Source organism: Duganella sp. BJB1802, assembly GCF_013369445.1.
In the GTDB taxonomy this organism is placed as follows: domain Bacteria; phylum Pseudomonadota; class Gammaproteobacteria; order Burkholderiales; family Burkholderiaceae_D; genus Rugamonas; species Rugamonas vulcania_A.
The window spans coordinates 113,176-170,478 of sequence record NZ_JABWEF010000011.1 but is presented as its reverse complement, the minus strand read 5'-3'; the positions used below and the strand labels follow the sequence as shown (position 1 = coordinate 170,478).

Genomic DNA, 57,303 nt, shown 5'->3' with positions numbered 1-57,303 from the left:
GGGAAGGAACATTGTGCAGCGGAAACGATCTAATCGTGCTCGGCTATTTTTTGATGGCGGGAGCGCGTCAAGCGGCCTTGAATACCGCCTTCATCTGCTTCCTCATGCGGACCGCCGACCAGAAGATGCCCAGCCAGTCGCGCCTGGTGAGCTTGGGGCGGTGCAGGAAAACGTCGTACTCGGCGGCCTCGATCGCGTCCAGGATGCGCAGGCCGCCTTGCACCACCATGCGCAACTCGAAACCGATGCGTCCATCCAGGCGCAAGGCCAGCGGCGCGCCGCTCAGCATCAGCGCGCGGGCGCGGTCCACCTCGAACTTCATCATGGAGCGCCAGCGGGGGCGGGCGCTGGCGTGGTCGAGCGCCGCCGGCGAGATCGCGTAGCGGCTCAAATCCTCCAATGGGATGTAGATGCGCTCTTTATGGATGTCGATCGCCACATCTTGCAGGAAGTTGATCAGCTGTAGCGCGGTGCAGATGGCGTCGGAATCGCGGATGTTTTCCTCGTCGGCCTCGCCGTACAGGTGCAGCATCAGGAAGCCGACCGGATTGGCCGAGCGGGCGCAATAGTCCAGCAGCGCATCGTAGGTGGCGTAGCGGCTCACCAGCACATCCTGCTTGAACGCCGACAGCAGCTCGTACAGCGGCTTGAGCGGTAAGTCGTACTGGCGCACCACCTGCGCCAGCCGCTCGAACATCGGCTCATGCGGGGTGCCGCCGGCCTCGATCAGGGCCAGCGCGGCTTCATAGGCGTTCAGCGCGGCGAGCCGCTGCTCGGGCGCGGCGTCGCCTTCATCGGCCAGGTCGTCGGCGCTGCGGGCAAAGGCGTAGATCGCTTCCACCGCCGGCCGCAAGCGGCTCGGCAGCAAAATGGATGCAACAGGGAAATTCTCGTAGTGATCTACCGGCATAAAACTGGCCCAAAAGCAAAATATAGAGTTAATGACGCGAAAGTCATTTGCAAACGGATGAGGTCGGCATATAATAAATTAACGGAAAGTCATTAATTTCCGAGCCGTAATAGTAGTGCCATCTACACTCCAGAGCAAGCTAAAGGAATACACCGTGGTCGCCTTTGAAAAACAGCGTCAGATTTCCCCCATTCTCATCACCGTGCTGGCCGCCGCCGCGCTGGCCGGTTGCTCCAAGCCCGCCGAGAAAACCGAAGACATTCGCCCCGTGCGCGCCATGGTGCTCACCAGCAGCGACGTCGACGTCAACGCCGAGTTTTCCGGCGAGGTGCGCGCCCGCGTCGAATCGCGGCTGGGCTTCCGCGTCGGCGGCAAGATCGTCAGCCGCAAGGTCGATGTCGGCACGCTGGTCAAGCACGGCCAGGTGCTGATGCAGCTCGATCCGCAGGACTTGCAGCTGTCGCAGGCCCAGGCGCTGGCCGGCCTGCGCGCCGCCGAAACCAACCGCGACCTGGCCAAGGCCGAGCTCAAGCGGTATCAGGAACTGCGCAGCAAGAACTTCGTCAGTCAGGCGGTGCTGGACGCCAAGGATTCCACCTACAAGGCCGCGCAAGCCAATGTGGACGCTTCGCAGGCGGCTTATCGCGGCCAGGCCAACCAGGCCGGCTACGCCAGCTTGGTGTCCGATGTCGACGGCGTCGTGACGGCGGTGGACGCCGAGGTCGGCCAGGTGGTGCAGCCGGGCACGCCGGTGGTGCGCGTGGCCAAGCAGGGCGAGAAGGAAATCGTCATCGGCCTGCCGGAGGACAAGGTCGACACCCTGCGCCGCGTGCCGGATGTGCAGGTGCGCCTGTGGGCCGACCCGGGCAACGTGGTGGCGGGCAAGATCCGCGAGATCTCGCCGGTGGCCGATCCGTCGACCCGCACCTACACCGTCAAGGTGATGATCCCGGATTCGCTGTCCGAAGCCAAGCTGGGCATGACCGCCGTGGTGCAGTTCGCCTCCAAGACGGCCAAGCCGCAGATCAAGGTGCCGCTGACGGCGCTGTACTATGAAAAATCCGCCTCGTCGGTGTGGGTGGTGGAGGGCGGCGCCGTCAAGCTGGTGCCGGTGACCATCGGCGGCCCGGCCGGCAACGATATCCTGCTGGCCGGCGGCGTCAAGCCCGGCCAGACCGTGGTGACCGCGGGCGTCAACCTGCTCAAGCCGGGCCAGAAGGTCAAGATCCTCGGCAATGACCTGCCGGCCGCGCCGATCGCGGCGCCTGCCGTCGCGGAGACCGTCAAATGAAGGGGGGCTTCAACCTTTCACGCTGGGCGCTTGAACACATCCCGCTGACGCGCTACCTGATCGCCGTGCTGCTGATCGGCGGCATGCTGAGCTATTCCAACCTGGGCCAGGACGAGGATCCGCCGTTCACCTTCCGCGCGATGGTGGTGCGGGCCAACTGGCCGGGCGCGACCTCGCTGCAGATGGCCGAGCAGGTCACCGACAAGCTGGAGAAGAAGCTGCAGGAGACGCCGGACATCGACGAGATCAGCAGTTACTCCAAGCCGGGCGAGACCACCATCATCCTCAAGCTGCGCGAATCGGCGCCGCCCAAGGAAGTGGCGCAGTCCTGGTACCAGGTGCGCAAGAAGATCGGCGACATGCGCGGCACCCTGCCGCCGGGCGTGCAGGGGCCGTACTTCAACGACGAGTTCGGCGATACCTACGGTTCCATCTTCGCGCTGTCCGGCGACGGCTTCACCTACGCCGAGATGAAGGACTACGCCGACTTCGTGCGCCAGCAGCTGCTGGGCGTGCCGCTGGTGTCCAAGGTCGAGCTGTTCGGCGTGCAGGATGAGAAGATCAACATCGAGTTCTCGCACCAGAAGTTCGCGCAGCTGGGTATTCCGATCGAGGCCATCGCCAACCAGATCGCCACCCAGAACGCGGTGGAGGCGACCGGCGTGCTGGTCACGCCGACCGACAACCTGCAGGTGCGCGTGACCGGCGCCCTGAAGACCGTCAAGGACCTGGAGGACCTGGAGCTGCGCGCCAACGGCACCACCTTCCGCCTGGGCGACTTCGCCACCATCAAGCGCCAGTACCAGGACCCGCCGGGCAACAAGATGCGTTTCAACGGCAAGGAAGTGATTGGGCTGGGCGTGTCGATGGAAAAGGGCGGCAACATCATCCAGCTCGGCAAGAGCATGGAGAAGACCGTCGCCGCGATGAAGGCCAAGCTGCCGGTCGGCATCGAGCTCGAGCGCGTGTCGGACCAGCCCGAGGCCGTCAAGGCTTCGGTGGGCGAGTTCGTGCATACGCTGATCGAGGCCGTGCTGATCGTGCTGGCCGTCAGCTTCGTGGCGCTGGGCATGCACAGCAAGCCCAAGCTGCGGCTGGACGTGCGTCCCGGCCTAGTGGTGGCGCTGACCATTCCGCTGGTGCTGTCGGTGACCTTCCTGTGCATGCGTATGCTCGACATCGACCTGCACAAGATCTCGCTGGGCGCGCTGATCATCGCGCTGGGCCTGCTGGTGGACGACGCCATCATCGCCGTCGAAATGATGGTGCGCAAGATGGAGGAGGGCATGTCGCGCTTCGACGCCGCCACCTTCGCCTACACCTCGACCGCGATCCCGATGCTGACCGGCACGCTGATCACGGTGGCGGGCTTCCTGCCGATCGGCCTGGCCAAGTCGGCGGCCGGCGAGTACACGTTCTCGCTGTTCTCGGTCAACGCGCTGGCGCTGGTCATTTCGTGGGTGGTGGCGGTGGTGTTCACGCCCTACATCGGCTACGTGCTGCTGAAGGTCAAGCCGCACGCCGAGGGCGGCAACGAACACGACCTGTTCGACACGCCGGGCTTCCGCAAGTTCCGCGCTGTGGTCAACTGGTGCGTCGAGTACCGCAAGACCACCATCGCGGCCACCTTGCTGATCTTCGCGCTGGGCGTGTACGGCTTCAAGTTCATCGAGAAGCAGTTCTTCCCGGATTCCAGCCGGCCTGAACTGATGGTCGAGATGTGGACGCCGGAAGGCACGACCTTCGCCGCCAACGAGGCGCAGGTGAAGAAGTTCGAGGCCTTCATCCGCAAGCAGGAGGGCGTGGTCAGCGTGACCAGTTACGTCGGCACCGGCAGCCCGCGCTTCTACCTGCCGCTGGACCAGATCTTCCCGCAGACTAACGTGTCGCAGATCGTCGTGCTGCCGAAGGACCTGCACGCCCGTGGCGCGTTGCGCGACAAGATCGTCGACATCTTCAAGCACGACTTCCCGGAAGTGCGTGGCCGCGTCAAGCTGCTGCCGAACGGGCCGCCGGTGCCGTATCCGGTGCAGTTCCGCGTGACCGGCGGCGAGGTGGACAAGGTGCGCGCCATCGCCGACCAGGTGAAGGACATCATGCGCGCCAATCCGAACACGCTGGGCGTGAACGACAACTGGAATGAATCGATCAAGGTGCTGCGCCTCGACCTGGACCAGGACAAGATGCGCGCGCTGGGCGTGACCTCGCAGACCGTGATGCGGGCCGCGAACACCATCCTGTCCGGCACCACCATCGGCCAGTTCCGCGAGGACATCAAGTTGATCGACATCCAGATCCGCCAGCCTGTCGAGGAGCGCAACACCATCTCGGTCTTCAACGATACGAACGTGCCGACCGCCAGCGGCAAGTCCGTGCCGATCAGCCAGCTGGCCCGGGCGCACTTCGTGTGGGAGCCGGGCGTGGTGTGGCGCGAAGGGCGCGAATGGGCGATCACCGTGCAGTCCGACGTGGCCGACAACATCCAGGGGCCGACCGTGTCCGGCCAGATCGAGCCCAAGCTCAAACAGCTGCGCGACAACCTGCCGGCCGGCTACGCCATCACCGTCAAGGGCGCGGCGGCCGACAGCGGCTCGGCGGAGGCGTCGATCGCGGCCAACCTGCCGCTGGCGATCTTCATCATCTTCACCTTGCTGATGCTGCAGCTGCACAGCTTCTCGCGGGCGCTGCTGGTGTTCCTGACCGGGCCGCTGGGCGTGGCGGGGGCGGCGATGGCCCTGCTGGTGCTGGGCCGTCCGCTGGGCTTCGTGGCCAACCTGGGCATCATCGCGCTGTTCGGCATGATCATCCGCAACTCGGTGATCTTGGTCGACCAGATCGAGCAGGACATCAAGGCCGGCCACGATCCGTGGACCGCGATCGTCGAATCGGCGGTGCGGCGCTGCCGTCCGATCATCCTGACGGCCGCGGCGGCGGCGCTGGCGATGATTCCCTTGTCGCGCTCGGTATTCTGGGGGCCGATGGCGGTGGCGATTATGGGCGGCCTGATATTGGCCACGGCGCTGACTTTATTATTCCTGCCGGCACTGTATGCGGCATGGTTTAGAGTGAAAAAGCCGGTGAAATAAGGAAAAAACAGCGGAATGTTGGCGACATATTAAAAATCGTCACATTTCGCTGAAAAACCCGTTAGAATACCGCGTTGAAGTTGAAAGCTCCTGCGGACTCCAGCGGGAATAGGGCGACCGTTTTCACTTACGGGTCGCCCTTTGCTTTTGTGCAAACATGCCGCGAGGATGGCGAAATTGGTAGACGCACCAGGTTTAGGTCCTGACGCCAGCAATGGTGTGGGGGTTCGAGTCCCCCTCCTCGCACCAACTGTATTACTATTTTTTTGGACGATTTTTACATGGCAACTGCAGTCGAAACCTTAGGCAAACTCGAACGTCGTATCACGATCTCCTTCCCGCTGACCGAGGTCCGCGCTGAAGTTGAGAAGCGCCTGAAAGTGCAAGCCAAAACGGCTAAGGCACCAGGCTTCCGTCCGGGTAAAGTTCCTCTGAAAATGGTCGCGGCACAATACGGTTATCAGATCGAGACCGAAGTGCTGAACGATAAAGTTGGCCGTGCCTTCAACGACGCCGCCAACGCAGCCGAGCTGCGCGTAGCGGGCTACCCACGCATCGAGCCTAAGGAAGAGTCGCCAGCGGGCGTCCTGACCTTCGACGCGACCTTCGAAATCTACCCGGAAGTGGTCGTTGGCGACCTGTCGACCGTGGAAATCGAAACCGTCAAGGCCGACGTGTCGGAAACCGAAATCGACAAAACCATTGAAATCCTGCGCAAACAGCGCGTGCACTTCCACACCAAGGGTGAAGCTGGCGAACACGGCGACGGCGGCGAAGCTGTCGCAGCCAACGGCGACCGCGTGACCGTGGACTTCGTCGGTTCGATCGACGGCGTTGAGTTCCCAGGCGGCAAAGCTGAAGACTACGCTTTCGTGCTGGGCGAAGGCCGCATGCTGCCAGAATTCGAAGCCGCCACCGTCGGCCTGAAAGTCGGCGAAGCCAAGACCTTCCCACTGGCCTTCCCAGAGGACTACCATGGCAAGGACGTAGCCGGCAAAACCGCTTCGTTCACCATCACCCTGAAGAAGCTGGAATGGGCGCACCTGCCGGAAGTCGACGCTGAATTCGCGAAATCGCTGGGCGTGGCCGATGGCGACGTCGCCAAAATGCGCGAAGACATCAAAGTCAACCTGGAACGCGAAGTTGCCGGCCGTGTCAAAGCCCGCAACAAGGAAGCCGTGATGGAAGCGCTGGTGAAAACCGCGACCCTGGACGTGCCACAAGCCCTGATCGCCCAAGACACCGAGCGCCTGGCCGAAATGACCCGTCAAGACATGGCTCAGCGCGGCATGAACGTCAAGGACATCCCGTTCCCACCAGAACTGTTCGCGGAAAAAGCCGAGCGTCGCGTACGCCTGGGCCTGATCCTGTCGCAACTGGTCGGCGAGAACAAGCTGCAAGCCCAGCCTGAGCAGGTCAAAGCGCAAGTCGAAGACTTCGCCCAGAGCTACGAAGACCCGCGCGAAGTGCTGAAGTACTACTACAGCGACCGTCGCCGCCTGGCCGAAGTCGAAGCCCTTGTATTGGAAGAAAACGTCGTTAACTACGTCCTGGGCCTGTCGAAAACGTCGTCCAAGGTTGTGGCCTTCGACGAACTGATGGGAAGCAACGCACAAGCGTAATTCAGCACGGGCCGGATGATGTAATATAAAGCTTCCGGCCTCTAGCTGCTTCACAAGGAAATGGAATGACTGGTATGAACCGTAATCCGGCGCTGGACACTGAAATGCTCGGCCTGGTGCCGATGGTGGTCGAACAGAGCGGCCGCGGCGAGCGCTCCTATGATATCTACTCGCGCCTGCTGAAGGAGCGTGTGATCTTCATGGTCGGCCCCGTCAACGACCAGATGGCGAACCTGATCGTCGCCCAGTTGCTGTTCCTCGAAAGCGAGAATCCGGACAAGGATATCTCGCTGTACATCAACTCCCCAGGCGGTTCGGTCTCGGCCGGTCTGGCGATCTTCGATACGATGCAGTTCATCAAGCCCGACGTCTCGACGCTGTGCACCGGCATGGCCGCCTCCATGGGCGCCTTCCTGCTGGCCGCCGGCGCCAAGGGCAAGCGCTTCTCGCTGCCGAACTCGCGCATCATGATTCACCAGCCGTCCGGCGGCTCGCAGGGCATGGCTTCGGACATCGAAATCCAGGCCAAGGAAATCCTGTACCTGCGCCACCGTCTGAATTCGATCATGGCTGAACGCACGGGTCAAACCGTGGAGCAGATCGCCAAAGACACGGATCGTGACCGTTTCATGTCGGCGGAAGAGGCGGTAGAGTACGGTTTGATCGACAAAATGTTGTCCAACCGGGCTTGATGCTTCCTTCGCAGCATTGCTAAAAGAACGCCCGGGCGATTAATCGTTCGGGCGTTTCGTTTTTATTTCGGGTAGCATGTAGTCGTCGGCGGACTTTTCCAGACTTCACTTATGCTACCTGGCAACAGCAACGCCATTCTGTAACCCAAAGAAAACTGCCCCATGTCAGACAAAAAATCCTCCAGCGGCGAAAAATTACTGTACTGCTCGTTTTGCGGCAAGAGCCAGCACGAGGTAAAGAAACTTATCGCCGGCCCATCGGTCTTCATCTGCGACGAGTGCATCGACTTGTGCAATGACATCATTCGCGATGAAACCTCGGCCATCGAGTCGGTCACGGGCGCCAAGTCGGACCTGCCGACCCCGCATGAAATCAAGGACTTGCTGGACCAGTACGTCATTGGCCAGCAAACGGCCAAGCGCATCCTGTCGGTGGCGGTGTACAACCACTACAAGCGCCTCAAGCACCTGGGCAAGAAAGACGACATCGAACTGGCCAAGAGCAACATCTTGCTGGTCGGTCCGACCGGCTCGGGCAAGACCCTGCTGGCCCAGACCCTGGCCCGCATGCTGAACGTGCCATTCGTCATCGCCGACGCCACCACGCTGACCGAAGCGGGCTATGTGGGCGAGGACGTCGAGAATATCATCCAAAAACTGTTGCAAAGCTGCAACTACGATGTTGAGAAAGCTCAACGCGGCATCGTGTACATCGACGAGATCGACAAGATCTCGCGCAAGTCGGACAATCCATCGATCACCCGCGACGTGTCGGGCGAGGGCGTGCAGCAGGCGCTGCTGAAACTGATCGAAGGCACGATGGCGTCGGTGCCACCGCAAGGCGGCCGCAAGCATCCCAACCAGGACTTCGTGCAGATCGACACCACCAACATCATGTTCATCTGCGGCGGCGCGTTCGACGGCCTGGCCAAGGTGATTTCCAACCGTTCGGAAAAATCTGGCATCGGTTTCTCGGCCAGCGTGAAGAGCAAGAAGGAACGCAGCGCCAGCGACGTGCTGCTGGAAGCGGAACCGGAAGACCTGATCAAGTTCGGCCTGATTCCCGAGCTGGTGGGCCGCCTGCCGGTGGTCGCCACGCTGTCGGAACTGACCGAGGAAGCGCTGATCCAGATCCTGGTCGAGCCGAAGAACGCACTGGTCAAACAGTACGCCAAGCTGCTGGACATGGAAGGCGCCGAGCTGGAAATCCGTCCGGCCGCCTTGCACGCCATCGCCAAGAAGGCCCTGGCCCGCAAGACCGGCGCGCGCGGCCTGCGCTCGATCCTGGAACACGCGCTGCTCGATACGATGTACGAGCTGCCGAACGAAACCAATGTCACGAAAGTGGTCATTGATGAAAACACGATCACCAGCGGCGCCAAACCTTTATTGATCTATCAAGACCAGGCCAAGGCATCTGGTGAGAATTAAATAACTTGTGCACACTAACCCCACTCAGCAGCAAAATTCATTTCGCATCCGTGGGGCAAGGCGGTACAATTTAAATCAATAAAAGAATGCAGGCTTCATTCGGAAAGCCACACGTGACAGCAGCGTTTGTCACGCGTGGCTTTTTTATTTGACGCGTTTTTTTAGAACATGACTAGCTACTTTGAAATTAACCTTTTTAAAGGGAATTATTTCTTGCAGGTCGGTCTTGTGATTCGGCAAAACAGCGCCCACATCATAATCACGCTTTCACATAAGGTACGCCATGACAACTTCCAAATTAACTGAGCAAACTCAACTGCCGTTATTGCCGCTGCGGGATGTTGTAGTTTTCCCGCATATGGTGATACCGCTGTTCGTAGGGCGCCCAAAATCGATCAAGGCGCTGGAAGCCGCTATGGAGCAGGGCAAGAGCATCATGCTTGCCGCGCAAAAAGCCGCTGCCAAGGACGAACCTTCTGCTTCCGATATCTACGAGATCGGCTGCGTGGCCAATATTCTGCAGATGCTGAAACTGCCCGACGGCACCGTCAAGGTGCTGGTCGAGGGGGCTCAGCGCGCACGCATCAACCGCATCACCGATGCGCCGACGCACTTCATCGCCGATCTGACGCCGCTCGATTCCGAGCTGGGCGACGATTCGGAGATCGAAGCGATGCGCCGCGCCATCGTTCAGCAGTTCGACCAGTACGTCAAGCTGAACAAAAAAATCCCGCCTGAAATCCTCGCCTCGCTGTCGGGCATCGACGACGCCGGCCGCCTGGCCGACACCGTCGCCGCGCACCTGCCGCTGAAGCTCGAGCAGAAACAGGTGATCCTGGAAATCTTCAGCGTGGCCAAGCGCCTGGAGCACCTGCTGGGCCAGCTGGAAGGAGAGCTCGACATTCTGCAGGTCGAGAAGCGCATCCGTGGCCGCGTCAAGCGCCAGATGGAAAAGTCGCAGCGCGAGTACTACCTGAACGAGCAAGTCAAAGCCATCCAGAAGGAACTAGGCGAGGGCGAAGACGGCGCCGACCTGGACGAGCTGGAGAAGAAAGTCGCGCTGGCCAAGATGCCGAAAGAGGCATTGGACAAGGCCACCGCCGAACTGAAGAAACTCAAGCTGATGTCGCCGATGTCGGCCGAAGCCACGGTCGTGCGCAACTACATCGACACGCTGGTCAGCCTGCCATGGAAGAAAAAATCCAAGGTCAACAACGACCTGTCGAACGCCGAGAAAGTGCTGGAAGGCGATCACTACGGCCTGGACAAGGTCAAGGAACGCATCCTGGAATACCTCGCGGTGCAACAACGCGTCGACAAGCTGAAAGCGCCGATCCTGTGCTTCGTCGGTCCTCCGGGCGTGGGTAAGACCTCGCTGGGCCAGTCCATCGCCCGCGCCACGAACCGCAAGTTCGTCCGCATGGCGCTGGGCGGCGTGCGCGACGAGGCCGAGATCCGCGGCCACCGCCGTACCTACATCGGCTCGATGCCGGGCAAGGTGCTGCAGTCGCTGGCCAAGGTCGGCGTGCGCAATCCGCTGTTCCTGCTGGACGAGATCGACAAGATGGGCGCGGACTTCCGCGGCGATCCGTCGTCGGCCCTGCTGGAGGTGCTGGACCCTGAACAGAACCATACGTTCTCGGACCACTACATCGAGGTGGACTTCGATCTGTCGGACGTGATGTTCGTGGCGACGTCGAACTCGTACAACATCCCGCCGGCACTGCTGGACCGCATGGAAGTCATTCGTTTGTCCGGTTACACGGAAGACGAAAAGACCAGCATCGCCCAGCGCTACCTGCTGCCTAAACAGATCAAGAACAACGGTCTGAAGGAAGAGGAAATCTCGGTGGCCGAGTCGGCGCTGCGCGACATCATCCGCTACTACACCCGCGAAGCCGGTGTGCGTTCGCTGGAACGCGAAGTGTCCAAGATCTGCCGCAAAGTCGTGAAGATGCTGCTGCTGAAGAAGACCGAGAAAAAGGTCGCCGTCACCAGCAAGAACCTGGACAAGTTCCTGGGCGTGCGCCGCTACGACTTTGGCGTGGCCGAGAAGGAAAACCAGATCGGCCAGGTCGTGGGGCTGGCATGGACCGAGGTGGGCGGCGATCTGCTGACCATCGAAGCCGTGCAGATGCCGGGCAAGGGCGGAGTGATCCGCACCGGCACGCTGGGTGACGTGATGAAGGAATCGATCGAGGCAGCCCGCACCGTGGTGCGCAGCCGCGCCAATCGCCTGGGCATCAAGAACGAAGTGTTCGAGAAGAGCGACATCCACATCCACGTGCCGGAAGGCGCGACGCCGAAGGACGGTCCTTCGGCCGGCGCGGCGATGACGGTGGCGATGGTGTCGGTGTTCACGGGCATTCCGGTCCGCGCCGACGTGGCGATGACGGGCGAGATCACGCTGCGCGGCGAAGTGTTGCCGATCGGCGGCCTCAAAGAGAAGCTGCTGGCGGCGCAGCGCGGCGGCATCAAGACCGTGCTGATCCCCGAGCAGAACGTCAAGGACCTGGCCGACATTCCGGACAACGTCAAAAACAAACTGGAAATCGTGCCGGTGCGTTGGATCGACAAAGTGCTGGAAATCGCGCTGGAACGCATGCCGGAAGCGTTGACCGAGACCGCCCCGGTGGAAGCCGTGGCAGCCGCGGCCGCCAAGGTGGACGGCCAAACGGAAGTGGTAAAACATTAACTTTTACTGGCGTTTAGTAACGGTGGATGTACAAACAGGCGCTTTTATAGCGCCTGTTTGTTATTTCACCCCGATTTTCTATGGTGCAGCGCTTGACACAGGGGCGGGCTGGCTTGTTTAATACGGCCTGAGATTTTTCTCGGCCTGGAGAACGGTATTCAAATACCGCTATCTACCGGCTAAAACGATATAACCTTTGTGACGGGGAATTGCTTTGAATAAGACTGAATTGATCGACCATATTGCTACTACCGCTGATATCTCGAAAGCGGCTGCTGCACGCGCACTCGACGCGGTGATCGACGGTGTAACCACCACCCTGCAAAAGAACGACAGCGTCACCCTGGTCGGCTTTGGCACCTTCTCCGTGAGCGAACGCGCTGCCCGTACCGGCCGCAATCCGCGCACCAAAGAAGAGATCATCATCGACGCAGCTAAAGTTCCTAAATTTAAAGCTGGTAAAGCTTTGAAAGATGCTGTAAACTAACGGACTTCAGTGAGCAGCAAGCGGTAAAGTTGCTCACGAAACGCAAAACGGGCGGTTAGCTCAGTTGGTAGAGCGGAGCCCTTACAAGGCTTAGGTCGGGAGTTCGAGCCTCTCACCGCCCACCAGTTTTGCAGCAGTAGGTAGTACCCAGTGTTTTGTTGGAGCGGTAGTTCAGTTGGTTAGAATACCGGCCTGTCACGCCGGGGGTCGCGGGTTCGAGTCCCGTCCGCTCCGCCAACAAAATACTAAATCGAGTAAGACCAAGGAGCGGTAGTTCAGTTGGTTAGAATACCGGCCTGTCACGCCGGGGGTCGCGGGTTCGAGTCCCGTCCGCTCCGCCAAGAACAAGATACCCCGCAGCTATTTATTAGCTGCGGGGTTTTTCTTTTTCCGCCGTATTTAATTGGGGTCAAGTCTGACATTCGGACACGAGCTCAAACGTATATATGCGTTACGGTTGAGCTCGTGTCCGAATGTCAGACTTGACCCCATTTGTTTTTAATGGGCATGTGCGCGGACATTATCGCGTTGGGAAACTAATATTTTCTGATGGCATCGTTCGACCGGGCTCGCCTGCGTCTGCTGCGCCGCACCACGCGCCCGCTGGTGGCCGTTTTGTTGTCCGGCCCGGCGGCGTGACTGTTTTGCCAAGGATTTACTCTTGCTATAGAGGGGGGCTCTCTGTAAAATCCCGCAACCGGAATCTTGTATGTGCAAGTTCCACTCAATCCGAATTGGCAGACCATGTTTGAATTTATTCGTACCCATCAACGTTTGATGCAGATACTCCTGGCGATTATTATCGTCCCGTCGTTCGCCTTCGTTGGTATCGGCAGTTACAAGAGCTTCGGCGACGACGCCAATACGATCGCCAAAATCGACGGCAAGCCGCTGACCCAGCAAGAGTTCGATAACGCGGTCCGCACTCAGCTGGACAGCTATCGCCAGCGCCTGGGCGCGCAGTTCGACCAGAAGATGTTCGACACTCCGGAATTCAAGCAGAACATCCTTGATCAGCTGGTCGCGGAGCGCGCCGTGGCTGCCGAGGTGAACCATGCACACCTGAGCGTCAGCGACGCCCAGCTGCAAAAAGTCATCAAGGAACAGTTTGGCGGCGAAGGCGCGTTCGATATGGAGCGCTACAAGACCATCCTGGCCGCGCAGGGCATGACGCCGACCATGTTCGATCAGCGCATGCGCCGCGACATGACTTTGCAGCAGTTGGGCAACGCGATCCAATCCACCGGCTTCGCGCCGCGCGCCGTGGCCAAGGCCCTGTCCGACATCGGCGCGCAGGAGCGCGAGGTGCAGGAACTGCTGCTGCCGGTCGCCGATTTCGTGCCGCAAGTGAAGATCACCGACGACATGGTCAAGGCTTTCTACGACAAGAACAGCAAGTTCTTCGAAGTGCCGGAGCAGGCCAAGATCGAATATGTGGTCTTCAACAGCGACGCCGCCATGAGCCAGGTGGCCGTGACCGACGCCGACGTGGCCGCGTACTACGCCGCCAACCAGCCCGCTTTCAGCACGCCGGAAAGCCGCCGCGCCGCACACATCCAGGTCGCACTGAAGAAGGGCGCCAGCGCCGCCGAGGTGGCCGCCGCCAAGGCCAAGGCCGACGCTATCGTTGCCGAACTGCGCAAGAATCCAGGCGATTTCGCCAAGGTCGCCAAGGCCAAGTCGGACGATCCTGTGTCGGGCGAGCAGGGCGGCGATCTGGGCATCGTCAGCAAGGGTTCGCTGCCGGCCGCTTCGGTTGAAGCCGCCGTCATGAAACTCAAGCAGGGTGAGATCAGCGATCCGGTGCAGTCGGACTTCGGCTTCCACATCCTGACCGTGACCGAGCTCAAGCCGGCTGTCGTCAAGCCGCTGGACGCGGTCAAGACCGAGGTGGCCGAGGCGCTGAAAAAGCAGAAGGCCGCCAAGAAGTATTCGGAAATGGCTGAGGCCTTCACCAACACCGTCTACGAGCAGTCGGACAGCCTGAAGCCGGTCGCCGACAAGCTGGGCCTGAAGATCGAAACCGCCGCCAACGTCTCCCGCACGCCGTCGCCGATGGCCGGCCAGGCGCCGTACAACAACGCCAAGTTTCTGGCCGCGCTGTTCTCCAACGAGTCGATCAGCGGCAAGCGCAATACTGAAGCCGTCGAAACCGCCCCGAGCACCCTGGTCGCCGGCCGTATCGTCGAGTTCAAGCCTGCGACCAAGCGTCCACTGGCTGAAGTCGACGCCGCGATCCGCCAGCGCGTCACGATGGAGGAGGCCGCCAAGTTGGCCGCCAAGGCTGGCGCAGAGAAACTGGCTGCGTTCAAGAAGTCCGGCGATGCCACCGGCTTCGGCGCCGCCAAGCTGGTGTCGCGTTCCAAGCCGGAGGGCGTGAACGGCCTGGCGATGCAGGAAATCATGAAGGCCGACACCGCCAAGCTGCCAGCCTACGTTGGCGTGGACGTGCCCGGCATGGGCTATGGCGTCTACCGCATCGGCAAGGTGCAGCAGCCTGCGGTGCAGGACGAGGCCCGCCGCAAATCGGAAGCCGAGCAGATCAACAGCATCGTGGCCCAGCAGGAGATGTACGACTACATCGAACTGCTGAAACAAAAGGCCAAGGTCAAGATCCTCAAGCCCATCGCAAAAACCACAGTTGTAGAAGTGAAGTAAGCGATTTTCCGGGAAGCGCGCCGCGCTTCCCGGCCCAGCATTCCCCGCCATTGCGGCGCGTCCGCGCCACCTCCCAGCTTTTTCCCTTCCGCTCCCCCCGCCTTCGATATCGCTAGTTAGTTGTTTAATTTGAATTACTAATTGACATCTAAATTTGGCGGGTGTAACGTCAAATGGCGCTCTAGCTCATCAGGCGCGTTCGGTTTCCACTTTTTTTCTCGGGAAAATTATGAAACTAAAATCTCTTTTAATCGGGACTGTGCTGGCGGCCACCTCGATCACAAGTTATGCCGCCGGCGATAGCCAGAATGTGAATGTGGCGTTGGTTGGTACGCCAGCCACCGGCTATAGCTCACACTTCGGGTTGGACCATTTGGTGGTCGGTACCTTCACCGATGTCTTCACGTTCAGCCCGTCGGTAGGGTCGAGCTTGCTGAATGTCTGGGTGCAGACCATGAGCCTGGGCGTCAACCATGACATCGACTTTTATTCGGCCGACCTGAATGGCAATGCCTTGACGTTCACGCCGAACGGCGGCTTCGAAGCCGGCTGGCTGAATCCGACCTCTGTTTCCGGCCCGCTGGTGCTGACGGTGAGCGGCATGGCCAACACCGTCACTGCCAGCTATTCCGGCACACTGAACGTCGATCCTGTGCCAGAGCCGGAAACCTACATCATGATGTTGGGTGGCCTGGGCATCCTGTCCTTCATCGGGCGCCGCCGCAAAAAAAGTTGACGGCGCCGTGGAGCGCTAACGTCTCTGGGTAAAAAAGAAGCCCCGACAGCCGGTAGCCGGCTCTCGGGGCATGATGTTTCTGGTGGCGCCGAATCAGGCCATCGCAGCCATCAGGTTCAGCGCGGCGTGCCGGAAGGCGGCGGCATCGATATCCTCCAGCTGCAGCGGCAAAGCCTGGCCATACTTGACGAAATTGCGGTCGATCGACCGCAGGTAGGCCGGATCATAGTGATCGGCCAGCAGCTCCTCTACCAGGGCCGGCATCGCGCCGCTTACCGCCATGGCTTGCCAGCGCCCGATCTTCTCGCGCCCGTGCAGCGCCGTCAGAAATTCCAGCTGTTCGTTGAGCGAAGCCGGACTGTCGGTGAAATGCGCGTAATCCTCCATCAGCAGGCGCACGCGGTTGGTGCGCGACAGCGTCAGTGCGACGCAGTCGGAGGCGCGCATGGCGTCCATCAGCGCCGTCGGCACCCGCAGGTTGCCGACCTTCTTGCTCTCCGATTCCACAAACACCGGCAGCGCGGGGTCGAAGCGGCGCAGGGTATTCCAGATCGCCGTCTCGAAAGCCTTCTGGCCGGGCTGCGGTTGGCTCGGCAGGTTGCCCAGCACCGAACCGCGATGGGCGGCCAACTGCTCGAGGTCCAGCACTTGCGCTCCGCTCGCGTGCAGCACCTCCAGCAAGCGGCTCTTGCCGCTGCCGGTGGTGCCGCAGATGACCTTGAACTTCAACCCGGGCGGCTGTTCCAGCGCCGCGTTGACGTGGGCGCGGAAGGCCTTGTAGCCGCCGTCCAGCTGCGCCACCGGCCAGCCTATCTTGGCCAGGATGTGCGCCATCGAGCCGCTGCGATTGCCGCCGCGCCAGCAGTAGATCAGTGGCCGCCACTCGCGCGGCTTGTCCAGCCACAGGGTCTCGATGTGGGCGGCGATATTCTTCGCCACCAGCGCGGCGCCGACCTTCTTGGCCTCGAACGAGTTGACCTGCTTGTACATCGTGCCGACCTGGATGCGCTGCGCGTCGTCCAGCACCGGCGCGTTGATGGCGCCGGGCAGGTGGTCGAGCGCGTATTCGGCGGGGCTGCGGACGTCGATGATGGTGTCGAACTTGTCCAGTTGCGGGAGCGCGTCGTCGAATTCTAGGATTTCTGGATACTTCATTTTGCCTTGATGCTTTTCTGTAGAACGGGCCAGATGTTGGCCAGGATGGTGGGATGGGCTTCGGCCAGCGGGTGCAGGCGGTCCGGCTGGAACAGCTGCGGCTTGTCGGCTATCCCGTCGAGCATGAACGGCACCAGCGGCGCCTTGATCTCCTTGCTCAGGGTGCCGTACATGGCGAAGAATTTGTCGGCGTAATCGCGCCCGTAGTTGGGCGGCATACGCATGCCGATCAACATGACCTTGGCGTCGGCCTTGGCGGCGGCATCGGCCATCGCGCGCAGATTGGTCTCGGCGGCGGCCACCGGCAGGCCGCGCAGGCCGTCGTTGGCGCCCAGTTCGATCACCACCAGCGCCGGCTTGTACTTCGCCAGCAGCGCCGGCAAGCGCGTGCGGCCGCCGCTGGTGGTTTCGCCGCTGACGCTGGCGTTGACCACGTTGGCGTCGATCTTCTGGTTCTTGAGTTTTTGCTCGGCCAGCGCCACCCAGCCGGCGCCGCGCGCCAGGCCATATTCGGCGGAAAGGCTGTCGCCGAGCACCAGCACGGTTTTTGGTGCAGAATAGGCGCTCGCCGTGGCCGATGCCAGCAGCAGCGCGGCCAAAGCCTGAGCACTCAGTTTTCTTGATAAACCGTATAAAACATTTAACACATTCAGCATGCCTGATTTTCCTAAAGCGTCTTCCCATTTCATGCCGGACGGACCGGGCCTGGCGTCCAGCGCCACCGCTGTGCCGCTGTCCGGCGCGCAGCCGGCCATCGCCGTCAGTGGCCTGGCCAAGCGCGTGGCCGACGCCAGCGGCGAACTGACGATCCTGCACGAGGTGGATTTTACCGTGCAAAAAGCCGAGACGCTCGCCATTGTAGGCGCTTCCGGCTCGGGCAAGTCGACTTTGCTAGGTCTGCTGGCCGGCCTGGACACGCCCAGCGCGGGCCGCGTGCTGCTCGACGGCGTCGATATCTACGCGCTGGACGAGGATGGCCGCGCCGCGCTGCGCAAGGAAAAGCTGGGTTTCGTGTTCCAGTCGTTCCAGCTGCTGGCGCACCTGACGGCGCTGGAAAACGTGATGCTGCCGCTGGAGCTGCGCGGCGCCACGCATGCGCGCGAGAAGGCGGAGAGCATGCTGGAGCGGGTGGGGCTGGCGAGCCGCCTGAAGCACTATCCCAAATACCTGTCCGGCGGCGAGCAGCAGCGCGTGGCGCTGGCGCGGGCCTTCGTCACAGAGCCGCCGCTGTTGTTCGCCGACGAGCCGACCGGCAGCCTGGATGCTGCCACCGGCGAGGCGGTCATCAAACTGATGTTCGAACTGAATCGCCAGCACGGCTCGACGCTGGTGCTGGTCACGCACGACCAGGCGATGGCGGCGCGCTGCGGCCGCACCATCACCATCGCGGCGGGACGGCTGGTTTGACCGGCTAGCGGCCGTGGTGCTGGACCATGCGGTTCAGCGCCACGCGGATCGCCGGTATCAGTTCGCCGGCGGTCAGGCCGATCGGGCCGGTGCCTTCGGTGACCAGCCCGTCGGCCGCCATGCCGTGCAGCCAGACGCCGGCCAGCGCGGCCTCCCACAGCGGCCAGCCTTGCGCCAGCAGGCCGCCGCACAAACCCGACAGGACGTCGCCGGTGCCGGCCGTGGCCAGCGCCGGATTGCCGGTGGTGTTGACGACGGCGTCCCCATTCGGCGCGGCGATCACGGTGCCGGAACCCTTGAGCACCACGTAGGCATTCAAGTTGGCCGCCAGCTTGCGGGCGGCACCGACGCGGTCGGCCTGCACGTCGGTGATGGTGGAGCCCAGCAAGCGCGCCGCCTCCAGCGGATGCGGCGTCAGTATGCTGGACGCTTGGCGCTGCGCCAGCGCGGTTTGCAGCGCCGGACTGGCGGCCAGCAGATTGAGCGCGTCGGCGTCGGCCAGCAGCGCACCGCCGCTGGCGACGGCGCGTTCCAGCAGTTCGGCGGCGTGGCTTGACGCGCCCAGGCCGGGGCCTATCACCAGCGTGGCCGTGCCCAGGTCGAAATCGTCGGCGAGGCTGCACATCAGTTCCGGCTGGCCGCTGTCGCAGGGCAGCGGGTCTTCGGCGAACAGCGCGTAGACGCGGCCCGCGCCGCTGTTGAGCGCAGCGCGCGCGGCCAGCAGCGGTGCGCCGCTCATGCCGCGCGCGCCGCCGATCACCGCCACGCTGCCGTAGCTGCCTTTGTGCGTGTTGTGGCGCCGCGCCCGCAGATGGCGCGAGAAAAACTTGACGTCGTTCAGGTGCAGCCGCGCCGGCGCGAAATGGCTGGCGTCGATGTCGAGGCGCGAGACATCCACCAGGCCCGCGTAATCGCGGCCATCGCAGGTGTGCAGGCCGGGCTTGTTGCCGATGAAGGTGATGGTGTGGGTGGCGTGGATTGCCACGCCGTACGGGCCGACGATGGCGCCGGTGTCGGCATCGAGGCCACTCGGCAGGTCCAGCGCCAGCACCGAGCATTTGAGGCCGTTGACCGCTTCCGCCACGTCGCGCAGCGCGCCGGCCAGCGGGCGTTGCAGACCGATGCCGAACAGGCCGTCCACCACCAGCGTCCATTCGGTGCCGGCCACCATCGCCAGGTCCAGATCGACAAAGCGGGCGTCGCTGGTCTGGGCGCGCCGCATGGCCGCCGCGCGCTCGGCCGACGGTGTCGATTGCGGCGGGAAGTGCAGGATCGTCACCTGCGCGCCGGCGTAGGCCAAGTGGGCCGCGGTCTCCAGCGCATCGCCGCCGTTGTTGCCGGGACCCGCCAGTATCAGGACCTTGGCCTTGGAGGTCGAGAAGGGCAGCAGATCCAGCGCGGCATTGGCGCCGGCCTGGCCGGCCCGCTGCATCAGCACGCCGTCGGGCAGCCCGGCGGCGGCGGCGTGTTCGATGGCGCGTATCTCCGCGCTGGAGTAAAGTGGATTCATGGTGTGATTTTAGCATCCAAATTATGTTGTAAGGCCGCTATCCCACGCGCGGCCGAGACACTACAATACACGCTTCAGTTATCGTAGCGAGGCTTGCATGGATTGGCAGTTCTGGATAGACCGGGGTGGTACGTTTACCGACATCGTGGCGCGTCCGCCCGATGGGCGCCTGCGTACACTCAAGCTGCTGTCCGAGAACCCAGAGCAGTACGCCGATGCGGCCATCGCCGGCATCCGCCAGTTGATGGGTGTCGCCAAGGGCAAGCCGATTCCGGTGGCGCAGATCGGCGCCGTCAAGATGGGCACCACGGTCGCCACCAACGCGCTGTTGGAGCGCAAGGGCGAGCCGACCGCGCTGGCCATCACGCGCGGCTTCCGCGACGCGCTGCGCATCGCCTACCAGAACCGTCCGCGCCTGTTCGACCGCCGCATCCTGCTGCCCGAACTGCTGTACAGCCACGTGATCGAAATCGACGAGCGCATGGGCGCGCATGGCGATACCGTCGCCGCGCTGGATATGGAGACCGCGCGCGCCGGCCTGGCGGCGGCCTACGACATGGGCCTGCGTTCGCTGGCCATCGTCTTCATGCACGGCTACCGTTATCACGCGCATGAGGTCAAGGTGGCGGAGATGGCGCGGCTGATGGGGTTCACGCAGGTCTCGGTCTCGCACGAGGTCAGCCCGATGATGAAGCTGGTCGCGCGCGGCGACACCACCGTGGTGGATGCCTATCTGTCGCCCATCCTGCGGCGCTACGTCGACCAGGTGGCGAAGGAAATGCCGGGTGTGAACCTGCAGTTTATGCAGTCCAGCGGCGGCCTGACCGACGCGCGCGCCTTCCAGGGCAAGGACAGCATCCTGAGCGGCCCTGCGGGCGGCATCGTCGGCATGGTCCGCGCCAGCAAGCTGGCCGGCTTCGACAAGGTGATCGGCTTCGACATGGGCGGCACCTCGACCGACGTTTCGCATTTTTCCGGCGAGTTTGAGCGCGTGTTCGAAACCCAGGTGGCCGGCGTACGCATGCGCGCGCCGATGATGAGCATCCACACGGTGGCGGCGGGTGGCGGCTCGATCCTGCATTTCGACGGCAGCCGCTATCGCGTGGGCCCGGACAGCGCGGGCGCCAATCCGGGGCCGGCCAGTTATCGGCGCGGAGGTCCGCTGGCGGTCACCGACTGCAATGTCATGCTCGGGAAAATCCAGCCCAATCACTTCCCGCAGCTGTTCGGGGCGGAGGGCCGACAGGCGCTCGACGCGCACGCCGTGCGTGTGCAGTTCGCCGAGCTGGCGGCGCGCATCCAGGCCGCCACCGGCAAGGAGACCATGCCGGAGCAGGTGGCCGAGGGCTTTATCGAAATCGCGGTTGGCAATATGGCCAACGCGATCAAGCAGATATCCGTGCAGCGCGGCCATGACGTCACCGAGTACGCGCTGACCAGCTTTGGCGGCGCAGGCGGGCAGCACGCCTGCCTGGTGGCCGACGCGTTGGGCATGAAGACTGTGTTCGTGCATTCGCTGGCTGGCGTGATGTCGGCCTACGGCATGGGCCTGGCCGACCAGACCGCAATGCGCGAGGCCGCGGTGGAAGCGCGACTGGGCGCCGATTCGGCGGAAGACCTGGACGCCCGCCTGCATGCGCTGGGCCGCCATGCGCGCGCCGACCTGCATCACCAGGGCGTCGACGACCAGCGCATCGTGCTGATACGCCGCGTGCACCTGCGCTACGAAGGCACGGATTCGGCGCTGATCGTCTTGTTCGACACCGTCGACAGCATGAAGACGCAGTTCGAGGCGGCCTACCGCAAGCGCTATTCCTTCCTGATGCCGTCCAAGGCGCTGATCGTGGAGGCGGTGTCCGTCGAGGCGGTCGGCAAGTCCGATGCGCCGTCCGAAACGGTGGAGCCGGCGCCGCGCCGCGTGTCCGGCCTGATGCCGCATGCGGTGGTGCCGATGTACACCGGCGGTAAATGGCGCCAGACCAATCTGTACCAGCGGGGCGCCACGCGCATCGGCGATATCGTGAAGGGCCCGGCCATCATCGCGGAGGCGAATGCGACCACCATCGTCGAAGCGGGATGGCAGGCCGAGGTGACGCTGCACGATCACCTGGTGCTCAAGCGCGTGGTGGCGCTGCCGGAGCGCCGCGCCATCGGCACCAGCGCCGATCCGGTGATGCTGGAGATCTTCAACAACCTGTTCATGTCGATCGCAGAGCAAATGGGGCTGCGCCTGCAGAACACCGCCTACTCGGTCAACATCAAGGAGCGCCTGGACTTCAGCTGCGCCATCTTCGACGCCGACGGCAACCTGATCGCCAACGCGCCGCACATGCCGGTGCACCTGGGCTCCATGGGCGAGAGCATCAAGACCGTGATGCGCGAGAATGCCGGTCGTATGCGCGCCGGCGACGTCTTCATGCTCAACGACCCATACAACGGCGGCACCCATTTGCCGGACGTGACGGTCATTTCGCCGGTGTTCGACGAGGCGGGCGTGGACATCCTGTTCTACGTCGGCTCGCGCGGCCACCACGCGGACATCGGCGGCACCACGCCGGGTTCGATGCCGCCGGATTCGCACGTGATCGAGGAAGAGGGCGTGTTGATCAATAACTTCAAGCTGGTGGACGGCGCCGCCGGCGGCCAGCTGCGCGAGGCCGAGACGCGCGCGCTGCTGACAGGCGCGCGCTACCCCGCGCGCAATCCCGACCAGAACATGGCCGACCTGCGGGCGCAGGTGGCGGCCAACCAGAAGGGCGTGGACGAGTTGCGCAAGATGGTGGCCCACTTCGGCCTGGAGGTGGTGCAGGCCTACATGGGCCACGTGCAGGACAACGCCGAGGAATCGGTGCGGCGCGTGATCAGCGCGCTGAAGGACGGCAGCTACACGCTACAACTGGATAACGGCGCGCAGATACAGGTTGCGGTTCGGGTCGACCATGCCAGCCGCAGCGCGGAGATCGATTTCGCCGGCACCTCGCCGCAGCTGGAAAATAACTTCAACGCGCCATCGGCGGTGTGCATGGCGGCCGTGCTGTACGTGTTCCGCACGCTGGTGGACGACGAGATTCCGCTGAACGCGGGCTGCCTGAAACCGCTGAAGGTGCTGATACCGCAAGGCTCCATGCTCAACCCCCAATATCCGGCGTCGGTGGTGTCGGGGAACGTGGAGACCTCCACCTGCATCACCAATGCGCTGTACGGCGCGCTGGGCGTGATGGCGGCGGCGCAGGGCACGATGAACAACTTCACCTTCGGGAACTCCCGCTACCAGTACTACGAGACCGTCAGCGGCGGCTCCGGCGCGGGCCCGGGCTTCGACGGCACCAGTGTCGTGCAGACCAACATGACCAATTCGCGCCTGACCGATCCCGAGATCCTGGAGTTCGGCTTCCCGGTACGCCTGGAGAGCTATGCCATTCGCGAAGGCAGCGGCGGTGCGGGCCAGTGGCACGGCGGGAACGGCGGCGTGCGCAAAGTGCGCTTCCTCGAAGCGATGACCGCCGCCATCCTGTCGAACAACCGCATTCACGCGCCGTTCGGCATGGCCGGGGGTGAACCAGGCGCGTTGGGGCGCAACACCGTGGTGCGGGCCGATGGCCGCGTCGAGGAACTGGCCCATATCGGCAAGACCGACATGCAGCCCGGCGACCTGTTCGTGATCGAAACGCCGGGCGGCGGCGGCTACGGCTTTAGCAAGGATAAGCAATGACACAACTGCAGGCGGGTGATTATCTACTGAGGCCCTTCGTCGCAACGGATGCGCCAGCGTTTGCGGCGGCCATTCGCGAGTCGATGTCCAGCGTCGGTAAGTGGATGTCGTGGGCGCATGCCGAATACACGGAGGAGCAGGCGCTGTCGTGGTTCTCCTTCTGCGACGCCAGCCGCGCCGAAGGCAGCGCACACGAATTCGGGATCTTCCTGCGGGATGGCGTCACGCTGGTTGGCGGCGGTGGCTTGAACCAGCTGAATGCGGTCAACAGCTTCTGCAACCTGGGCTACTGGGTGCGGGAGTCGGCGCAGCGGCAGGGGGCCGCGATCGCCGCGACCAACGCGCTCGCCCGCTACGCCTTCCTGCACCTGAATCAGGCGCGGGTGGAGATCGTCATCGCCGCCGGTAATGAGCCCAGCGCCGGCGTGGCGCGCAAGGCCGGCGCCACGCATGAATGCCTGGCGCGCAACCGGCTCATGCTGCGCGACGGGCCCGTGGCGGCCCATGTCTTTTCATTGATTCCTGATTAGGCCTGTCAATCCACGTTGACAACGCAAAGCCGCCCGCGACGGCGGGCGGCTCGCCATCCAATACCATCGGCATCAAAAAACGGTACCGGCGAATCCCGGCTTGTCCAGCACAGGGCGAGGGGCGTAGAGTTTTGGTTCGATGAACAGATGGAAGGAGGATCCGGTGCGTATGCTACTCAAGCTCCTGCGCGGGCGCAGATCGGCGAATGGCGCGATCCTGTCGGCCTTCCTGTTGTGCGCCCTGTACTTCGTAACCTGGTACCTGATTTCCCATCTGTCGAACTTCCCCGGTTCACTGATCCTGTAACTAGGCCGTCGTCGCGATACCGTACTTGCGCTGGGTGTGCGAATACTGCAGCTGCAGCGCCTCCAGTGAAGGATGGGACGGATCGATCTTGCGCATGCGCTCCAGCAGGTAGGCGCATTGTTCGGCCAACGGCACTTCCCAACCCAGATCGTCCAGCTGCTTGAGTATCGCCGACGTCGCCGCCGGCAGCAGCGACATATTGGCCGGCGCCTTGCGCAGCGCCGCATTCAGCGTATCGACCGCAGCCCGCAGGTCGCCCTGGCCGCGCTGTTCGGATGCGTGGGCAATCAGCTCGTCCACCTGGAGCTTGATTTGTTCGCCCATGCCGGCGGCCAGGTCGTGGCGACCGGCCTTCTCAAACACCTGCACCGCGTCGTCCATCGACACGCCGCTCTCGGTATCGTTCATCAGGTTCAGCATCAGGTCGGAGGCTTGCTGGTCCAGCTTCACATTCAGGCAGCTGTGGACAAGGCCGATTTTGAGGCCGGTCGACAGCCCCCGGCTGGCGCCCACGGCGCTGACGGCGTTGGCCAGTTCCGCCGCCGCGCCGCTGATATTGCCGGTCATTTCCTGCAGCAGGCCGGCCGCGATGGCGCGGCAAGCCTCGACGTTGGCGCTGCCGCGCAACGAGCGTTCCATGTCGCGTATCACGCCGCTGGCCTGATGGGCATCGCCTTTCTTGACCAGCGTCTTGACCAGCTTGACGTGGTCCTCGGGGTCGCGGAACTCGGAGTACTTGGCCTTGGCCACCACCTGCTTGAACGCCTTCTCGGCGACGCCGACGTCGCCCGTCTCGAACGCCACCTCGCCCAGGTGGCGCAGCCGGTGCACCATGTTGGGCGAGATCGCCACCGCGTCCTCCAGTATCTTCTTGGCCGCCTCCTGCTGGCCCAGCGCCTCGTGGGTGCGCGCCAGCAGGTCGTATGCCGCCATGAACTTCGGATTGTGGACCAGCAGCTCCTGCAAGGTCTCCTGCGCCTCGATGTACTTCTGCTGGCCGAACTGGCAGCGCGCCATGCCCAGGTGCGCCCAGGCGATAGGGCGGTTCATCAGGATGACCTGGTACACCACCTCGGCGTCGGCCAGTTCGTCCAGCGACACCAGCAGCTCGGCGCGCAGGCGTGCGAAGTCGATCGCGTAACGGGGATTCTTTTCCTCGGCGATGCCGCACTCGCCGATGGCTTTACGGATACTGCCCAGTTCAACCAGCTGGTGGATGGGCAGGAACACGTCGCGCCGCTCGACCGCCTTGCGCAGCCGCTGCAGCAGCGCGTCCACGGTGAAGGGCTTGAGCACGTAGTCGGTCGGCGTCAGCTCGGCCGCGCCGATCACTTTGCTGTACACGCCCTCGGAGGTGAGCATGATGAAGATGGTCGACGGCGCGATCAGCTTGTGGTGGCGCAGGTCTTCCAGCAGCTGCTGGCCGTCCTGGCCGTTGTTTTCGCCGCTGCCGTTGCCCAGGTCGTACTCGCACAGCACGATGTCGAACGGTTTCTTGGCCAACTGGCGGATGGCCGTGCCGGAGCTGACCGCGTAGTCGATCTTGGTGATGCCGGATTGGTTCAACATGTTGTGCAGGCTGCCGCGCATCCCCGGATTGGGATCGACGATCAGCACCGACAATTCACTATATTCCGCCATGTTACGCATCCTAGCTAAAGTTAAATCTAGCATACTCCATGGCAAGTCAAAATGTTATGAAAAACCGGTGCCAAGAGCGGGACTGTGGATTAATCCGGCCTCAAATTGCTAAAAATGTTGCTTCGACGGCACTTTTTCGGCCGAATTGGCGCTGTATAGGCAGGCTGGTAAAGGGTATAATGCGCGCAAAGGAAATTCTGCATTACAAGTATCTCGTGCTCCATCTACCTTTAATCCGCAGCCATGCTGCATCAACCATCCTCCAAACATGTTGATTCTGCCGGGCTCCAACGCCCTGTCCGCATTCCGTAGCCAACGCCTGTTAACGCAACTGCAAGCCGCGCTGCCTGCCGTCGCCGCCGTCCAGGCGCGCTATGTCCACTTCATCGATGCCGCCGAACCGCTGTCGGCCGACGACACCAGCCGCCTCGGCGCGCTGCTGACCTACGGTGAGCCGGCCCACGCCGACAACACCGATGGCGTTGTCGAAGAGTTCTTCGTCATCCCGCGCTTCGGCACGATCTCGCCGTGGGCCTCCAAGGCCACGGACATCGTCCACAACTGCGGCATGGCGCACATCAAGCGCGTCGAGCGCGGCATCGCCTTCCGCATCAATCTGAAGAGCGGCATTTTGGGCAGCAGCATCGGCGCCGCCAAGAAGCTGTCGGACGAAGAAGTGCAGGCCGTCGCCGCGCTGCTGCACGACCGCATGACCGAATCGGTGCTGCGTCATCCGGACGAAGCGGCCGGCTTGTTCCGCACGCTGGAAGCGAAGCCGCTGGAATCGGTCGACGTGATCGGCATGGGCAAGGCGGCGCTGGAAAAGGCCAACACGGACCTGGGCCTGGCGATGTCGGACGACGAGATCGAGTACCTGGACGCGGCCTTCACCAAGGCTGGCCGCAATCCGACCGACGTCGAGCTGATGATGTTCGCGCAGGCGAACTCCGAGCACTGCCGCCACAAGATCTTCAACGCCGATTGGACCATCGACGGCGTCGCGCAACCGAAGTCGCTGTTCGGCATGATCAAGAACACGCACCAGCTGCAGCCCAAGGGCACCATCGTCGCCTACAGCGACAACTCGTCGATCATGGAAGGCGCGGAAGTGATGCGCTTCTTCCCGCAGGGCGACGCCCACCAGTACGCGCCGACCACCGAGTTGACGCACACGCTGATGAAAGTGGAAACCCACAATCACCCGACCGCGATCTCCCCATTCCCTGGCGCCTCCACCGGCGCCGGCGGCGAGATCCGCGATGAAGGCGCGACCGGCCGCGGCGCCAAGCCGAAGGCTGGCCTGACCGGCTTCACCGTGTCTAACCTGATGCTGCCGGGCGCCGTGCAGGCGTGGGAAAACGACGCTCCCGTCACCGCGCCGGTGGCCGACTACCGCAACAGCGGCAAGGCCTACGGCAAGCCAGACCGCATCGCTTCGGCGCTGCAGATCATGATCGAAGGCCCGCTGGGCGGCGCCGCGTTCAGCAATGAATTCGGCCGTCCGGTGCTGGGCGGTTACTTCCGTACCTACGAACAGAATATCGGCAAGCAGTTCGCCGGCGCACACGACACCGTGTTCGGCTACCACAAGCCGATCATGATCGCAGGCGGCATCGGTAACATCTCCGGCCAGCACACGCACAAGAACGACATCCCGGTCGGCAGCCTGCTGGTGCAGCTGGGCGGTCCCGGCATGCGTATCGGCATGGGCGGCTCGGCCGCTTCGTCGATGGCTACCGGCACCAACACCGCGGACCTGGACTTCGACTCGGTCCAGCGTGGCAATCCAGAGATGGAACGCCGCGCACAGGAAGTGATCAACGGCTGCTGGCAGCTGGGCGCGAACAATCCGATCATCTCGATCCACGACGTCGGCGCCGGCGGCCTGTCGAACGCCTTCCCGGAGATCACCAACGACGCCAAGCGCGGCGCGATCTTCGACCTGCGCAAGATCCCGCTGGAAGAAAGCGGCATGGCGCCGAAGGAAATCTGGTCCAACGAATCGCAAGAGCGCTACGTGCTGGCGATCGCGCCGGACAGCCTGCCGATGTTCAAGGCGCTGTGCGAGCGTGAGCGCTGCCTGTTCGCCGTGGTCGGCACCGCGACCGAAGAGCGTCAACTGAAGCTGATCGATCCGGAGCTGGGCAACGAGCCGGTCGACATGCCGATGGATGTCCTGTTGGGCAAACCGCCGAAGATGCAGCGCGACGTGCACCACGTGCAGAACGAATTCCCGGCCATCGACCTGACCGGCATGGACCTGGAGGAAGCCGCCAAGCGCGTGCTGCTGCTGCCTACCGTGGGCGACAAGTCCTTCCTGATCACCATCGGCGACCGCACCGTGGGTGGCATGTCCGTGCGCGACCAGATGGTTGGTCCATGGCAGGTGCCGGTGGCCGATTGCGCCGTCACCGCGATGAGCTTCGAAGGCTACCTGGGCGAAGCGATGGCGATGGGCGAGCGTACGCCGCTGGCCGTCATCAACGCCGCCGCGTCGGGCCGCATGGCGGTTGCCGAGGCGATCACCAACATCGCCGCCGCGCCGATCAAGGATATCTCCGACATCAAACTGTCCGCCAACTGGATGGCCGCCTGCGGCCAGCCTGGCCAGGATGCGGCGCTGTTCGACACCGTCAAGGCGGTCGGCATGGAACTGTGCCCGGCATTGGGCATCAGTATCCCGGTCGGCAAGGATTCGCTGTCGATGCGGACCACCTGGAAGGACGAGGGCGACGCCAAGGCTGTCACATCGCCCGTATCGCTGATCGTCTCGGCCTTCGCGCCGGTGCACGACGTGCGCAAGTCGCTGACGCCTCAGATCAAGACCGATGCCGGCGACACCGCCATCATCCTGATCGATCTGGGTCGCGGCAAGAACCGCCTGGGCGCATCGGCGCTGTCGATGGTCATGGGCCAGCTGGGCAACCAGACGCCGGACGTGGACAGCCCTGAAGACCTGAAGGCCTTCTTCACCGCGATCCAGCAACTGAACAACGATGGCAAGCTGCTGGCTTACCACGACCGTTCCGACGGCGGCCTGTATGGCACGCTGACCGAGATGGCTTTCGCCGGCCGCGCGGGCCTGTCGATCAACCTCGACATCCTGACGTTGGAAGAGGGCCACGGCGCCGACCAGGGCGACGCGAAGAACTGGGCTGGCCAGATCGCCGAACGCCGCAACGAGCAAACCCTGCGCGCGCTGTTCTCCGAGGAGCTGGGCGCGGTGATCCAGGTGCGCGCCGAAGAGAAGTCGCTGGTGATGGACGTGCTGCGCACCTTCAACCTGGGCGCCTGCAGCCATATCATCGGCAAGCCGAACGACCGTGGCGTGATCGAGTTCACCCGCGACGCCAAGACCATCTACAGCAAGCCGCGTTCGGAACTGCATCGCCTGTGGAGCGAAACCAGCTGGCGCATCGCCCGCCTGCGCGACAATCCAGCCTGCGCCGATGCCGAATATGACCGCATCCTGGACGAAACCGATCCTGGCATCACGCCGAAGATCACCTTCGATCTGACCGAGAACGTCGCCGCGCCGTTCCTGGCGACCGGCGTGCGCCCGCGTGTCGCGATCCTGCGCGAGCAGGGCGTCAACTCGCACATCGAGACCGCCTATGTGATGTACCAGGCGGGCTTCAACGCCGTCGATGTTCACATGAGCGACCTGATTGCGGGCCGCGTCAAGCTGGATGACTTCCAGGGCATCATCGCCGTCGGCGGCTTCTCGTACGGCGACGTGCTGGGTGCCGGCGAAGGATGGGCCAAGACCATCCTGTTCAACGCCGCGCTGGCCGAGCAGTTCGCCCGCTTCTTCGCGCGCAGCGACAGCTTCGGCCTGGGTGTCTGCAACGGCTGCCAGATGATGAGCAACCTGAAGTCCATCATCCCAGGCGCGCATGCGTGGCCCAAGTTCACCACCAACAAATCGGAGAAATTCGAGGCGCGCTTCGCGATGGTGGAAGTGCTGGATTCGCCGTCGATCTTCTTCAACGGCATGGCCGGCACGCAGACCGCCATCGCCATCGCCCACGGCGAAGGTTATGCGGACTTCACGCAGACCGGCAATATCAATGAAGCCGTGGCAGCGATGCGCTTCGTCGACAACCGCGGTGCCGCTACCGAAGCCTATCCGTACAATCCTAACGGCTCGCCACAAGGCCTGACCTCGGTGACCACGGCCGACGGCCGCTTCACCGTGATGATGCCGCACGCCGAGCGCGTATTCCGCTCGGTGCAGCAGTCGTGGCACCCTGAGGCGTGGGGCGAGGATTCTCCTTGGATGCGTATGTTCCGCAACGCCCGCAAGTTTGTCAGTTAAACTGTAACGGCGCAGGACAGATCCCGGAATCGCTCGCCGATTCCGGGTTTTTTTTCGCCGGGCGGGAAGATTTCCCTTCTCTAAAATAATTATCTAATATAAAATATTTTTAGATAATATTTCAGGGAGGTACAGTGAAAATTCTTCGGACATCCACGGTATTGATTGCTGCGTTGCTCAGCGTCACCGCCAGTGCGGCGAATCAGCAATACCATCTTTCATACACCTCCACTTCGCTCTACGGTGGAACTCCATGGAACATCGAGGCTGACTTTACCGGCCAAGGTGACGGTGACGTGATACGCAAGCTGCAGTTCAGCAGTTTGAAAATAGCCGGCCTGGCCGTCAATTCCATTGATCAACTGATGCCGATGTATGGAGATCTGGGCGAGGCTGTGCTGTCGTTCAGCGGAAAATCCAATGATTTTTGGCTGTATGGTCATGGACCGTTGGTCGACGCCAGCCTATACAGTTACACCATCAAGCCGATGTCGGAGCCTTATAGTTTGAATGGTGTGTTGTATTATGATGACGATAACCATGCGCCTGGTGGCATAGGCCTGTCCGACCGCAGCATCAATCCGAGTTGGGTGATAACGGCGGTGCCGGAACCGAAAACCTACGGAATGCTGTTATTAGGCGTTGGCATTCTCGGCGCCTATGCGCGTCGACGCAGGGCAGTTTAAGTACTTAATCAGAAGCCGGAGCAATCCGGCTTTTTTTATTCTAAGGCAAGATGTTTATTGGCCTCGCGGTAGCTGAGCGCCGACAGCCGTTGCTTTTCTTTTAGTGTGAATAAACGAATGGCTTCCGGGTCGTGGCGCGCATAATCGCGCAGTGCCCAACCTATCGCTTTTTGTATGAAGAACTCTTTTTCATGTGCCAGCGCTAACGAATAATTAAAAAGCCGATTGGTATCGACCTTGTCGCGCCAGCCCAGTTGGTGCAATAACGCCACTCGGCGCACCCACATATTTTGGTCGGATATAGCCTGATCCATGCCGTCATGACCAAAGCGTAAAACATCGCCAATGACCGAAGCCAGCGCATCGACCGTATCCCACCACGATTTATTCTGCGCCAATTCGAGCAACTCGGGAATCTGTGCAAGATCCAATTCCTTGCTGTGCATGGCGAGCAAGTCGATGGCCACGTATTGATATTCTCTTTGCGGACGTTCCCATAATTCGCTGGCGTAGAGGAGGATATTATCCGCTCCGCTTCCCTTTAATTGCTTCAGCAAAGGCTTGGCGGCCATCCTGCGTTGCGGTGTGCCGACGCCCAGGAAATCGAATTGATCGCGCATATAAGCTCGCATGGCGGGCGCGCGTCCGGGCGTGGCGGCGGAGGCGAGGGCGGTGTCGAGGTCGGCGTGGAATTGGGGATTCATGGGTAAGAGTATAGAGGATTCCGGCTCCAGCCCGGAGAATAAGCTGAAAATTGGCATGAATTAGCCAGTTTCTAGCCTGCACAGGGCAAAAAGAAAGGCACTCGACGGAGTGCCTTGAAAGAGCGGTATCGGCGCGTTTTAACGAGGTTGCTGCCCGAGCCGGAATATGATGACGATCTGCGCCAGATTGGAAGCCTGGTTTTGCATCGTCTCGGCGCTGGCGGTCGCTTCTTCCACGAGGGCGGCATTTTGCTGTGTCACTTGATCCATCTGGGTAATCGCCTGATTCACCTGTTCGATACCCGAAGTCTGTTCCTGTGTCGCCATGCCTATTTCGCGCATAATATCGGCGACATGTTTTACGCTGCCGACTATCTCGGTCATGGTAATGCCGGCTTCCTCGACCAGCTTGCTGCCCGCATCCACATTGGCGACTGAATCGGTAATTAATTCCTTAATCTCCTTGGCCGCCGCCGCGGAGCGTTGCGCAAGATCGCGGACTTCCGAGGCCACCACGGCAAATCCACGTCCTTGTTCACCTGCACGCGCCGCTTCAACCGCCGCATTTAATGCCAGCATATTAGTTTGGAAGGCAATGCCGTCAATAACCGAGATAATATCGACGATCTTGCGGGAGGAGGCGTTAATTGAAGTCATGGTATTGACGACTTCAGAAACCACCGCACCGCCTTTCATTACCACCTCCGAGGCTTTTGCAGCCAATCCATTCGCCTGGTTGGCATTGGCGGCATTTTGTTTAACCGTCGATGTTAATTCCTCCATCGACGAAGCAGTTTCTTCCAGCGAACTGGCTTGTTGCTCGGTGCGGGTGGATAAATCCACACCCAGAAAGCGATGCCGGCGCCGGCAAGGCAGGCCACCACGCCCAGCGCCAGGCTGAAGATCAACATCTTGTGGGTGAAGTCCACCACCTCCTGGCGGGTCTGCTTGCGATGACGACGTTGCGCAGCGCCTGGCCTATTTGCAGGCCTTGGGCGTACATATTTGTGGAGGCCGACGGGAGCGCCTGATCGTGCTCCAGGAACTGCGAGAATTGCTTCTTGGCATTCTGCATGCCGATCAATGCCACTCCGAGGGCGCAGGCGAAAACTACGCATACCAGCCGCAAAAAACGAAAAAGGCGCCTCGAAGGGCGCCTTTTTAGACAGCAAAGAACAGGATTACTGGATCTTGGCTTTCTTGGTCAGTTCGTCGCGGAAGGCGGCGATCTTACGCTGTTGCAGGGCTTCGGCGACCTGGCCTTTGACTTCTTCCAGCGAAGGCAGCTTGGTGGCGCGGGATTCTTCCAGCTTGATGACGTGGTAACCGAACTCGGTCTTCACCGGGGTCTGGGTGATCTCGCCATTTTTCAGGGCAACCATCGCGTCGGCGAAAGGCTTGACCAGTTTGCCTGGAGTCATCCAGCCCAGGTCGCCGCCGTTGTTGGCGGAGCCGTCTTTCGACACCTTGGCCAGTTCCTCGAACTTGCCGCCGGCTTTCAGCTTGGCGATGATGTCTTTTGCTTCCTGCTCGGTGGCGACCAAAATGTGACGCGAGTGGTATTCTTTTTCGCCCATGGCGGCCTTGTACTTGTCGTACTCGGCTTTGATTTCGGTATCTTTTACCGGATTCTTTTTAACGTAGTCGGCCAGCATCGCGTTGATGATGATGCTCTGACGTGCGTTTTCGATTGCCGCCTTGACTTCCGGCTTGGTGCCGAAACCTTGTTTGTCCGCTTCCTGGATCATGACTTCACGGCCGATCAGTTCTTTCTTGACCATTTCACGCAGCTGCGGGCTGTCAGGCTGTTGGCCTTGGGCGACCACTTGCTTGACCATTTGATCCACTTTGGCGGCAGGAATAGCCTTGCCATTGACGGTCGCGACGTTTTGCGCGAATACCGGTGCTGCTACGACAGCGATCAGTGCTAACAACAGGCGGGCTGGCTTCAACATCATTATTAAATCCTATAAAAAAACTAGAAATCGCACTCGGGCGGTGCATTGTATCAACGCAAAATCAAAAACGGCGCCCCGCAGGGCGCCGCCTTCATCTATAACATTACTGCACTTTTGCTTTCTTGACCAGTTCTTCTTGGTAGGCTTGCAATTTCTTCTGAGCCAGTGCTTCCGCAACTTGCGGCTTCACTTCTTCCAGGGTAGGCAGCTTGGCTGGGCGGATGTCGTCCACCTTGATCACGTGGAAGCCGTTCGGGGTTTGCACTGGCTTCTCGGTGACCTGGCCTTTTTGCAGGCCGACGAACGCTGCCGAGAACGCTGGTGGGAAGGACGAAGGCACTGCCCAGTCCAGATCGCCGCCGTTGGCTGCCGAACCGGTGTCTTTCGACGCCTTGGCCAGCTCTTCGAACTTGGCGCCGCCCTTGATCTTGGCGATCACGTCGTTGGCTTCGGCTTCGGTGGCCATCATGATGTGGCGTACGTGGTATTCCTTGTCGCCGTTCTGGGCCACGAAGCGGTCGTATTCAGCCTTGATGTCGGCGTCCGAAACCGGATTCTTCTTGATATAGTCGCCGACCAGCGCGTTGATGATGATGGCTTGGCGGGCGTTTTCGATTTGCGTTTTGACCGCTGCATCTTTGCCGAAACCTTGCTTTTCCGCTTCCTGCATCATCACTTCACGGCCGATCAGGTCCTTCTTGATCAGTTCGCGCAGTTGTGGCGAATCAGGCTGCTGGCCTTGGGCTACGACCTGCTTGACAACCGCCTCCACGCGCGAGGTTGGGATGGCTTTGCCATTAACTACGGCAACATTTTGTGCGAAAGCAGGTACTGCGGCAACGGCGAGAAGTGCAATCAGCAAACTGGCTGGCTTGAAAGTCATTATTAATTCCTGTAAGGGGAAAGTTTTAGCGAAATTGCCTGGGCAGGAGTTGGATCAGCTATCTGTCTTTGTGTTCAATTATTTTGAAACCGATAGCGACCGTTCCCAGACCAAGCGCTACATCATACTTCGGACGGAGCCAATGCGGTAATGGCCAATGCATGAATTTCTTTATGCATCATATCGTGCACGGAATCATACACGAGTCGATGTCTTGTGACGAGTTTGAGCCCCTCGAATTGTAACGAAACAATTCTAACGTTGTAATGACCCCCACCCGAGGCGGCGCCGGCATGGCCGGCGTGCAATGCGGAATCGTCTTCTAGCGTCAGTTCCAGCGGCGCCAGGGCGGCCTGGAAGCGGCTGCGCATGCGGTCTATGCGTGTATCGCTCATGCTTCATCCTTGATGTGGCGGGACAGGTAAATGGTTTGACCGACGATAAACACAAACATGATCGCGGTCGAACCAAACGCCTTGAAGCTGACCCAGGAACTGGTGTCGCCTTTAAACAAAACGAAGGCGACATACCAGTTCAGGAAGCCCATCGCGACAAAGAAGCAGATCCATGCCAGGTTCAGGCGGCCCCAGATCAGGTCGGGCAATTGGATGATCTCTTCCATCGATTTGCGCATCAAGTTCTTTTTAAAGACCAACTCGCTCACCAGCAGGCCGGATGCAAAGAACCAATAGACGATGCTCAATTTCCATTTGATGAAATCCTCGTCGTGCAAGTAAATGGTCAGGCCGCCGAAGAATACAAACATGGCCAGCGAGAACCACAGCACGAAGTCGACCTTGCGCCCGCGCGCCTTGATATACCCGATCTGCGCCATCGTCGCCAGGATGCCGACCAGCGTCGCGATCACGATCGGAGACTCGTCCGGCTTCACCGAGCCGCCGGAAATCATGCCGCTCAGGTAGGTGTTGATGAAGTGCTGGGCCGCCTCGGCATTCCAGCCCGACAGCTTGTAGGCGGCGAAGAACAGCAGCAGCGGGATCAGGTCGAACAGAAATTTCATGTCGTTTTAAATGTTATTGTGGATCGAAGCGCAAGGAGGCCGAATTAATGCAATAGCGCAACCCTGTTGGGGGTGGACCGTCCGGGAACACGTGGCCCAGATGGGCATCGCATACCGCGCAGATGATTTCGGTGCGCAGCATACCATGGGTGCGGTCGGTTTTTTCAATGACATTGGCGGGATCGAGCGCTTCGAAATAGCTCGGCCAGCCGCAGCCGGAATCGAATTTGGCGTCGGAGCGGAACAAGGGTGTATCGCAGCACACGCAGGTGTAGATGCCGTGTTCGTGGTGATCCCAGAACTTGCCGGTAAAAGCGCGTTCGGTGGCGGCGTGGCGCGTGACTTGATACTCCATCGGGTCCAACATGGCGCGCCATTCGGCGTCGGATTTCGTTACTTTATTGGTCATGGCTTATTGCTCGCTTAAGAAGAACAGCTTACTTCGAGATGGCTTGCCCAGTCCGGCGGCAAGGCGGCATATTGATCGTGCTCAGGCTGTTCGTCGTATGGGCGCTGCAAAACTGACAGCAGACGCTCCACTTCAGTAAAGTCCTTATTCTGAGACTTTTCAATAGCAACCTGAGCTAAATAATTACGCAGCACGTATTTGGGGTTGACCTTGTTCATCGCAAGCTGGCGCGCGGCGTCGTCGCTGGCCTCGGCCTGCAGGCGGGCGCGGTACTGCATGGCCCAGGCGTCGAAGGCCGGGCGGTCGATGAACAGGTCGCGCAACGGTTCGTCGCCGCTGGCGCCGGCCGCTTTCAGGCCGCCCAGACGGCGGAAGAAGAGGGTGAAATCGACGCTGTTGGCCTGCATTAGCGCAAACATGGCGTCGAATAGCGCACGGTCGGCATCGGCGTGCTCAGCCAGCAAGGCCAGGCCCAGCTTGGCGTGCAGCAGCTCATCCATCTTCGCTGCGAACGCGGGCTGGTAGACATCCAGCGCGGCCTGCGTCGCATCCACCTCGCCGATCAGGGGCAGCAGGGCCTGGCCCAGCGCGTAGCAATTCCAATGGCCAACCTGTGGCTGATTTGCATACGAATAGCGGCCCTGCTGGTCGGTATGGTTGCAGATGTGGTCGGAGTCGAAAGCTTCCATGAAGCCGAACGGGCCGTAATCCAAGGTCAGCCCGAGGATGGACATATTGTCGGTATTCATCACGCCATGCATGAAGCCGACCGCCTGCCAGTGGGCGATCATGTGCGCCGTGCGGCGCGTGACTTCGGCCAGGAACGCCTGGTATGGATTGGCTTCCGCGCGCAACTCCGGGTAAAACCGGTCGATGACGTAGTCCGCCAGGATTTTCAGCTCGTCGTTCTTGTTGCGGTAGAACCAGTGTTCGAAGGAGCCGAAGCGCACAAAGCTGGGCGCCAGGCGCACCACCACGGCCGAGGTTTCCACGGTCTCCCGCATCACGCCTTGATCCGAGCCCGCCACCGACAGCGCGCGCGAGGTAGGGATGCCAAGCCCGTGCATGGCTTCCGAGCATAGGAACTCGCGTATCGACGAACGCAACACGGCGCGGCCGTCGCCCATGCGCGAGTAGGGCGTCAGACCGGCGCCTTTCCATTGCAATTCCATCGGTCCGTCGGCGGTGGCGACGTCGCCGAACAGCATGGCGCGGCCGTCGCCCAGCTGGCCGGCCCAGACGCCGAACTGGTGGCCGGAATACACGGCCGCCAACGGCTGGGCACGCTCAGGCGCGGCATTGCCGGCCAGGACGTCGAGGCTGTCGGCCACTTGCGCGGGCGTCAATCCGATCAGCGCCGCAGCCGGCGCGCTGACGGCGACCAGGTACGGCGCCGGCAACGGCGTCGGCATCAGGCGGGTGTAGAAAGCGGGCGGCAGGGACGCGAAGGAATTGTCTAAGGGCAGTTTGGAGGCAGTAATGGCAGTTCCCGGTTCGTAGTGAGTCCCGATTTTACCCCAGTGCGCAGGTGCTGCGCTGCAGCATCGAAATGCGTTGACGGTCGTCGCGTGGGCGCTACAAACTCGTTCATCCCATACCAAACTTTCCCAGGAGTCCACATACATGTATCCCCAGAGTCCGCTGATGGGCCAGATGATGAACCAGCCCTTGCTCGTTTCCAGCATTTTGGACTTCGCCGCCCGACACTACGCCAACAGCGAGATCGTGTCTCGCCGCGTTGAGGGGGACTTGCACCGCTACACCTTCCGCGATTGCCAGCTGCGCGTCAAGCGCCTGGCCAACGCCTTGCATGGCCTTGGCGTGGGCATGGGCGAGCGCGTGGCCACGCTGGCCTGGAACGGCTACCGCCACCTGGAAGCCTACTACGCCGTGTCCGGCTCGGGCGCCGTGCTGCACACCATGAACCCGCGCCTGCATCCCGAGCAACTGGCCTACATCTGCAACCACGCCGAAGACCAGTACCTGATGTTCGATTTCTGCTTCCTGCCGCTGGTGGAAGCGTTCGCGCCGTTATGCAAGACCATCAAGGGCTTCATCCTGCTCGGCGCGGCCGATCGCATGCCGGCCGAGACCAAGATCCCGAACCTGCGGTGCTACGAGGACTTGATCAACTCCCATTCCGCCGAGTTCGAGTGGCCGCTGTTCGACGAGAATTCCGCATGCACCTTGTGCTACACCTCCGGCACCACGGGCAATCCCAAGGGCGCGCTGTACTCGCACCGCTCGACCGTGCTGCACGCCTACGCCTCGGCCCTGCCCAATGTGCTCAACGTGTCTTCTCGCGACACAGTGATGCCGGTGGTGCCCATGTTCCACGTCAATGCCTGGGGGCTGCCGTACTCGGTGCCGCTGTCCGGCGCCAAGATGGTGTTCCCCGGTGCGGCGCTGGATGGCAAGTCGGTCTACGAATTGATGGAGCAGGAAAAAGTGACGTTCTCGGCCGGCGTGCCGACCGTGTGGCTGGGCCTGATCAACTACGCGGTGCAGAACAAGCTCAAGTTTTCGACCTTCCGCCGCACCGTGATCGGCGGCTCGGCCTGCCCGCCGGCGATGATGAACACGCTCATCGACGAATTCGGCGTGGAGGTCGTGCACGCCTGGGGCATGACGGAAATGTCGCCGCTGGGCACGGCCGGCGGATTGCTGACCAAGCATCTGGAGCTGAGCAAGGAAGAGCAGCGCAAGATCCTGCAAAAGCAGGGCCACGGCATCTACGGCGTCGACATGAAGATCATCGACGACGACGGCAAGGAGCTGCCGTGGGACGGCGTCAGCTATGGACACCTGATGGTCAAGGGCCCGTGGATCATCTCGCGCTATTTCAAGGACGAGGGCGGCGACGTGCTGGAGGACGGCTGGTTCCCGACCGGCGACGTGGCCACCATCGACGCCGACGGCTTCATGCAGATCACCGACCGCAGCAAGGACGTCATCAAGTCCGGCGGCGAATGGATAGGCACCATCGACCTGGAGAACGTCGCCATGTCGCACCCGGCGGTGATGCAGGCCGCCTGCATCGGCGTGGCGCATCCGAAGTGGGACGAGCGGCCGCTGCTGGTCGTCGTGCTGCGGCCGGGCCAGGAGCTCAAGCGCGAAGAGCTGCTGGCCCACTTCGACGGCAAGGTCGCAAAATGGTGGTTGCCCGACGATGTGGTGTTCGCCGACGCGCTACCGGTCGGCGGCACCGGCAAGATCCAGAAGAACAAGCTGCGCGAACAGTACCGCGACTACCGCCTGCCCACCATCTGAGGCGCCGCTATTTCCTGACCGGGGCATGCTGCACCATCGGCAGCTCCGGCAGGAACACCAGCATCAGCAGGCCCAGGCCGACCAGCACGGTACCGGTGGCGAAGATGTTGCCGATGGCGTGGCGGTACAGGTCGGCCGTGGCCGTTTGCCCGTGCAGACGCTGCGCCAGGATGGCGCCGGAACCGGTCACGCCGATCAGGCCGCCCAGCGAGCGGAAGAAGGTCATCATCGCCGTGCCGACGCCGCGCCGGTTGGCGGGCAGGGCGTTCTGCACCGCCATCGTCATGTTCGGCATCACCAGGCCGAGGCCGGCGCCCAGCGTGAAGATGGCCGGCTCCAGCACCAGGTAGCCGGCCGAGCTGGCGATGCCCCAGGCCAGCACGGCGAACGACAGCGTCGCCAGGCCCAGGCCCATGGTCTGCGCCGGCTTGTAGCGGCCGTGGAATTTAGCCAGCACGCGGCCGTTCTGGGTCGACGCGATCACCAGGCCGATCATCATCGGCATCGTCAGCAGGCCCGAGTGGGCCGGGCTGACGCCCATCACCATCTGGAACAGCAGCGGGAAGAACACGCTCGAACCCATCATGCCGACGAAGGTCAGCGCCAGCACCGCGCTGGCCACGTTGAACACGCGGTTGTGGAACAGGTCCGGCGGCAGCACCGGCTCCGGCACCCGGCGCACGTGCCACAGCAGGGCCGCCGTCAGCGTCGCCGCCAGCAGGCTCAGATATTTCACTTCGCCGGAACTCCACGGCCATTGCGTGCCGCCCAGGGCCAGCACCAGCAGCGCGGCGGTCACCGCTCCGGTCAGCAGCACCGAGCCGAGATAGTCGATCTTGTGCGCGTGGTGCGGGCTGGTGTGGTGCAGGGATTTCGAGATCACATACAGCGCCGCCGCCCCAACCGGCAGGTTGACGTAAAAGATCCAGTGCCACGACAGCCAGTCCGTCAGCAGGCCGCCCAGCACCGGCCCCAGCACGCTGGCCGCCGCGTACACGGCGGCGATGCTGCTTTGCCGCTTGCCGCGCTCGGCCGGCGGCACCAGGTCGCCGATGACGATCTGCGCCAGCGGCAAAAAGCCGCCCGCGCCCAGGCCCTGGATCGCGCGGAAGGCGATCAGCTCGGTCATGTTCTGCGCCAGCCCGCACAGGGCAGATCCGGCGAGGAAGGTGATGATTGCCGTGTACAGCAGCGGCTTGCGGCCGTATTGATCGCTCAGCTTGCCGTACAGCGGCATCATGGCGGTCGAAGCCAGCACATACGCCGTCACCACCCACGACAGGTGGGCGATCCCGCCCAGGTCGGTGACGATGCGCGGCAGCGCGGTGGCGACAATGCTCTGGTCGAGCGCGGACAGGCTGATCATGATGACCAGGCCCATGTAGATGGCGTGGATTTCCCTGGCCGTGATCGGCGCGGTGTCTGTGTGCGTGGTCATTCGCCGATCTCGTTCAGGTATTGGATGGCCGTGCGCAAAGCCTGCGCCCCTTCGGGTTGCAGTTGCGCCAGCCTGCGGGCCAGCCAGTCGCGGCGGCGGCTGCGGAGGTCCGCCATCAACGCCTCGCCCTGCTTGGTCAGTAGCAGGCCGACGCGCCGGCGGTCTTCGGGATTGGGCGTATCGCGCCGCACCAGACCGGCATTTTCCAGCGTCTTGATGTGGGCGCTCATGGTCGGGCCGCGCAGCTTTTCCAGGCGCGCCAGCTCGGCCACGCCGATGCCGGGTGTCTGGTCGATGGTCGACAACAGCAGCCTGTGCTGCAAGGACAGGCCGGACGGATCGTTGTCGCCTTCATGGCGGATGCGGCGGAACACGTGTAGCAGCGCCGCGCGCAGGTCGTCCGCCAGCGCGATGGCGTCCTTAGTAACGGGAGTTTCTTTGATCATGGCATTTAATATAGGTAGGCTATCTATCTATATTAAACGATGGCAGGCAGGACTTCAAGACGGAAAAAGCCCGGCGAACCGGGCTGGGGAAGGAGGGCGTTGTTACTTGAGGGCGCCGAACACTTTGCCGATCAGCTTGCTGCCGGCGCCGAGCGGATCGGCGCGGATGGCTTTTTCCTCTTCGCCGATCATCGTGTACAGGCCGTCCAGCGCGCGCTGCGTGACATAGCCTTCCACAGTGGTCTGCTCCTTGGCCAGCACGCCCAGCTTGGGCGCCATCGCCATCGCGGTGTTGTACTTGTTGGCCAGGTCGGAGCGGTCGGTGACCTTTTTCACGATCGGCAGGAACTGCACCGCCAGTTTCGGCGAGGTCTTGTCGCGGAAGAAGTCGGTCACCGAGGTCTCGCCGCCGGTCAGGATGTTCTTGGCGTCGGTGATGGTCATGGACTTGACGGCGTCCAGCAGCAGCGGCTTGGCCATCGGTACGGCGGCCTCGGCCGCGTGGTTCATCTGCACCACCAGGTCGTCGAGTTGCTGGCTCTTGCCGGTCATCTTCAACAGCGGACGCGCCTGCTCCAGGATCTTCGGCAGCGGGATGCGGACCTTCTCGTTGTTGAGGAAGCCGTTCTCCGCGCCCAGCTTGGAGACCGCCAGCGTCGAGCCTTTTTCCAGCGCCGCCTTCAGTCCGCCCGAGGCGTCCTGGTTGCTCAAGTCGGCCAGCGACAGCGCATAGGCGCTGGCAGCCGCCAGGGACAGGGGAAGCAGCAGGGCGATGGAACGGCGGGAAATAGACATGGTGGACCTCAAGGTTGGCAAGTCCGGCGGCTGCCGGTTTGCCGCTACTGTAACGCAGCGGCGCGCCGGCTGCCACCCCATCCTGTACCATGCCGGCAGGGTCCGCAAAAATAATAATACGACCGTTCTTTTATGCGGTATAGTGGCTGGGCTGAGGTTCCCACCAAAATATAAGGAAGAGACATGACTGCTGAATATCAAGTCCACGGCACGGTTGCCGTCATCACGCTGAACCACCCGCCGGTCAACGGCCTGGGCCTGGCCACCCGCACGGCGGCGGTCAAGGGCATCCAGCAGGCGCTGGCGGACGACACCGTCAAGGCCATCGTGATCACCGGCGCCGGCAAGGCCTTCTCCGGCGGCGCCGACATCAAGGAATTCAATTCGCCCAAGGCCTTGGCCGAGCCCAGCCTGCACACGCTGATCGCCACCGCCGAAAGCTCGACCAAGCCGGTGGTGGCCGCCATCCACACCGTCTGCATGGGCGGCGGCCTGGAGCTTTCGCTCGGCTGCCACTACCGCGTGGCGATGCCGGGCGCGCAGATCGCGCTGCCGGAAGTCAAGCTGGGCCTGCTGCCGGGCGCCGGCGGCACGCAGCGCCTGCCGCGTGTGCTGGGCCTGGAAATGGCGCTGAACATGATCGTCTCCGGCACGCCGGTCGCTTCCGACAAGCTGGCCAACACCGCGCTGTTCGATGCCGTGTTCACCGCCGACGCCGACCTGGTCGGCTCGGCCGTGGCCTTCGCCGAGACCATCGCCGACGTGCGCCCGCTGCCGAAAGTGCGCGACCGCAAAGTCGACTACCCGAACCACGAAGCCTTCCTGCAATTCTCGCGCAACACGGTCAAGGCCATGTCCGGCCCGTTCCCGGCGCCGCTGGAGTGCGTGGAAACCGTGGCCGCCTCGGTCACGATGAAGTTCGAGGACGGCATGAAGTTCGAGCGCGAACGCTTCCTGCACCTGATCCAGACCACCGAATCGAAAGCGCTGCGCCACGCCTTCTTCGCCGAGCGCGTCGCCAGCAAGGTGCCGGACGTGCCGGCCGATACGCCGGTGCGCGCCATCAAGCAGGCCGCCGTGATCGGCGCCGGCACCATGGGCGGCGGCATCGCCATGAACTTCCTCAACGCGGGCATCCCGGTCGTCATGCTGGAGACCAAACAGGAAGCGCTGGACAAGGGCCTGGCCACGATCCGCAAGAACTATGAGAACACCATGAAGAAGGGCAAGCTGACGCAGGAGAAGTTCGACCAGCGCATGGCCCTGGTCAGCGGCACGCTGGCATATGAAGACATCGGCCAGGCCGACATCGTGATCGAAGCCGTGTTCGAGGACATGGGCGTGAAGGAAACCGTGTTCCGCAAACTGGATGAGGTGATGAAGCCGGGCGCCATCCTGGCCTCCAACACGTCGACCCTGGACCTGAACCAGATCGCCGGCTTCACCAAGCGTCCGCAGGACGTGATCGGCACCCACTTCTTCAGCCCCGCCAACGTGATGAAGCTGCTGGAGATCGTGCGCGGCGCGCAGACCGGCAAGGACGTTCTGGCCACCGCGCTGGCGCTGTCGAAAAAGCTCAAGAAGACCGGCGTGGTGTCCGGCGTGTGCGATGGCTTCATCGGCAACCGCATGATCGAACAGTACAGCCGCCAGGCCGGCTTCCTGCTGGAGGAGGGCGCGCTGCCGGAGCAGGTCGACAAGGCGGTCGAGAAGTTCGGCTTCGCCATGGGACCGTTCCGCATGGGCGACCTGGCCGGCAACGACATCGGCTGGGCCATCCGCAAGCGCCGCTATGTGGAGAAGCCGGAGATCAGCTACTCCAAGACCGCCGACCTGTTGTGCGAGATGGGCCGCTACGGCCAGAAGACCGGCGCCGGCTGGTACGACTACAAGGCCGGCGACCGCAAGGCCTATCCGAACGAACAGGTCAACGCGATGATCGTGCAGCACTCGGCCGACATCGGCGTCGCGCGCCGCAAGATCAGCGACCAGGAAATCGTCGAACGGTTGGTGTACTCGATGGTCAACGAGGCCGCCCATATCCTGGAAGAGGGCATCGCGCTGCGCGCCTCGGACATCGACATGGTCTACCTGACCGGTTACGGCTTCCCGCTGTTCCGCGGCGGCCCGATGTTCTACGCCGACACGGTGGGCTTGCCGAACGTGCTGGCGGCGATCAACAAGTACGCCAAGGGGCACCAGGGCAGCGCGTGGAAACCCGCCCCACTGCTGGTTAAATTGGCGGAAGAGGGCAAGGGCTTCAATAGCTGATCTTATTTGACCAGGCCAGTACCCTGCGGGATGTGATAGGCGTCGTAGTAATAGCGCTTGTAGATCGCCGCAAGGGTGCCGGCCTTCTGCATATCGTGCATGGCGGTTTCGAGTACCGCCAGGCGCTCCGGCGAGACGGATGCACGCGATACCGCTATCGAACGCGGTTGGCCGTCCGAGGGCATGCGGAAGGCCGCTTTCTCCAGTTGCCCGTCCAGGTGCAGCGCCGACACCAGCGCATCGCCCTGGTCCTCGGGGATCAGCACCGCGTCGATGCGGCCCAGCGCCAGCTTGCGAAAGTTGGCCTCCATGTCCTTGGCTGGCTCTCTCTGCACCGACCAATCGCGGTCGAAGCGCCGCAGATATTCCGCGCCCCATTTGGTTCCAATGCGTAGCGGCGCGATGTCCGCATAGTCGTTGATGGTGACGTTGCCGTCCTTGCGCACGTAGAACACGCGGTCCGCGCTGCGCTCGCGATATGGCGTTTGCAGGAAGTACAGGTAGATATCGCGGCGCGGCGTCTCGCGCAGGCCGATCATGATGTCGGCCGTGCCTTGCTCCAGCATGAAATGACAGCGCTTGAGCGGACACGGTTTGATCTGCAGGGCCAGCCCGGCGCGCCGTGCCAGCTCGCGGGCGATTTCGGTGTAGGCGCCGCCGTAGACGCCATCCTCCTCGGTGATCCAGGGCAGCATCTTGTTGACCGCCAGGACCAGCGTATGCTCTCCGCTTTCCGGCTCCGCCTGCGCGAGCGCCGGCAGCGACGCCGCCAGCGCCGTTATCGCGAAGAGCAGGCGGCGCAGGATTTTACTTACCCAAAACCGGCTTGACCTTGGCCGCCGCTTCCTTGGCGCGGGCGCGGGCGGTTTCAACGTCGTCGGCGGTGGCCAGCGCCACGCCCATGCGGCGGCGTGCGAACGATTCAGGCTTGCCGAACAGGCGGATGTCGGTGCCCGGCACGCGCAGCGCTTCGGCCACGCCTTCGAAGGCGATGCCGGCCGCTTCATGCTGGCCGTAGATGACGGCCGATGCACCCGGCGCTTTCAGCGCAACGTTGACCGGCAAACCGAGGATGGCCTTGGCGTGCAGTTCGAATTCGCTTTGTACCTGGGTCGCCATGGTCACCATGCCGGTGTCGTGCGGGCGTGGGCTCACTTCGGAGAACCAGACCATGTCGTCCTTGACGAACAGCTCCACGCCGAACAGGCCCAGGCCACCCAGGTCGCCGGTCACTTTCTCGGCGATGTCGCGGGCGCGCGCCAGCGCCAGTGGATTCATACGGCATGGCTGCCAGGATTCGACGTAGTCGCCTTGCACCTGCACGTGGCCGATCGGATCGCAGAACTGGGTTTCGACCTGGCCGTCGGTGCCGATGGAGCGCACCGTCAGCAGGGTGATTTCGTAGTCGAAGTCGATGAAGCCTTCGACGATCACGCGGCCCGCATCCACGCGGCTGCCGGCGGCGGCGTAGTCCCATGCGGCCTTGACTTCGGCGGCGCTGTCGATCTTGGACTGGCCCTTGCCCGACGAGGACATGACTGGCTTGATCACGCACGGGAAGCCAATGGCGGCGGTGGCAGCTTCAAGTTCTGCCAGGCTGCTGGCGAAGCGGTATGGCGACGTCGCCAGGCCCAGGGTTTCGGCGGCCAGGCAGCGGATGCCTTCGCGGTTCATGGTCAGCTGGGCCGCGCGCGCGGTCGGGATGCAGGTGATCTTGCCGGCTTGTTCCAGCGCGGCCAGCGTATCGGTGGCGATGGCTTCGATCTCCGGCACGATCAGGTCCGGCTTCTCCTGTTCGATTAGCGCGGCCAGCGCGGCGCCGTCGGCCATGTTGATGACGTGGGCGCGGTGTGCGACCTGATGGCCCGGCGCGTTCGGGTAACGGTCCACGGCAATCACTTCCACGCCCAGGCGCTGCAAGGCGATGATGACTTCCTTGCCGAGTTCACCGGAGCCGAGCAGCATGACTTTGGTGGCGGAAGGGGACAGTGGAGTGCCGAAAATGCGTGGAGTGTTCATGTAGAAGTCCGGGAATGAAGGGATAACGGTTGATGGCGCGCCGCCGCAGCGATGCGCGGGCCGACTATAGCAAAATGCGGCTATTTTGGACAGCGGCCAGGGCATTATAATAAACCCAATCTTGGCATCGGATTAATCGCGGGCGCTTATCGCGGACTGGCCGCGCTTATCCGGCAGGGGCCGCGCCGGTCGCATGGCCACCCGCGCCGCCGCATCGTCGGGCAAAGTGTGTCCATGACATTCCGTCATGGACATGACTAAGGAAAAATATGAAACCAATGCACGTAATCGCCACCGCACTTGCCGCCACTTCGCTGTGGGTGGTCGCGGCCGAATCGACCGGCAAGCTGCCCGCTCCCTGGTATGTCGGCGGGGGAACGCCGTCGTCCTATCAGGCAGGGGTAGACAGTGTGGAAACCACCAGCGGCAAGGGCTCCAAGTTCCTGCGCTACGTCCAGGGCGAGGGCAAGAGCTTTACGACGCTGTCACAGGCCGTGTCGGCACAGCGCTATCTGGGCCAGCGCGTGCGATTCCAGGCACGTGTGAAGTCGCGCGACGTGAGTGCCTGGGCGGGCCTGTGGATGCGGGTCAGTGGGCCGACACCTGCCAACCTGGCCTTCTACAACAGCCAGGACAAGCCGATCACCGGCACCTCGGATTGGCAGACCCGCAGCGTGACGCTGGATGTGCCGGAGGAGGCGACCACCATTAATTTCGGCGTGATCAACGCCGGCACCGGCCAGGTCTGGATAGACGAGCTTTCGTTCGAGGTGGTGGGCAAGGACGTGCCGGTCGACTCCTTTCAGCGCAACAAGCTGCCGGAGTCGCCGACCTTATGAACGCTGCAGTTGACGGCGGCTACGCCGCGTTGACCGAAGCGGCGGCGAGCACCACGTCGCAAAAGGTGCTCAGCGCGGCGCTGGTGGCCGGCTTTGCCGCCGTGTGCCTGGCGCTGCGAGCCTACACCTTGCTCGCGCTGTTCGGCGCCATGCTGTTGCCGGTGGGCGCCAGCGGCGAGTGCATGCTGGCGCTATTGCCTCGTATCGCACGGCTGCGTGAATGGCGCTTCCTCTGGCCGGCCCTGCTGCTGTGCATCGGCATGTTCAGTTGGTTGGCCGGGGCGCTGTATCACTTCGGCCTGGGGCGTGCAGGGGTAGTCACGCATAACGACCTGCAGGTGCAGCTTGCAGTGGCCGCACTGGCGTTGCTGTTGCTGGCACCCCGGCTATGGATCGCGCAGCAGCAATCGCGCGCGCTGCAGATGGCGCGCCTGACGCAGGCCGCATTGTCCGCCGACTTGAAGGCCCTGCAGGCGCAGATTGAACCGCACTTTTTGTACAACACGCTGGCCAATACGCGTTATCTGGCACGCCACGATCCCGAGCGGGCGGTGGCGATGCTCGACCACCTGATCGGCTATCTGCACACGGCGCTGCCGGACCTGCGCAGCCCAATGTCCAGCCTTGGGCGGGAGTGCGAACTGGCGGGCCACTATCTGGCGCTGATGGGCATACGCTTCGGCGACCGCCTGCAATTCGACATCGACTGCCCGGCCGAGTTGGGCGCGGTGGAGTTGCCGCCGCTGATGCTGATGCCGCTGGTGGAGAACGCCGTGCAGCACGGTGTTGAGCCACATCCCGGCAACGTGACGGTGCACATGCTGGTGCGCCGTCGGGACGATGCGTTGATGGTCACAGTGCGTGACAACGGCGCAGGGCCCAGCAAGACGGTGCTGGGCAGCGGCGTCGGCCTGCGCAACCTGCGTGAGCGGCTGGCGGTCCTGCACGGGAGCGTAGCGGCATTTCGCCTGCAAGTGGCGGCGGACGGCTGGACCGAGGCTGTGATCACACTACCAATGGGGGCCGCATGACACATCGTCCACGCATACTGATCGCGGACGACGAGCCTTTGCTGCGCGCGGAACTGCGCCAGTCGCTGGCGGCGTTGTGGCCGGAGGCCGAACTGGTGGCCGAGGCGGCGGATGGCTACGAGGCGCTGCGCCTGGCACGGGCGCTGGAACCGGACGTCGCCTTCCTCGATATCCGCATGCCGGGCCTGAGCGGCCTGGAAGTGGCGCGCACCTTCGGCGCCCGTACGCACGTGGTGTTCGTCACGGCCTACCAGGAACATGCGCTGGCGGCGTTCGACGAAGGCGCGATCGATTACGTGCTCAAACCCACCGATCCCGTGCGCCTGGTGCGGGCCATCGAGCGAGTACGCGCGCGCCTTGGCACGCCGCCGCCGGACCTGGCGCGCCTGATGCAGCAGCTGTCGCCAAAGCCTGCGGCGCCGTCATGGCTGCAGGCGACTGTCGGCAATTCAATCCACTTCATCGATTTGAGCGAGGTGATTTACTTTTGTTCGGAGTTCAAATACACGCGAGTGGTGACGCCGCAGCAGGCCGAGGCCCATATCCGCACTCCGCTGAAGGAACTGGCGGCCGAACTGGAAGACGCGGGGTTCTGGCAGATCCACCGGGGGTATGTGGTGGCGGTGAAGCGCATCGCAGCCGTCAGCCGCGACGCCGACGGCGCCTTGTGGCTAAGCCTGCGCGGCCATCAGGACAAGCTGCCCGTGAGCCAGCGCTTCCAGCACCGGTTCAAGGGCATGTAGCGCTTTTAGAACGAGTAGACCAGCGTCACCGAGGTTTGGGTGTCGGTGTTCTTTTTATCTTCCGGCACATTGGTGTCGTTGCGGACGCTGAATGCGGCCTTCATCTGCATGGTGCTGTTGATTTTGGTGCGCAGCGCCGTCTCGGCCAGCGAGTGCATGTTCGAGGTGCCGCGTTCGACGCTCAGGTTCTGGCTGAACAGGGCGGTGTCGCTCAGCTTCCATTTCAGGTTGGCCGCGCCGCGCACGGTCATGCCGCTTTCCATTTCACCGGTCGAACGGACGCCATTGAAATAGCCCGGGCCAATTTCCACGTCCATGCTGTGATCCGGTGTCTTGTAGGTCTCGGTGCCGTAACCGACACCCACCGTGGAGTAGCGTGTGTACGCGCCGAATTTGTCGTTGACGTGGGTGGCCAGCGCGAACAATTTGTCGTGGTCCTGCAGCAGCTTGTAGGCGGCTTTGGCGGAGAACGAATAGCGCTGGGCGGAACGCTCGCGCACTTTTTCGCCATCGGCTTTGGTGACCTGTTCGTCCTTGAAGTACCCGGCCAGGACATACTCGTTGCTCCAGTCGGGCAGCTCCTGCTTGGCATCCAGCTTGCCGGTGACCGAAGTGCCGACCGTGTTGCCTGAGGTGGAGATGGCGCCCAACTCCGCGGAGTTGTTCCAGTCGTGGCCAAGGATGGATTCCGCGGCGGCGTAGCCGTGGACCAGGGAGAGGGTGAGGGCGGGGATAAGTAGGATCGCTTTCATGCCGATTATTGTACCTTAGCTTAAAAATCAACGCATCCAAGAGGACGCAACGGATGCGTGCGAGCCCGCACAGAAAGATAGCCGGGATTGCGAGAAGATCAATCTACTTTATAAAGGAATATTGATCATGAATGCCGCGCTCAGGGTGTCTCAATTATTGTTATGTGTCGGCTTGGCCGCCGGCGCGGTGTGCGCCAGCGCCGGTGTCAATCGCTGCGTTTCGGCCGACGGCCGGGTGTTGTTGACCGACGCCGATTGTCCGCAAGGCAGCCGGCCGAGTGTCAGCGATGACGGCGCGGCGGGCATTGCGATCAACAGCGGCGGCGCCGCACCCAGGGCCGTCGACGACCTGGAACGCGTGAGGGCAGAAGTGACAGCGGCTCTCGCGCCGCTGCCGCGCAGCGCCTGGGCCGACCTGCCGCATCCCCTGGTGCGCAAGAGCGCGAGCCTGGACGCGGGCACGCTGCTGGCGGCCTATCAAACCATGCAGATGCAGGACGAGATGCGCCGTCAGCGGCATCTCGCCTCGGTGCGCTAGGCTGGCTCCCGCCGCCGGCGGCGAAGTCAGTTCGTAAGCCAGTAGTCCGGCCGGGCGTAAATCTCCTTCAGCATGTCGATGAAGAAGCGCACCTTGGCCGGCAAGTGCCGCTGCTGCGGATAGACAGCCACGATGTCGTACTGCGGCAGCGCGTAATCGTCCAGCACCGTGATCAACTCGCCGGAGGCCAGCTGCGACTGGATCTCCCACGATGAACGCCACGCCAGACCCAGGCCCTCGGTGGCCCAGCGGTGCAGCAGTTCGCCGTCGTTGCAGTTCAGGTTCCCGTCCGCCCGTACCGTCACCTGCTTGCCGTGATCCTGGAAGTACCAGCCGCGCTGCTGCCCGCCCTGCAGGTTGAAGGCCAGGCAGTTGTGCTGCGCCAGGTCGTCCAGCGTGCGTGGAATGCCGTGGCGGTCGAAGTACTCCGGCGTGCCGCACACCACGCGCCGGTTGCTCGCCAGCTTGACGGCGACGAAGCTCGGATCGATTACGCCGCCGATGCGGATGCCGACGTCGTAGCCATCCCGCACCAGGTCCACCACGCGGTCGGTCAGGTTGAAGGAGATCTGCACGTCGGGATGGGCGCGCACGAAGCCCGCCGCATGGGGCGCCACGTGCTTGCGGCCGAAGGCTGCCGGCGCCGAGACGATCAGGTGGCCCGTGGCGCGGTGCCGCCCCTCGGACACCATGCGGTCCGCATGACCCAGGTCCGCGAGCAATTTGCGGCAATGGTCCAGGTACAGCGTGCCTTGCTCGGTGAGCGTCAGGTGGCGTGTGGTGCGGTGCATCAGCTTCACCCCCAGGCGCTTCTCCAGCGCGTCGATGCGCCGGCCCAGCATCACCGGCGTGATGTGCTGGCCCATCGCCGCGCGTACCAGGCTGCCCTTTTCGGCCACGTCGACGAAGGCCTCGATTTGCGTCAATTTGTCCATGGCTCGATTATTCCACACTTATTCCATATTTTGAGTATCGAATAAAGCGAGAGTTTGTCTTCTTATCACGGCCCGCCTTTCCCGCTACGATGATCCCATCAAGTTCAGTACTTAACCATCAGGGGACAAGCATGGCACGGATGACAGCAGCGCAGGCGGCAGCAATCGTTTTGGAAAAAGAGGGCGTGAATCAGGTGTTCGGAGTTCCGGGCGCCGCGATCAACCCGTTTTATGCGGCGTTGAAGAAGCAGGGGAGCGCTAAGCACATCCTGGCGCGTCACGTCGAGGGCGCGTCGCACATGGCCGAGGGCTACACCCGCGCCAAGGCCGGCAACATCGGCGTGTGCATCGGCACCTCCGGCCCGGCCGGCACCGACATGATCACCGGCCTGTATTCGGCCCAGGCGGATTCCATACCTATCCTCTGCATTACCGGCCAGGCGCCGCGCGCCCGCCTGTACAAGGAGGACTTCCAGGCGGTCGATATCGAGTCCATCGCCAAGCCGGTGACCAAGTGGGCCGTCACCGTGCGCGAACCGGCGCTGGTGCCGATGGTGTTCCAGCAGGCCTTCCACATCATGCGTTCCGGCCGTCCCGGCCCGGTGTTGGTGGACCTGCCGTTCGACGTGCAGATGGCCGAAATCGAGTTCGACCCGGACACCTACCAGCCGCTGGAAGCCTACAAGCCGAAAGCCACCCGCGCCCAGATCGAAAAAGCGCTGACGATGTTGAACGACGCGGAATGCCCGCTGATCACCGCCGGCGGTGGCGTCATCAACGCCGATGCATCCGATCTGCTGGTGCAGTTCGCGGAATTGACCGGCGTACCGGTGATCCCGACCCTGATGGCATGGGGCGCGATCCCCGACGACCATAAACTGATGGTTGGCATGGTCGGTCTGCAGACCAGCCACCGCTACGGCAACGCGACGCTGCTTGCATCCGACTTCGTGTTCGGCATCGGCAACCGCTGGGCCAACCGCCACACCGGCACTATCGAGGTGTACACCAAGGACCGCAAGTTCGTCCACATCGACATCGAGCCCACCCAGATCGGCCGCGTGTTCGGTCCGGACTTCGGCATCGTCTCCGACGCCGGCGCCGCGCTAAAGCTGATGATCGAAGTGGCGACCGAATGGAAGGCGGCCGGCAAGCTTAAAGACCGTTCGGCGTGGGTGGCGCAATGCAATGAACGCAAGCGCACCATGCAGCGCAAGACCCACTTCGAACAAGTGCCGGTCAAGCCGCAACGGGTGTACGAGGAGATGAACAAGGCCTTCGGCCGCGACACCTGTTACGTCAGCACCATCGGCCTGTCGCAGATCGCCGCCGCGCAGTTCCTGCATGTGTATAACGCCCGCCACTGGATCAACTGCGGCCAGGCCGGCCCGCTGGGCTGGACCATCTCCGCCGCGTTGGGCGTGGCCGCGGCCGACCCGCAGCGCAAGGTGGTCGCCATTTCGGGCGACTACGACTTCCAGTTCATGATCGAAGAGCTGGCGGTGGGCGCGCAATTCAAGCTGCCGTACCTGCATGTGGTGGTCAACAACTCCTACCTCGGCCTGATCCGCCAGTCGCAGCGCGGCTTCGACATGGACTTCTGCGTGCAGCTGTCGTTCGAGAACATCAACGCGCCGGAACTGAACGGCTACGGCGTCGACCACATTGCCGTGGTGGAGGGCCTGGGCTGCAAAGCCATCCGCGTCACCAATGCGGACGAGCTGCCGGCCGCCTTCGAACAGGCCAACAAGTGGATGGAGGAGTTCAAGGTGCCGGTGGTGGTGGAGGTGATTCTGGAGCGTGTGACCAACATCGCCATGGGTACCGACATCGACAAGATCAACGAGTTCGAAGAGCTGGCGCTGCGCGGATCCGACGCGCCGACCGCGATCTCCCTGCTGGACTGAGAGGAAAACGATATGACCAAACTTGCAGCCAACCTCACGATGCTGTTCACCGAGGTGCCCTTTATCGACCGCTTCGAAGCGGCGGCCCGCGCCGGCTTCCAAGCCGTGGAGTTCCTGTTCCCGTATGCGTACAGCGCCCGCGACCTGTCCGAGCGCCTGAAGGCCAACAAGCTGGAACTGGTGCTTCACAACCTGCCGGCGGGCCACTGGGAGGCCGGTGAGCGCGGCATCGCTTGCCACCCGGACCGCGTGGCCGAATTCCGCGATGGTGTGTGGACCGCCATCGCCTACGCCAAGGAGCTGGGCGTGAAGCAGGTGAACTGCCTGGTCGGCATCCTGCCCCAGGGTGTGACGCGGCAGGACGCGCAGGTCACGCTGGTGGACAACCTGCGCTTCGCCGCCGAGGCGCTGAAGGATGAGGGCATCCGCCTGTTGATTGAACCGATCAACAGCTACGACATCCCTGGCTTCTTCCTGACCAATACGGCGCAGGCGGCATCGCTGATCGCGGCCACTGGCTCGGACAACCTGTTCATCCAGTACGACATCTATCACATGCAGCGCATGGAAGGTGAGCTGACCAACACCATCAAGAAGCACCTGCCGCTGATCGGCCACGTGCAGCTGGCGGATAACCCCGGCCGCAACGAGCCGGGTACCGGAGAAATCAATTACCGCTACCTGTTCGAGCAGCTGGACGCTGCCGGCTACCAAGGCTGGATCGGTTGCGAATACAAGCCGCGCACCACCACGGAAGCGGGCCTGGGCTGGCGCGCCTCGCATGGCGTTTAAATCACATACTTTTTAAGGAAAATATCATGTCTCGAGTTGGATTTATTGGTCTGGGTATCATGGGCGCACCGATGGCGCAGCACCTGCTGAACGGCGGCCACAAACTGTACCTGCACGACATCAAGAACCCGCCATTTCCGCTGATCGAAGCCGGCGCCACGGTCTGCACCTCGGCCGCCGAAGTGGCCGCGCGCGCCGACATCATCATCGTCATGGTGCCGGATACGCCGCACGTCGAAGCGGCGCTGTTCGGGGAAGAGGGCGTGGCCAAGGGCCTGCGCCCGAACACCATCGTGGTCGACATGAGCTCGATCTCACCCATCGAGACCAAGAAGTTCGCCAAGAAGATCAATGCGTTGGGCTGCGAATACCTGGATGCCCCGGTCTCCGGCGGCGAAGTCGGCGCCAAGGCCGGTTCGCTGACGATCATGGTCGGCGGCTCGGAGGCGGCGTTCGACATCGTCAAGCCGCTGTTTGAACTGATGGGCAAGAACATCACGCTGGTCGGCGGCAACGGCGACGGCCAGACCACCAAGGTCGCCAACCAGATCATCGTCGCGCTGAACATCCAGGCAGTGGCCGAGGCGCTGCTGTTCGCGTCCAAGGCCGGCGCCGACCCGGCCAAGGTGCGCTCCGCGCTGATGGGCGGCTTCGCCAACTCGCGCATCCTGGAGGTGCACGGCGAACGTATGGTCAAGCGCACCTTCAATCCGGGCTTCCGCATCGAGCTGCACCAGAAGGACCTGAACCTGGCGCTGCAAGGCGCCAAGGCGATGGGGGTGTCGCTGCCGAATACCGCGATGGCGCAGGAGCTGATGAATGCCTGCGCGGCCAATGGCCTGGGCGGCATGGATCACTCGGCGTTGTGCCGCGCGATCGAACTGATGTCCAACCACCAGATCGCCGAGGCGTAATGACTACCCTGAATCCACGCCAATTCCTGCTCGATCTTTACGGCAGCGCGGTGGACGCTGTCAGCGCGGAGAAGTGCCTGCCGGCCTACCTGCCGGAACCGCCGAAGAACGGCCGCACGCTGGTGATCGGCGCGGGCAAGGGCGCCGCCGCCATGGCGCGCGCGGTCGAGCGTCACTGGAAGGGTGATATTTCCGGGCTGGTCGTCACGCGCTACGAGCATGGCGTGGACTGCGAGCGCATCGAAGTGATCGAGGCCGCGCATCCGGTGCCGGACGAGGCAGGGCGCGCCGCCGCCGGCCGCATGATGGAGATGGTCCAGGGCCTGAGCGAGAACGACCTGGTGCTCTGCCTGATCTCCGGCGGCGGCTCGTCGCTGCTGGCGTTGCCGGCGCCCGGGATCACGCTGGAGCAGAAGCAGGCGCTGAACAAGGCATTGCTGAAGAGCGGCGCCGCCATCTCCGAGATGAACTGTGTGCGCAAGCACCTGTCCGCCATCAAGGGCGGCAGGCTGGCGCTGGCCTGCGCGCCGGCACGGGTGGTGACGTTGCTGATCTCCGACGTGCCGGGCGATGATCCCGGCATCATCGCCAGCGGCCCGACGCTGCCCGACCCGACCACCTGCGCCGATGCGTTGGCGGTGCTGCGCAAGTACGGCATCGCCATCCCGGACAGCATCCGGGAACATCTCGAATCCGGTGCGGGCGAGACGCCGAAGCCGGGCGATCCTCGCTTCGCGCGCAACAGCCATCATGTCATCGCCATCGCGCAGGACGCGTTGGAGGCGGCTGCGGCACATGCCCATGCTGTGGGCATCACGCCTTACATCCTGTCCGATGGCATTGAGGGCGAATCTCGCGATGTCGCCATCGTCCACGCGGCGATGGCGCGGCAGGTGGCGACGCGCGGGCAGCCGTTCCAGCGGCCTTGCGTCATCATTTCCGGCGGCGAGACCACGGTGACGGTGCGCGGCTCGGGGCGCGGCGGACGGAATGCGGAATTCCTGCTCAGCCTTGCGGTGGCGCTGGACGGCCATCCCGGCATCCACGCCGTGGCCTGCGACACCGACGGCATCGACGGCTCCGAGGACAACGCCGGAGCATTGTACGGCCCGGACTCGCTGGAGCGCGGCCTGACGCAAAAGCTGCGGGCCAAGACGCTCTTGGAAAACAACGACGGCTATGGGTATTTCAGCGCGTTGAACGATCTGGTGGTCAGCGGCCCGACCCGCACCAACGTCAACGACTTCCGCGCCGTCTTAATTCTGTAAAAAAGGAACACCCAATGCGACGTCAACGTCAGGCCAAAATCGTGGCCACGCTCGGCCCGGCCAGCAGCAGCAAGGAAGCCATCCAGGCATTATTCGAAGCGGGCGCCGATGTATTCCGCTTTAACTTCAGCCACGGCACGCATCAGGACCACCAGGCGCGCTGCAATATCGTGCGCGAGATCGAACGCGGCGCGGGCCGGCCGATCGCCATCCTGGCCGATTTGCAGGGGCCCAAGCTGCGTGTGGGCCAGTTCGCGGAAGGGAAGGTGACGCTGGTCGCCGGACAGGAGTTCGCATTGGACCGCGATACGTCACCGGGCAATGCGCAGCGCGTCTGTCTGCCGCATCCGGAACTGTTCGAAGTGATCGATGCCGGCCAGTCCCTGCTGCTGGACGACGGCAAGCTGCGGCTGGCGGTGGTCGCCAACGAGGGGCGCGTGATACGGACTCGCGTCGTCAACGGCGGCGTGCTGTCGGACCGCAAGGGCGTCAACGTGCCGGACGTGGTGCTGCCTATCCCGGCGCTGACGGAGAAGGATCTGCGTGACCTGGAATTTGCGCTGGAGATGGGCGCGGACTGGATCGCTCTGTCGTTCGTGCAGCGGCCGGAGGATCTGGTGCAAGCCCGCGCCATCGTCGGCACGCGCGCGGCGCTGCTTGCAAAGCTGGAGAAACCGGCGGCGCTGGATGCGTTGGACGCCATCGTCGCGGTATCGGATGCGATCATGGTGGCACGCGGGGATCTGGGCGTGGAGGTGCCGCCGGAGCGGGTGCCCGGCGTGCAGAAACGCATCCTGCGCGCTTGCCGCCTGCAGGGCAAGCCTATCGTCATCGCCACGCAGATGCTGGAGTCGATGATCTCGGCGCCGGTGCCGACGCGGGCGGAAGCCTCCGATGTGGCCAGCGCGATCTACGACGGCGCCGATGCGGTGATGCTGTCGGCGGAATCGGCCAGCGGCGCTTATCCGACAGAGGCGGTGTCCATGATGAACCGCATCATCTGCGAAGTGGAGAAGGATCCGCTGTACCGCCAGATGATCGACGCCCAGAATCAGGCGCCGATGCCGAACAGCGGCGACGCGATCTGCTCCGCGCTGCGCGACGTGACGCAGATCGTCGGCGCGGTGGCGACGGTGACATACACCAGTTCCGGCCACACCAGCCTGCGCGCGGCGCGCGAACGGCCGACGGCGCCGATCCTGAGCATCACGCCGAACCTGTCGACGGCGCGCCGTCTGGCGTTGGCGTGGGGCGTGCATTCGACCGTGAGCGCGGACGTGCGCAACGTTGACCGCATGGTGGCTGCCGCTTGCCAGGCCGCGTTGCGGGAAGGCTTCGGCCGGCCGGGCGACCAGATCGCGATCACGGCGGGCGTGCCGTTCGGGCAGCCGGGCAGCACCAACCTGCTGCGCATCGCCCAGATCTGGCCGACCGACGAGCCGGCGGCGGCGTGATTCTATCGTCGGCGTCTCGCGTTGCGGTGCCGGTGGTGCTGC

46 protein-coding genes, 4 tRNA genes and 1 pseudogene (1 of these 51 only partly in view) are annotated in these 57,303 nt (G+C 62.8%); 31 read left to right on the top strand and 20 right to left on the bottom strand.

The window, feature by feature from the left end:
* Positions 1-67 precede the first annotated feature (67 nt).
* Positions 68-910 (bottom strand): squalene synthase HpnC, encoded by an 843-nt coding sequence (gene hpnC / locus HUX88_RS18395; RefSeq protein ID WP_176362701.1) that lies wholly within the window; start codon positions 908-910, stop codon positions 68-70.
* A gap of 154 nt (positions 911-1,064) precedes the next feature.
* Here hpnC and HUX88_RS18390 point away from each other — a divergent pair, with 154 nt between their 5' ends.
* From HUX88_RS18390 to HUX88_RS18330, 13 genes are all read left to right on the top strand, one after another.
* Positions 1,065-2,201 (top strand): efflux RND transporter periplasmic adaptor subunit, encoded by a 1,137-nt coding sequence (locus HUX88_RS18390; protein ID WP_229213543.1) that lies wholly within the window; start codon positions 1,065-1,067, stop codon positions 2,199-2,201.
* Complete coding sequence (locus HUX88_RS18385) at positions 2,198-5,287, top strand: efflux RND transporter permease subunit (protein WP_176362700.1); 3,090 nt, start codon at positions 2,198-2,200, stop codon at positions 5,285-5,287. The genes HUX88_RS18390 and HUX88_RS18385 overlap by 4 nt, the downstream gene beginning before the upstream one ends.
* Before the next feature lie 162 nt (positions 5,288-5,449).
* Positions 5,450-5,536: transfer RNA gene (locus HUX88_RS18380), tRNA-Leu, on the top strand.
* A gap of 32 nt (positions 5,537-5,568) precedes the next feature.
* Positions 5,569-6,909, top strand: a complete 1,341-nt coding sequence (gene tig, locus HUX88_RS18375; protein WP_117010619.1) for a trigger factor — start codon at positions 5,569-5,571, stop codon at positions 6,907-6,909.
* A gap of 74 nt (positions 6,910-6,983) precedes the next feature.
* Entirely contained in the window at positions 6,984-7,601 is a 618-nt protein-coding gene (gene clpP / locus HUX88_RS18370) for an ATP-dependent Clp endopeptidase proteolytic subunit ClpP (protein WP_020703301.1), read from the top strand.
* A 162-nt stretch (positions 7,602-7,763) separates the two neighbouring features.
* Positions 7,764-9,032, top strand: a complete 1,269-nt coding sequence (gene clpX, locus HUX88_RS18365) for an ATP-dependent Clp protease ATP-binding subunit ClpX (protein ID WP_008448338.1) — start codon at positions 7,764-7,766, stop codon at positions 9,030-9,032.
* Positions 9,033-9,315: 283 nt separating this feature from the next.
* Positions 9,316-11,727 carry an endopeptidase La gene (gene lon, locus HUX88_RS18360; protein ID WP_117010517.1) on the top strand — a complete coding sequence of 804 codons (2,412 nt, stop codon included), beginning with the start codon at positions 9,316-9,318 and terminating at the stop codon, positions 11,725-11,727.
* A 214-nt stretch (positions 11,728-11,941) separates the two neighbouring features.
* On the top strand, positions 11,942-12,214 hold the full coding sequence (locus HUX88_RS18355; RefSeq protein ID WP_008448340.1) for an HU family DNA-binding protein: 273 nt from the start codon (positions 11,942-11,944) through the stop codon (positions 12,212-12,214).
* A gap of 49 nt (positions 12,215-12,263) precedes the next feature.
* A tRNA-Val gene (locus HUX88_RS18350) sits at positions 12,264-12,339 on the top strand.
* A 35-nt stretch (positions 12,340-12,374) separates the two neighbouring features.
* Positions 12,375-12,451: transfer RNA gene (locus HUX88_RS18345), tRNA-Asp, on the top strand.
* Positions 12,452-12,478: 27 nt separating this feature from the next.
* A tRNA-Asp gene (locus HUX88_RS18340) sits at positions 12,479-12,555 on the top strand.
* A 403-nt stretch (positions 12,556-12,958) separates the two neighbouring features.
* On the top strand, positions 12,959-14,872 hold the full coding sequence (locus tag HUX88_RS18335) for a SurA N-terminal domain-containing protein (protein ID WP_176362699.1): 1,914 nt from the start codon (positions 12,959-12,961) through the stop codon (positions 14,870-14,872).
* A gap of 229 nt (positions 14,873-15,101) precedes the next feature.
* The gene (locus tag HUX88_RS18330; protein ID WP_176362698.1) at positions 15,102-15,608 is read left to right on the top strand and encodes an FxDxF family PEP-CTERM protein; all 507 of its coding nucleotides are present in this window, start codon (positions 15,102-15,104) and stop codon (positions 15,606-15,608) included.
* 93 nt (positions 15,609-15,701) lie between these two features.
* Here HUX88_RS18330 and mnmH read toward each other — a convergent pair whose 3' ends face one another.
* Together mnmH and HUX88_RS18320 are read right to left on the bottom strand one after the other, a co-directional pair.
* Complete coding sequence (mnmH, locus tag HUX88_RS18325) at positions 15,702-16,763, bottom strand: tRNA 2-selenouridine(34) synthase MnmH (RefSeq protein ID WP_176362697.1); 1,062 nt, start codon at positions 16,761-16,763, stop codon at positions 15,702-15,704.
* Positions 16,760-17,419 carry an arylesterase gene (locus tag HUX88_RS18320; protein WP_176362696.1) on the bottom strand — a complete coding sequence of 220 codons (660 nt, stop codon included), beginning with the start codon at positions 17,417-17,419 and terminating at the stop codon, positions 16,760-16,762. Before HUX88_RS18320 ends, mnmH begins: the two co-directional genes overlap by 4 nt.
* A gap of 31 nt (positions 17,420-17,450) precedes the next feature.
* On the opposite strand from HUX88_RS18320, the gene HUX88_RS18315 reads away from it, so the two are divergent.
* Positions 17,451-18,170: an ABC transporter ATP-binding protein gene (locus tag HUX88_RS18315; RefSeq protein WP_176362695.1), complete on the top strand. Its 720-nt coding sequence runs from the start codon at positions 17,451-17,453 to the stop codon at positions 18,168-18,170.
* 4 nt (positions 18,171-18,174) lie between these two features.
* On the opposite strand, the gene HUX88_RS18310 is transcribed toward HUX88_RS18315, so the two are convergent.
* Positions 18,175-19,680: an NAD(P)H-hydrate dehydratase gene (locus tag HUX88_RS18310; RefSeq protein WP_176362694.1), complete on the bottom strand. Its 1,506-nt coding sequence runs from the start codon at positions 19,678-19,680 to the stop codon at positions 18,175-18,177.
* Between the two features lie 97 nt (positions 19,681-19,777).
* Between HUX88_RS18310 and HUX88_RS18305 the strand changes: the two genes are divergently transcribed.
* The 3 genes from HUX88_RS18305 (at position 19,778) to HUX88_RS18295 (ending at position 24,229) form a co-directional block, all read left to right on the top strand.
* Complete coding sequence (locus HUX88_RS18305; protein WP_176362693.1) at positions 19,778-23,392, top strand: hydantoinase B/oxoprolinase family protein; 3,615 nt, start codon at positions 19,778-19,780, stop codon at positions 23,390-23,392.
* Positions 23,389-23,922 carry a GNAT family N-acetyltransferase gene (locus tag HUX88_RS18300; protein WP_117015021.1) on the top strand — a complete coding sequence of 178 codons (534 nt, stop codon included), beginning with the start codon at positions 23,389-23,391 and terminating at the stop codon, positions 23,920-23,922. Before HUX88_RS18305 ends, HUX88_RS18300 begins: the two co-directional genes overlap by 4 nt.
* A gap of 169 nt (positions 23,923-24,091) precedes the next feature.
* Positions 24,092-24,229, top strand: coding sequence for a hypothetical protein (locus HUX88_RS18295; RefSeq protein ID WP_175000971.1), 138 nt, complete (start codon positions 24,092-24,094; stop codon positions 24,227-24,229).
* Here the strand turns inward: HUX88_RS18295 and HUX88_RS18290 are convergent, their stop codons facing one another.
* A complete protein-coding gene (locus tag HUX88_RS18290; protein WP_117015022.1) occupies positions 24,230-25,870 on the bottom strand; it encodes a tetratricopeptide repeat-containing response regulator in 1,641 nt (546 codons plus the stop codon).
* Positions 25,871-26,138: 268 nt separating this feature from the next.
* Between HUX88_RS18290 and purL the strand changes: the two genes are divergently transcribed.
* Entirely contained in the window at positions 26,139-30,188 is a 4,050-nt protein-coding gene (gene purL / locus HUX88_RS18285) for a phosphoribosylformylglycinamidine synthase (RefSeq protein ID WP_176362692.1), read from the top strand.
* A gap of 134 nt (positions 30,189-30,322) precedes the next feature.
* The gene (locus HUX88_RS33285) at positions 30,323-30,874 is read left to right on the top strand and encodes a PEP-CTERM sorting domain-containing protein (RefSeq protein ID WP_147330522.1); all 552 of its coding nucleotides are present in this window, start codon (positions 30,323-30,325) and stop codon (positions 30,872-30,874) included.
* A gap of 35 nt (positions 30,875-30,909) precedes the next feature.
* Here HUX88_RS33285 and HUX88_RS18275 read toward each other — a convergent pair whose 3' ends face one another.
* The 8 genes and pseudogenes from HUX88_RS18275 to HUX88_RS18240 form a co-directional block, all read right to left on the bottom strand.
* Complete coding sequence (locus tag HUX88_RS18275; RefSeq protein WP_176362746.1) at positions 30,910-31,578, bottom strand: DNA alkylation repair protein; 669 nt, start codon at positions 31,576-31,578, stop codon at positions 30,910-30,912.
* Between the two features lie 138 nt (positions 31,579-31,716).
* Positions 31,717-32,421 (bottom strand): annotated as a pseudogene (locus HUX88_RS18270) (methyl-accepting chemotaxis protein); the annotation flags it as partial.
* A 338-nt stretch (positions 32,422-32,759) separates the two neighbouring features.
* Positions 32,760-33,536, bottom strand: coding sequence for a peptidylprolyl isomerase (locus HUX88_RS18265; protein ID WP_117015026.1), 777 nt, complete (start codon positions 33,534-33,536; stop codon positions 32,760-32,762).
* A 103-nt stretch (positions 33,537-33,639) separates the two neighbouring features.
* A complete protein-coding gene (locus HUX88_RS18260) occupies positions 33,640-34,419 on the bottom strand; it encodes a peptidyl-prolyl cis-trans isomerase (RefSeq protein ID WP_117015027.1) in 780 nt (259 codons plus the stop codon).
* A 122-nt stretch (positions 34,420-34,541) separates the two neighbouring features.
* On the bottom strand, positions 34,542-34,814 hold the full coding sequence (locus tag HUX88_RS18255; RefSeq protein WP_117015028.1) for a BolA family transcriptional regulator: 273 nt from the start codon (positions 34,812-34,814) through the stop codon (positions 34,542-34,544).
* Positions 34,811-35,440 carry a septation protein A gene (locus HUX88_RS18250; RefSeq protein WP_117015029.1) on the bottom strand — a complete coding sequence of 210 codons (630 nt, stop codon included), beginning with the start codon at positions 35,438-35,440 and terminating at the stop codon, positions 34,811-34,813. Before HUX88_RS18250 ends, HUX88_RS18255 begins: the two co-directional genes overlap by 4 nt.
* A 13-nt stretch (positions 35,441-35,453) precedes the next feature.
* Entirely contained in the window at positions 35,454-35,849 is a 396-nt protein-coding gene (gene msrB, locus HUX88_RS18245) for a peptide-methionine (R)-S-oxide reductase MsrB (RefSeq protein WP_117015030.1), read from the bottom strand.
* Positions 35,850-35,863: 14 nt separating this feature from the next.
* Positions 35,864-37,261: a YdiU family protein gene (locus tag HUX88_RS18240; RefSeq protein WP_373886808.1), complete on the bottom strand. Its 1,398-nt coding sequence runs from the start codon at positions 37,259-37,261 to the stop codon at positions 35,864-35,866.
* A 211-nt stretch (positions 37,262-37,472) separates the two neighbouring features.
* Between HUX88_RS18240 and HUX88_RS18235 the strand changes: the two genes are divergently transcribed.
* A complete protein-coding gene (locus HUX88_RS18235) occupies positions 37,473-39,119 on the top strand; it encodes a 3-(methylthio)propionyl-CoA ligase (RefSeq protein ID WP_176362691.1) in 1,647 nt (548 codons plus the stop codon).
* Between the two features lie 7 nt (positions 39,120-39,126).
* Here the strand turns inward: HUX88_RS18235 and HUX88_RS18230 are convergent, their stop codons facing one another.
* The 3 genes from HUX88_RS18230 to HUX88_RS18220 all read right to left on the bottom strand — a co-directional run bounded on the left by HUX88_RS18230 (position 39,127) and on the right by HUX88_RS18220 (position 41,798).
* Entirely contained in the window at positions 39,127-40,557 is a 1,431-nt protein-coding gene (locus HUX88_RS18230; protein ID WP_176362690.1) for an MDR family MFS transporter, read from the bottom strand.
* Positions 40,554-41,003, bottom strand: coding sequence for a MarR family winged helix-turn-helix transcriptional regulator (locus HUX88_RS18225; protein WP_176362689.1), 450 nt, complete (start codon positions 41,001-41,003; stop codon positions 40,554-40,556). Before HUX88_RS18225 ends, HUX88_RS18230 begins: the two co-directional genes overlap by 4 nt.
* Before the next feature lie 102 nt (positions 41,004-41,105).
* Positions 41,106-41,798: a DUF4197 domain-containing protein gene (locus HUX88_RS18220; protein ID WP_117015034.1), complete on the bottom strand. Its 693-nt coding sequence runs from the start codon at positions 41,796-41,798 to the stop codon at positions 41,106-41,108.
* A gap of 183 nt (positions 41,799-41,981) precedes the next feature.
* Between HUX88_RS18220 and HUX88_RS18215 the strand changes: the two genes are divergently transcribed.
* The gene (locus HUX88_RS18215) at positions 41,982-44,069 is read left to right on the top strand and encodes a 3-hydroxyacyl-CoA dehydrogenase NAD-binding domain-containing protein (RefSeq protein ID WP_176362688.1); all 2,088 of its coding nucleotides are present in this window, start codon (positions 41,982-41,984) and stop codon (positions 44,067-44,069) included.
* 2 nt (positions 44,070-44,071) lie between these two features.
* Here the strand turns inward: HUX88_RS18215 and HUX88_RS18210 are convergent, their stop codons facing one another.
* Together HUX88_RS18210 and purT are read right to left on the bottom strand one after the other, a co-directional pair.
* Positions 44,072-44,764, bottom strand: coding sequence for an ABC transporter substrate-binding protein (locus tag HUX88_RS18210; RefSeq protein ID WP_176362687.1), 693 nt, complete (start codon positions 44,762-44,764; stop codon positions 44,072-44,074).
* 112 nt (positions 44,765-44,876) lie between these two features.
* Positions 44,877-46,088, bottom strand: coding sequence for a formate-dependent phosphoribosylglycinamide formyltransferase (purT, locus tag HUX88_RS18205; protein ID WP_176362686.1), 1,212 nt, complete (start codon positions 46,086-46,088; stop codon positions 44,877-44,879).
* Between the two features lie 269 nt (positions 46,089-46,357).
* Here purT and HUX88_RS18200 point away from each other — a divergent pair, with 269 nt between their 5' ends.
* Genes HUX88_RS18200 through HUX88_RS18190 form a run of 3 tightly spaced genes read left to right on the top strand, consistent with a single transcriptional unit; the run spans position 46,358 to position 48,701 of the window.
* Positions 46,358-46,927 carry a transcriptional regulator gene (locus HUX88_RS18200; RefSeq protein ID WP_176362685.1) on the top strand — a complete coding sequence of 190 codons (570 nt, stop codon included), beginning with the start codon at positions 46,358-46,360 and terminating at the stop codon, positions 46,925-46,927.
* Complete coding sequence (locus tag HUX88_RS18195) at positions 46,924-47,958, top strand: sensor histidine kinase (RefSeq protein ID WP_176362684.1); 1,035 nt, start codon at positions 46,924-46,926, stop codon at positions 47,956-47,958. Before HUX88_RS18200 ends, HUX88_RS18195 begins: the two co-directional genes overlap by 4 nt.
* The gene (locus HUX88_RS18190) at positions 47,955-48,701 is read left to right on the top strand and encodes a LytTR family DNA-binding domain-containing protein (protein WP_117015040.1); all 747 of its coding nucleotides are present in this window, start codon (positions 47,955-47,957) and stop codon (positions 48,699-48,701) included. Before HUX88_RS18195 ends, HUX88_RS18190 begins: the two co-directional genes overlap by 4 nt.
* 5 nt (positions 48,702-48,706) lie before the next feature.
* Here the strand turns inward: HUX88_RS18190 and HUX88_RS18185 are convergent, their stop codons facing one another.
* Positions 48,707-49,453, bottom strand: a complete 747-nt coding sequence (locus HUX88_RS18185) for a YdiY family protein (protein WP_176362683.1) — start codon at positions 49,451-49,453, stop codon at positions 48,707-48,709.
* 127 nt (positions 49,454-49,580) lie between these two features.
* Here HUX88_RS18185 and HUX88_RS18180 point away from each other — a divergent pair, with 127 nt between their 5' ends.
* Positions 49,581-49,991, top strand: coding sequence for a hypothetical protein (locus tag HUX88_RS18180; RefSeq protein ID WP_176362682.1), 411 nt, complete (start codon positions 49,581-49,583; stop codon positions 49,989-49,991).
* A gap of 26 nt (positions 49,992-50,017) precedes the next feature.
* Here HUX88_RS18180 and HUX88_RS18175 read toward each other — a convergent pair whose 3' ends face one another.
* Complete coding sequence (locus HUX88_RS18175; RefSeq protein ID WP_117015043.1) at positions 50,018-50,926, bottom strand: LysR family transcriptional regulator; 909 nt, start codon at positions 50,924-50,926, stop codon at positions 50,018-50,020.
* 131 nt (positions 50,927-51,057) lie between these two features.
* Here HUX88_RS18175 and gcl point away from each other — a divergent pair, with 131 nt between their 5' ends.
* The 6 genes in view from gcl to HUX88_RS18145 are tightly spaced (at most 26 nt apart) and all read left to right on the top strand, a layout consistent with a single transcriptional unit that may run on beyond the window.
* Positions 51,058-52,833, top strand: coding sequence for a glyoxylate carboligase (gene gcl, locus HUX88_RS18170; RefSeq protein ID WP_117015044.1), 1,776 nt, complete (start codon positions 51,058-51,060; stop codon positions 52,831-52,833).
* Between the two features lie 12 nt (positions 52,834-52,845).
* Positions 52,846-53,625: a hydroxypyruvate isomerase gene (gene hyi / locus HUX88_RS18165; protein ID WP_161088654.1), complete on the top strand. Its 780-nt coding sequence runs from the start codon at positions 52,846-52,848 to the stop codon at positions 53,623-53,625.
* Between the two features lie 26 nt (positions 53,626-53,651).
* The gene (locus tag HUX88_RS18160; RefSeq protein ID WP_117015046.1) at positions 53,652-54,539 is read left to right on the top strand and encodes a 2-hydroxy-3-oxopropionate reductase; all 888 of its coding nucleotides are present in this window, start codon (positions 53,652-53,654) and stop codon (positions 54,537-54,539) included.
* Positions 54,539-55,807 carry a glycerate kinase gene (locus HUX88_RS18155; RefSeq protein ID WP_176362681.1) on the top strand — a complete coding sequence of 423 codons (1,269 nt, stop codon included), beginning with the start codon at positions 54,539-54,541 and terminating at the stop codon, positions 55,805-55,807. The genes HUX88_RS18160 and HUX88_RS18155 overlap by 1 nt, the downstream gene beginning before the upstream one ends.
* A 14-nt stretch (positions 55,808-55,821) precedes the next feature.
* Positions 55,822-57,261: a pyruvate kinase gene (pyk, locus tag HUX88_RS18150; protein WP_176362680.1), complete on the top strand. Its 1,440-nt coding sequence runs from the start codon at positions 55,822-55,824 to the stop codon at positions 57,259-57,261.
* Positions 57,258-57,303, top strand: partial view of an urea transporter gene (locus HUX88_RS18145; protein ID WP_176362679.1) — the start only. It continues 809 nt past the right edge of the window; the window shows 46 of its 855 coding nt (coding positions 1-46); the start codon lies at positions 57,258-57,260; its stop codon lies off the right edge, out of view. The genes pyk and HUX88_RS18145 overlap by 4 nt, the downstream gene beginning before the upstream one ends.

Bases quoted from the DNA above. Each gene is read 5' to 3' on its own strand.
- hpnC (WP_176362701.1), bottom strand. From the start codon at position 910: ATGCCGGTAGATCACTACGAGAATTTCCCTGTTGCATCCATTTTGCTG.
- HUX88_RS18385 (WP_176362700.1), top strand. From the start codon at position 2,198: ATGAAGGGGGGCTTCAACCTTTCACGCTGGGCGCTTGAACACATCCCG.
- tig (WP_117010619.1), top strand. From the start codon at position 5,569: ATGGCAACTGCAGTCGAAACCTTAGGCAAACTCGAACGTCGTATCACG.
- clpP (WP_020703301.1), top strand. From the start codon at position 6,984: ATGAACCGTAATCCGGCGCTGGACACTGAAATGCTCGGCCTGGTGCCG.
- clpX (WP_008448338.1), top strand. From the start codon at position 7,764: ATGTCAGACAAAAAATCCTCCAGCGGCGAAAAATTACTGTACTGCTCG.
- lon (WP_117010517.1), top strand. From the start codon at position 9,316: ATGACAACTTCCAAATTAACTGAGCAAACTCAACTGCCGTTATTGCCG.
- HUX88_RS18335 (WP_176362699.1), top strand. From the start codon at position 12,959: ATGTTTGAATTTATTCGTACCCATCAACGTTTGATGCAGATACTCCTG.
- HUX88_RS18330 (WP_176362698.1), top strand. From the start codon at position 15,102: ATGAAACTAAAATCTCTTTTAATCGGGACTGTGCTGGCGGCCACCTCG.
- mnmH (WP_176362697.1), bottom strand. From the start codon at position 16,763: ATGAAGTATCCAGAAATCCTAGAATTCGACGACGCGCTCCCGCAACTG.
- HUX88_RS18320 (WP_176362696.1), bottom strand. From the start codon at position 17,419: ATGCTGAATGTGTTAAATGTTTTATACGGTTTATCAAGAAAACTGAGT.
- HUX88_RS18315 (WP_176362695.1), top strand. From the start codon at position 17,451: ATGCCGGACGGACCGGGCCTGGCGTCCAGCGCCACCGCTGTGCCGCTG.
- HUX88_RS18310 (WP_176362694.1), bottom strand. From the start codon at position 19,680: ATGAATCCACTTTACTCCAGCGCGGAGATACGCGCCATCGAACACGCC.
- HUX88_RS18305 (WP_176362693.1), top strand. From the start codon at position 19,778: ATGGATTGGCAGTTCTGGATAGACCGGGGTGGTACGTTTACCGACATC.
- HUX88_RS18300 (WP_117015021.1), top strand. From the start codon at position 23,389: ATGACACAACTGCAGGCGGGTGATTATCTACTGAGGCCCTTCGTCGCA.
- HUX88_RS18295 (WP_175000971.1), top strand. From the start codon at position 24,092: ATGCTACTCAAGCTCCTGCGCGGGCGCAGATCGGCGAATGGCGCGATC.
- HUX88_RS18290 (WP_117015022.1), bottom strand. From the start codon at position 25,870: ATGGCGGAATATAGTGAATTGTCGGTGCTGATCGTCGATCCCAATCCG.
- purL (WP_176362692.1), top strand. From the start codon at position 26,139: ATGTTGATTCTGCCGGGCTCCAACGCCCTGTCCGCATTCCGTAGCCAA.
- HUX88_RS18275 (WP_176362746.1), bottom strand. From the start codon at position 31,578: ATGAATCCCCAATTCCACGCCGACCTCGACACCGCCCTCGCCTCCGCC.
- HUX88_RS18265 (WP_117015026.1), bottom strand. From the start codon at position 33,536: ATGATGTTGAAGCCAGCCCGCCTGTTGTTAGCACTGATCGCTGTCGTA.
- HUX88_RS18260 (WP_117015027.1), bottom strand. From the start codon at position 34,419: ATGACTTTCAAGCCAGCCAGTTTGCTGATTGCACTTCTCGCCGTTGCC.
- HUX88_RS18255 (WP_117015028.1), bottom strand. From the start codon at position 34,814: ATGAGCGATACACGCATAGACCGCATGCGCAGCCGCTTCCAGGCCGCC.
- HUX88_RS18250 (WP_117015029.1), bottom strand. From the start codon at position 35,440: ATGAAATTTCTGTTCGACCTGATCCCGCTGCTGCTGTTCTTCGCCGCC.
- msrB (WP_117015030.1), bottom strand. From the start codon at position 35,849: ATGACCAATAAAGTAACGAAATCCGACGCCGAATGGCGCGCCATGTTG.
- HUX88_RS18240 (WP_373886808.1), bottom strand. From the start codon at position 37,261: ATGCCGACGCCGTTGCCGGCGCCGTACCTGGTCGCCGTCAGCGCGCCG.
- HUX88_RS18235 (WP_176362691.1), top strand. From the start codon at position 37,473: ATGTATCCCCAGAGTCCGCTGATGGGCCAGATGATGAACCAGCCCTTG.
- HUX88_RS18230 (WP_176362690.1), bottom strand. From the start codon at position 40,557: ATGACCACGCACACAGACACCGCGCCGATCACGGCCAGGGAAATCCAC.
- HUX88_RS18225 (WP_176362689.1), bottom strand. From the start codon at position 41,003: ATGATCAAAGAAACTCCCGTTACTAAGGACGCCATCGCGCTGGCGGAC.
- HUX88_RS18220 (WP_117015034.1), bottom strand. From the start codon at position 41,798: ATGTCTATTTCCCGCCGTTCCATCGCCCTGCTGCTTCCCCTGTCCCTG.
- HUX88_RS18215 (WP_176362688.1), top strand. From the start codon at position 41,982: ATGACTGCTGAATATCAAGTCCACGGCACGGTTGCCGTCATCACGCTG.
- HUX88_RS18210 (WP_176362687.1), bottom strand. From the start codon at position 44,764: ATGCTGCCCTGGATCACCGAGGAGGATGGCGTCTACGGCGGCGCCTAC.
- purT (WP_176362686.1), bottom strand. From the start codon at position 46,088: ATGAACACTCCACGCATTTTCGGCACTCCACTGTCCCCTTCCGCCACC.
- HUX88_RS18200 (WP_176362685.1), top strand. From the start codon at position 46,358: ATGAAACCAATGCACGTAATCGCCACCGCACTTGCCGCCACTTCGCTG.
- HUX88_RS18195 (WP_176362684.1), top strand. From the start codon at position 46,924: ATGAACGCTGCAGTTGACGGCGGCTACGCCGCGTTGACCGAAGCGGCG.
- HUX88_RS18190 (WP_117015040.1), top strand. From the start codon at position 47,955: ATGACACATCGTCCACGCATACTGATCGCGGACGACGAGCCTTTGCTG.
- HUX88_RS18185 (WP_176362683.1), bottom strand. From the start codon at position 49,453: ATGAAAGCGATCCTACTTATCCCCGCCCTCACCCTCTCCCTGGTCCAC.
- HUX88_RS18180 (WP_176362682.1), top strand. From the start codon at position 49,581: ATGAATGCCGCGCTCAGGGTGTCTCAATTATTGTTATGTGTCGGCTTG.
- HUX88_RS18175 (WP_117015043.1), bottom strand. From the start codon at position 50,926: ATGGACAAATTGACGCAAATCGAGGCCTTCGTCGACGTGGCCGAAAAG.
- gcl (WP_117015044.1), top strand. From the start codon at position 51,058: ATGGCACGGATGACAGCAGCGCAGGCGGCAGCAATCGTTTTGGAAAAA.
- hyi (WP_161088654.1), top strand. From the start codon at position 52,846: ATGACCAAACTTGCAGCCAACCTCACGATGCTGTTCACCGAGGTGCCC.
- HUX88_RS18160 (WP_117015046.1), top strand. From the start codon at position 53,652: ATGTCTCGAGTTGGATTTATTGGTCTGGGTATCATGGGCGCACCGATG.
- HUX88_RS18155 (WP_176362681.1), top strand. From the start codon at position 54,539: ATGACTACCCTGAATCCACGCCAATTCCTGCTCGATCTTTACGGCAGC.
- pyk (WP_176362680.1), top strand. From the start codon at position 55,822: ATGCGACGTCAACGTCAGGCCAAAATCGTGGCCACGCTCGGCCCGGCC.